The sequence below is a fragment of the Streptomyces sp. NPDC008125 genome (genome assembly GCF_042957125.1).
Taxonomy (GTDB): domain Bacteria; phylum Actinomycetota; class Actinomycetes; order Streptomycetales; family Streptomycetaceae; genus Streptomyces.
Genome location: NZ_JBIBHR010000009.1, coordinates 230,686 through 287,864, shown reverse-complemented (window position 1 = coordinate 287,864; position 57,179 = coordinate 230,686). Strand labels below are relative to the sequence as shown.

The 57,179-nt window shown below is 71.7% G+C and carries 47 protein-coding genes, 2 pseudogenes and 1 riboswitch (2 of these 50 only partly in view); of the genes and pseudogenes, 35 read left to right on the top strand and 14 right to left on the bottom strand.

Going from position 1 to position 57,179, the window contains the following annotated elements; translation table 11 throughout:
- Window positions 1-538, bottom strand: the 5' portion of a protein-coding gene (locus ACFZAX_RS18020) for an alpha/beta fold hydrolase (RefSeq protein WP_390962554.1). Its footprint begins 344 nt before the window's first position; the window shows 538 of its 882 coding nt (coding positions 1-538); its start codon is at window positions 536-538; the stop codon falls past the left edge of the window.
- Window positions 539-697: 159 nt separating this feature from the next.
- Between ACFZAX_RS18020 and ACFZAX_RS18015 the strand changes: the two genes are divergently transcribed.
- The 3 genes from ACFZAX_RS18015 to ACFZAX_RS18005 all read left to right on the top strand — a co-directional run bounded on the left by ACFZAX_RS18015 (window position 698) and on the right by ACFZAX_RS18005 (window position 3,210).
- Window positions 698-1,465: an enoyl-CoA hydratase-related protein gene (locus ACFZAX_RS18015; RefSeq protein ID WP_390962553.1), complete on the top strand. Its 768-nt coding sequence runs from the start codon at window positions 698-700 to the stop codon at window positions 1,463-1,465.
- Window positions 1,466-1,900: 435 nt separating this feature from the next.
- On the top strand, window positions 1,901-2,416 hold the full coding sequence (locus ACFZAX_RS18010; protein ID WP_390962552.1) for an ATP-binding protein: 516 nt from the start codon (window positions 1,901-1,903) through the stop codon (window positions 2,414-2,416).
- A 578-nt stretch (window positions 2,417-2,994) separates the two neighbouring features.
- Window positions 2,995-3,210 (top strand): EF-hand domain-containing protein, encoded by a 216-nt coding sequence (locus ACFZAX_RS18005; RefSeq protein ID WP_386886403.1) that lies wholly within the window; start codon window positions 2,995-2,997, stop codon window positions 3,208-3,210.
- A gap of 94 nt (window positions 3,211-3,304) precedes the next feature.
- Here ACFZAX_RS18005 and ACFZAX_RS18000 read toward each other — a convergent pair whose 3' ends face one another.
- On the bottom strand, window positions 3,305-4,789 hold the full coding sequence (locus ACFZAX_RS18000; RefSeq protein ID WP_390962551.1) for a carboxylesterase family protein: 1,485 nt from the start codon (window positions 4,787-4,789) through the stop codon (window positions 3,305-3,307).
- Window positions 4,790-5,019: 230 nt separating this feature from the next.
- Between ACFZAX_RS18000 and ACFZAX_RS17995 the strand changes: the two genes are divergently transcribed.
- Entirely contained in the window at window positions 5,020-6,045 is a 1,026-nt protein-coding gene (locus tag ACFZAX_RS17995; protein WP_390962550.1) for an SUMF1/EgtB/PvdO family nonheme iron enzyme, read from the top strand.
- Between the two features lie 106 nt (window positions 6,046-6,151).
- Here ACFZAX_RS17995 and ACFZAX_RS17990 read toward each other — a convergent pair whose 3' ends face one another.
- The gene (locus ACFZAX_RS17990; protein WP_390962548.1) at window positions 6,152-8,485 is read right to left on the bottom strand and encodes an N-acetylmuramoyl-L-alanine amidase; all 2,334 of its coding nucleotides are present in this window, start codon (window positions 8,483-8,485) and stop codon (window positions 6,152-6,154) included.
- Between the two features lie 415 nt (window positions 8,486-8,900).
- Window positions 8,901-9,878 (bottom strand): terpene synthase family protein, encoded by a 978-nt coding sequence (locus ACFZAX_RS17985; protein WP_390962546.1) that lies wholly within the window; start codon window positions 9,876-9,878, stop codon window positions 8,901-8,903.
- Between the two features lie 693 nt (window positions 9,879-10,571).
- Here ACFZAX_RS17985 and ACFZAX_RS17980 point away from each other — a divergent pair.
- Both ACFZAX_RS17980 and ACFZAX_RS17975 read left to right on the top strand, forming a co-directional pair.
- The gene (locus ACFZAX_RS17980; RefSeq protein ID WP_390962545.1) at window positions 10,572-12,752 is read left to right on the top strand and encodes a SpoIIE family protein phosphatase; all 2,181 of its coding nucleotides are present in this window, start codon (window positions 10,572-10,574) and stop codon (window positions 12,750-12,752) included.
- Between the two features lie 137 nt (window positions 12,753-12,889).
- Window positions 12,890-14,908 carry a LamG-like jellyroll fold domain-containing protein gene (locus ACFZAX_RS17975; RefSeq protein WP_390962544.1) on the top strand — a complete coding sequence of 673 codons (2,019 nt, stop codon included), beginning with the start codon at window positions 12,890-12,892 and terminating at the stop codon, window positions 14,906-14,908.
- Between the two features lie 106 nt (window positions 14,909-15,014).
- On the opposite strand, the gene ACFZAX_RS17970 is transcribed toward ACFZAX_RS17975, so the two are convergent.
- Window positions 15,015-16,004, bottom strand: a complete 990-nt coding sequence (locus tag ACFZAX_RS17970; RefSeq protein WP_390962543.1) for a helix-turn-helix domain-containing protein — start codon at window positions 16,002-16,004, stop codon at window positions 15,015-15,017.
- Between the two features lie 222 nt (window positions 16,005-16,226).
- Between ACFZAX_RS17970 and ACFZAX_RS17965 the strand changes: the two genes are divergently transcribed.
- Complete coding sequence (locus ACFZAX_RS17965; RefSeq protein ID WP_390962541.1) at window positions 16,227-18,101, top strand: pentapeptide repeat-containing protein; 1,875 nt, start codon at window positions 16,227-16,229, stop codon at window positions 18,099-18,101.
- A gap of 76 nt (window positions 18,102-18,177) precedes the next feature.
- Here the strand turns inward: ACFZAX_RS17965 and ACFZAX_RS17960 are convergent, their stop codons facing one another.
- From ACFZAX_RS17960 to gcvT, 4 genes are all read right to left on the bottom strand, one after another.
- On the bottom strand, window positions 18,178-19,560 hold the full coding sequence (locus ACFZAX_RS17960; RefSeq protein WP_390962540.1) for an L-serine ammonia-lyase: 1,383 nt from the start codon (window positions 19,558-19,560) through the stop codon (window positions 18,178-18,180).
- Window positions 19,561-19,739: 179 nt separating this feature from the next.
- On the bottom strand, window positions 19,740-21,002 hold the full coding sequence (gene glyA, locus ACFZAX_RS17955) for a serine hydroxymethyltransferase (RefSeq protein ID WP_390962539.1): 1,263 nt from the start codon (window positions 21,000-21,002) through the stop codon (window positions 19,740-19,742).
- Window positions 21,003-21,020: 18 nt separating this feature from the next.
- Window positions 21,021-21,398 carry a glycine cleavage system protein GcvH gene (gene gcvH, locus ACFZAX_RS17950; RefSeq protein ID WP_390962538.1) on the bottom strand — a complete coding sequence of 126 codons (378 nt, stop codon included), beginning with the start codon at window positions 21,396-21,398 and terminating at the stop codon, window positions 21,021-21,023.
- Window positions 21,399-21,543: 145 nt separating this feature from the next.
- Window positions 21,544-22,671, bottom strand: a complete 1,128-nt coding sequence (gcvT, locus tag ACFZAX_RS17945) for a glycine cleavage system aminomethyltransferase GcvT (protein ID WP_390962536.1) — start codon at window positions 22,669-22,671, stop codon at window positions 21,544-21,546.
- 148 nt (window positions 22,672-22,819) lie between these two features.
- Window positions 22,820-22,917: riboswitch (glycine riboswitch) on the bottom strand.
- Between the two features lie 167 nt (window positions 22,918-23,084).
- Here gcvT and ACFZAX_RS17940 point away from each other — a divergent pair.
- The 11 genes and pseudogenes from ACFZAX_RS17940 to ACFZAX_RS17890 all read left to right on the top strand — a co-directional run.
- A pseudogene (locus ACFZAX_RS17940) lies at window positions 23,085-23,579 on the top strand (AAA family ATPase); the annotation flags it as partial.
- Between the two features lie 285 nt (window positions 23,580-23,864).
- Window positions 23,865-24,632, top strand: a complete 768-nt coding sequence (locus ACFZAX_RS17935) for an enhanced serine sensitivity protein SseB C-terminal domain-containing protein (protein WP_390962613.1) — start codon at window positions 23,865-23,867, stop codon at window positions 24,630-24,632.
- Between the two features lie 354 nt (window positions 24,633-24,986).
- Entirely contained in the window at window positions 24,987-25,775 is a 789-nt protein-coding gene (locus ACFZAX_RS17930) for an enhanced serine sensitivity protein SseB C-terminal domain-containing protein (RefSeq protein WP_390962534.1), read from the top strand.
- 658 nt (window positions 25,776-26,433) lie between these two features.
- The gene (locus ACFZAX_RS17925; protein WP_390962533.1) at window positions 26,434-27,435 is read left to right on the top strand and encodes an ABC transporter permease subunit; all 1,002 of its coding nucleotides are present in this window, start codon (window positions 26,434-26,436) and stop codon (window positions 27,433-27,435) included.
- Between the two features lie 36 nt (window positions 27,436-27,471).
- Window positions 27,472-29,247 carry an ABC transporter substrate-binding protein gene (locus ACFZAX_RS17920; RefSeq protein ID WP_390962532.1) on the top strand — a complete coding sequence of 592 codons (1,776 nt, stop codon included), beginning with the start codon at window positions 27,472-27,474 and terminating at the stop codon, window positions 29,245-29,247.
- Between the two features lie 72 nt (window positions 29,248-29,319).
- A complete protein-coding gene (locus ACFZAX_RS17915) occupies window positions 29,320-30,327 on the top strand; it encodes an ABC transporter permease subunit (protein WP_390962531.1) in 1,008 nt (335 codons plus the stop codon).
- Complete coding sequence (locus ACFZAX_RS17910) at window positions 30,324-31,424, top strand: oligopeptide/dipeptide ABC transporter ATP-binding protein (RefSeq protein ID WP_390962530.1); 1,101 nt, start codon at window positions 30,324-30,326, stop codon at window positions 31,422-31,424. Before ACFZAX_RS17915 ends, ACFZAX_RS17910 begins: the two co-directional genes overlap by 4 nt.
- The gene (locus tag ACFZAX_RS17905) at window positions 31,421-32,662 is read left to right on the top strand and encodes a dipeptide ABC transporter ATP-binding protein (protein ID WP_390962529.1); all 1,242 of its coding nucleotides are present in this window, start codon (window positions 31,421-31,423) and stop codon (window positions 32,660-32,662) included. Before ACFZAX_RS17910 ends, ACFZAX_RS17905 begins: the two co-directional genes overlap by 4 nt.
- 18 nt (window positions 32,663-32,680) lie before the next feature.
- A complete protein-coding gene (locus ACFZAX_RS17900; protein ID WP_390962527.1) occupies window positions 32,681-33,352 on the top strand; it encodes a TRIC cation channel family protein in 672 nt (223 codons plus the stop codon).
- Between the two features lie 92 nt (window positions 33,353-33,444).
- Window positions 33,445-34,356, top strand: a complete 912-nt coding sequence (locus ACFZAX_RS17895; RefSeq protein ID WP_390962526.1) for an acyl-CoA thioesterase domain-containing protein — start codon at window positions 33,445-33,447, stop codon at window positions 34,354-34,356.
- A 265-nt stretch (window positions 34,357-34,621) separates the two neighbouring features.
- Entirely contained in the window at window positions 34,622-36,082 is a 1,461-nt protein-coding gene (locus ACFZAX_RS17890; protein WP_390962524.1) for an MFS transporter, read from the top strand.
- Window positions 36,083-36,108: 26 nt separating this feature from the next.
- Here ACFZAX_RS17890 and ACFZAX_RS17885 read toward each other — a convergent pair whose 3' ends face one another.
- The gene (locus ACFZAX_RS17885) at window positions 36,109-36,744 is read right to left on the bottom strand and encodes a TetR family transcriptional regulator (RefSeq protein ID WP_390962523.1); all 636 of its coding nucleotides are present in this window, start codon (window positions 36,742-36,744) and stop codon (window positions 36,109-36,111) included.
- Between the two features lie 84 nt (window positions 36,745-36,828).
- Between ACFZAX_RS17885 and ACFZAX_RS17880 the strand changes: the two genes are divergently transcribed.
- Window positions 36,829-37,791 carry a zinc-binding dehydrogenase gene (locus tag ACFZAX_RS17880; protein WP_390962522.1) on the top strand — a complete coding sequence of 321 codons (963 nt, stop codon included), beginning with the start codon at window positions 36,829-36,831 and terminating at the stop codon, window positions 37,789-37,791.
- Window positions 37,792-37,884: 93 nt separating this feature from the next.
- On the opposite strand, the gene ACFZAX_RS17875 is transcribed toward ACFZAX_RS17880, so the two are convergent.
- The gene (locus ACFZAX_RS17875) at window positions 37,885-38,535 is read right to left on the bottom strand and encodes a TetR family transcriptional regulator (RefSeq protein ID WP_390962521.1); all 651 of its coding nucleotides are present in this window, start codon (window positions 38,533-38,535) and stop codon (window positions 37,885-37,887) included.
- Between the two features lie 114 nt (window positions 38,536-38,649).
- On the opposite strand from ACFZAX_RS17875, the gene ACFZAX_RS17870 reads away from it, so the two are divergent.
- The 3 genes from ACFZAX_RS17870 (at window position 38,650) to ACFZAX_RS17860 (ending at window position 40,458) form a co-directional block, all read left to right on the top strand.
- Entirely contained in the window at window positions 38,650-38,796 is a 147-nt protein-coding gene (locus ACFZAX_RS17870; protein WP_390962520.1) for a hypothetical protein, read from the top strand.
- A gap of 116 nt (window positions 38,797-38,912) precedes the next feature.
- Window positions 38,913-39,275, top strand: coding sequence for a DUF4190 domain-containing protein (locus ACFZAX_RS17865; RefSeq protein WP_390962519.1), 363 nt, complete (start codon window positions 38,913-38,915; stop codon window positions 39,273-39,275).
- A 13-nt stretch (window positions 39,276-39,288) separates the two neighbouring features.
- A complete protein-coding gene (locus ACFZAX_RS17860; protein WP_390962518.1) occupies window positions 39,289-40,458 on the top strand; it encodes an aminotransferase class V-fold PLP-dependent enzyme in 1,170 nt (389 codons plus the stop codon).
- Window positions 40,459-40,482: 24 nt separating this feature from the next.
- On the opposite strand, the gene ACFZAX_RS17855 is transcribed toward ACFZAX_RS17860, so the two are convergent.
- A complete protein-coding gene (locus ACFZAX_RS17855) occupies window positions 40,483-41,169 on the bottom strand; it encodes an N-acetylmuramoyl-L-alanine amidase (protein ID WP_390962517.1) in 687 nt (228 codons plus the stop codon).
- Window positions 41,170-41,230: 61 nt separating this feature from the next.
- On the opposite strand from ACFZAX_RS17855, the gene mnmA reads away from it, so the two are divergent.
- Entirely contained in the window at window positions 41,231-42,364 is a 1,134-nt protein-coding gene (gene mnmA / locus ACFZAX_RS17850; protein WP_390962515.1) for a tRNA 2-thiouridine(34) synthase MnmA, read from the top strand.
- 51 nt (window positions 42,365-42,415) lie between these two features.
- Here the strand turns inward: mnmA and ACFZAX_RS17845 are convergent, their stop codons facing one another.
- Window positions 42,416-43,216 carry an alpha/beta fold hydrolase gene (locus ACFZAX_RS17845; protein WP_390962514.1) on the bottom strand — a complete coding sequence of 267 codons (801 nt, stop codon included), beginning with the start codon at window positions 43,214-43,216 and terminating at the stop codon, window positions 42,416-42,418.
- 106 nt (window positions 43,217-43,322) lie between these two features.
- Window positions 43,323-43,658: a DUF427 domain-containing protein gene (locus ACFZAX_RS17840; protein ID WP_390962512.1), complete on the bottom strand. Its 336-nt coding sequence runs from the start codon at window positions 43,656-43,658 to the stop codon at window positions 43,323-43,325.
- A gap of 199 nt (window positions 43,659-43,857) precedes the next feature.
- Here ACFZAX_RS17840 and ACFZAX_RS17835 point away from each other — a divergent pair, with 199 nt between their 5' ends.
- From ACFZAX_RS17835 to ACFZAX_RS17780, 12 genes and pseudogenes are all read left to right on the top strand, one after another.
- A complete protein-coding gene (locus tag ACFZAX_RS17835; RefSeq protein ID WP_266709401.1) occupies window positions 43,858-44,397 on the top strand; it encodes a TIGR00730 family Rossman fold protein in 540 nt (179 codons plus the stop codon).
- Between the two features lie 68 nt (window positions 44,398-44,465).
- Complete coding sequence (locus tag ACFZAX_RS17830; protein WP_390962510.1) at window positions 44,466-45,155, top strand: SDR family oxidoreductase; 690 nt, start codon at window positions 44,466-44,468, stop codon at window positions 45,153-45,155.
- An 87-nt stretch (window positions 45,156-45,242) separates the two neighbouring features.
- Window positions 45,243-46,268: a methionine synthase gene (locus ACFZAX_RS17825; RefSeq protein WP_390962508.1), complete on the top strand. Its 1,026-nt coding sequence runs from the start codon at window positions 45,243-45,245 to the stop codon at window positions 46,266-46,268.
- Between the two features lie 101 nt (window positions 46,269-46,369).
- On the top strand, window positions 46,370-48,571 hold the full coding sequence (gene ligA / locus ACFZAX_RS17820) for an NAD-dependent DNA ligase LigA (RefSeq protein WP_390962507.1): 2,202 nt from the start codon (window positions 46,370-46,372) through the stop codon (window positions 48,569-48,571).
- A 424-nt stretch (window positions 48,572-48,995) separates the two neighbouring features.
- Window positions 48,996-51,143: an EAL domain-containing protein gene (locus ACFZAX_RS17815; protein ID WP_390962505.1), complete on the top strand. Its 2,148-nt coding sequence runs from the start codon at window positions 48,996-48,998 to the stop codon at window positions 51,141-51,143.
- 198 nt (window positions 51,144-51,341) lie between these two features.
- Window positions 51,342-51,638: an Asp-tRNA(Asn)/Glu-tRNA(Gln) amidotransferase subunit GatC gene (gene gatC / locus ACFZAX_RS17810; protein ID WP_266709411.1), complete on the top strand. Its 297-nt coding sequence runs from the start codon at window positions 51,342-51,344 to the stop codon at window positions 51,636-51,638.
- Between the two features lie 5 nt (window positions 51,639-51,643).
- The gene (gene gatA / locus ACFZAX_RS17805) at window positions 51,644-53,146 is read left to right on the top strand and encodes an Asp-tRNA(Asn)/Glu-tRNA(Gln) amidotransferase subunit GatA (RefSeq protein WP_390962504.1); all 1,503 of its coding nucleotides are present in this window, start codon (window positions 51,644-51,646) and stop codon (window positions 53,144-53,146) included.
- A gap of 5 nt (window positions 53,147-53,151) precedes the next feature.
- Window positions 53,152-53,385 (top strand): hypothetical protein, encoded by a 234-nt coding sequence (locus ACFZAX_RS17800; RefSeq protein ID WP_073727053.1) that lies wholly within the window; start codon window positions 53,152-53,154, stop codon window positions 53,383-53,385.
- Between the two features lie 16 nt (window positions 53,386-53,401).
- Complete coding sequence (gene gatB, locus ACFZAX_RS17795) at window positions 53,402-54,910, top strand: Asp-tRNA(Asn)/Glu-tRNA(Gln) amidotransferase subunit GatB (RefSeq protein WP_390962503.1); 1,509 nt, start codon at window positions 53,402-53,404, stop codon at window positions 54,908-54,910.
- A gap of 136 nt (window positions 54,911-55,046) precedes the next feature.
- The gene (locus ACFZAX_RS17790; protein WP_390962611.1) at window positions 55,047-56,306 is read left to right on the top strand and encodes an SLC13 family permease; all 1,260 of its coding nucleotides are present in this window, start codon (window positions 55,047-55,049) and stop codon (window positions 56,304-56,306) included.
- A 36-nt stretch (window positions 56,307-56,342) separates the two neighbouring features.
- Window positions 56,343-56,708: pseudogene (locus ACFZAX_RS17785) on the top strand (signal peptidase I); the annotation flags it as partial.
- Window positions 56,709-56,800: 92 nt separating this feature from the next.
- Window positions 56,801-57,179: the 5' portion of a GNAT family N-acetyltransferase gene (locus ACFZAX_RS17780; RefSeq protein ID WP_390962501.1), read on the top strand. Its footprint extends 176 nt past the window's final position; only the first 379 of its 555 coding nucleotides appear in the window; its start codon is at window positions 56,801-56,803; the stop codon falls past the right edge of the window.

Genomic DNA, 57,179 nt, shown 5'->3' with positions numbered 1-57,179 from the left:
CCGCCGTGACGTATCCCTCGCGATCCGTCGGCTTCGGGGCGGACACCGCCGCCTGGGCCTCCGGGCTGGACCGGCCGTACTCGCTCTCGCCGGTCGAGGACATCATCGACGTCAGGGTCAGCACCCGCTCCGGGGAGGAGAGGGCCATCGTCTGGGCGATCATCCCGCCCATCGAGGTACCGACCACGTGGGTGCGTTCGATGCCGAGCGCGGTGAGCAGGCCGAGTCCGTCGTCGGCCATGTCGCGAAGCCGGTAGGGAACCATCGCGAGAGCGGCCGGGATGTCACCCGCGCCGACGGTGGCGAAGAACTCACCCGTGTCGACCGGGTGTTCGTCGAATGTGGTGGACAGCCCGCAGTCGCGGTTGTCGTACCTGATCACGTACCGGCCGCGGTCCGCCAGCGTCCGGCAGAAGTCCTCGTGCCAGGCGAGCATCTGCGCGCCGAGCCCCATCACGAGCAGGACGGGTGGGTGCCCGGGATCGCCGAAGCTCTCGTACGCGATGGACACCCCGGGAGACACGACAACATTCGGCATGCACGAATCCTGCCACGGCACCGACCACGCGGAGCGGCCGCACGGGCGGCAGGTGACCTGCGCCTCTCCCGCCGACCCCGGTCGTCCGCCGGGCCGGCCGTTGGCCCGCACCCCGACCGTCACCCTCGAAGTACGGGACACAGCCTCTAGCCTGCCCCCATGACCGTAACCCTCGAAGTACAGGACGGCGTCGGCACGATCCGGCTGGACCGACCGCCGATGAACGCGCTGGACGTGGCCACCCAGGACCGGCTGAAGGAGCTGGCGGAGGAGGCCGCCCGCCGCGACGACGTGCGCGCCGTGGTGGTCCACGGCGGCGAGAAGGTGTTCGCGGCCGGCGCGGACATCAAGGAGATGCGGGACATGGACCACGCGGCGATGGTCGTACGGTCCCGCGCGCTCCAGGACTCCTTCACCGCCGTCGCCCGCATCCCCAAGCCGGTGGTGGCCGCCATCACCGGCTACGCCCTGGGCGGCGGCTGCGAGTTGGCGCTCTGTGCGGACTTCCGGATCGCCGGGGAGAACGCCCGGCTCGGCCAGCCCGAGATCCTGCTCGGAGTGATCCCGGGAGCGGGCGGCACGCAGCGCCTCGCCCGTCTCGTCGGCCCCTCACGGGCCAAGGACCTGATCTTCACCGGCCGTCACGTGCGGGCGGACGAGGCCCTCGCCATCGGTCTGGTCGACCGGGTCGTTCCGGCGGACGAGGTGTACGCGCAGGCGTACGCCTGGGCCTCGGCCCTGGCGAAGGGACCGGCGCTGGCGCTGCGGGCCGCGAAGGAGGCGGTGGACGCGGGTCTGGAGACGGACCTCGACACCGGTCTCACCATCGAACGGACCCTGTTCGCGGGGCTGTTCGCCACGGAGGACCGGGAGACCGGCATGCGCAGCTTCATGGAGGACGGGCCGGGGAAGGCCGCCTTCCGCTGAGCCGCCCCGCTCGGCCCGCCCTGCTCGGCCCGCCCTGCTCGGCCCGCCCCGCTCGGCCCGCCCCGCTCGGCCTGCCCTGCCCTGCTCGGCCCGCCCTGCTCGCGCGCATCGTGCGGGCGGGGTGCCGTGGCGGGGTGCCGTGGCGGGGCACGCGTGGTCGGGGGGCACGTCGTGCGTCGTCGTGGGGGCGGTGCGGGTTCATCCGTGCGGGCGGCATCGCCGGCACCCGCACCGGCCCGCACCGCCCGCCCCGGCCGGCGTACCGGCCAGGACGGCCCTTCGTGACGCCCGTATTCCGTTGCAGGTCAGCAGGGATGTCCACATCATTTTTATGTCTTTGGCATATGCCGATCTCCCTACCGGATCCGGCCATTCCGGAGGTGGGATTCCCCAGGAACGGCTCCGGCCCGAGTCTGCTCCGGCCATGATGGGGGCATGGCGGGCCTGGAGGGTGGGGAACAGTCGCGCGCGCACGGAAGTGCGACGGCGGCGCGGCGGGTATCGGTGTCCGAGGACGAACAGCCGAACCGGGTACTGGAGTTGTACGGCAACCCGACCGACGAGGAGGGCGTGCGGCTGCCGTCCCGTCCGGAGTCGGCGGCGACGGCCCGCAGGATCGCGTCGGCCGTGGTGCTATGGCAGTGGAACCTCTCCCCGCAGCTCGCCGAGTACGCCGTCCTCCTCGTCTCGGAGCTCGTGGGCAACGCCGTACGGCACACCGGGGCGCAGTACTTCGGTCTGCGCATGGAGCGCCGCCGGGGCATGATCCGGATCGGGGTGCGCGACCCTTCGCGCGGTCTGCCGTGCCTGATGCCGGTACGGGAGATGGACGTGAGCGGGCGGGGCCTCTTCCTCGTCGACAAGCTCTCCGACCGCTGGGGGGTCGACCTGCTGCCGCGCGGCAAGATCACCTGGTTCGAGATGCGGATCTCCGACCGCACGGACCGGTAGGCCCTGGGGCGTGGCCCTCCCCGGTGGCCGGAGAAGCTCCCGCGTCCCCGGTACGCGCGAAAGCCCCCGTCCCCGGCGCACGCGACGTACGCGGAGACCCCCGTCCCCGGCGCACGCAGAAGCCCCCGTCCGCCGTGGTCCGGCGAGCTGGGGGCTTCTGTGGGGGGCCGTGAAATGGGGGGTGGTTCACGGCCGCGTGCATGACCTGTGCTCGGGTCGGAGGAGGTCGTGGGACGACTATGGCACATCAGCCCCCGGGAAACCAAAGGCGCATATCGGGCAATACGGGATCAAGGCGCTCTTTTGGTATGTGAATCGTAGGTTTCATGAAGGAAACCCCTGGCATTCAGTGAATGAATATGAGCTTCAGTGGATGATTCGTAGACGCCTCGTGAAGGGTGAAGATCGTCGCAGCCCTGTCGGTCCCGTTGTCGGTCGGGCCGTCGGTCCGGTCGCCGGTCCGGTCGGCCGGCCGCCCCTCCACCGGCCGTCCGCCTCTCCATCGGCCGCCGCACGGGTGAGCGCGGCGGCCCGTTAATCTGACCACCGTCAATCGGACAAGCGATAGGGGCGGAAAAGTGGCGGACATCGAGTCGGCACGCAAGGCGTTCGAGCATTTCGACCAGAACGGTGACGGCCTCATCACGGCCGCCGAGTACAAGAGCGCCATGGCGCAGCTGGGCGACCCGTTCGTCACCGAGACGGTCGCCCAGGCGATCATCAACTCCCACGACGCCAACGGTGACGGCCTGCTCACCTTCGACGAGTTCTGGGCCTCGCAGAACAAGGCCTGAGCCCTACGGGACACGGCCTGAGCCCTACGGGACACGACCCGAGCCGCCGACGGGCGTCCCCGGCCCATGGCGGGCCGGGGCTCACCCGTGGAACTCAGCCCGCCGCGCGGTACGGGGGCCAGCCGCGAAGCTCGTCGTCCCGGGGCGCCTCCACCACGGCGGGAGCACCCGGACCGAACGCCATCACCGGCCGCCGCGCGTCCCAGGCGTCCCATCCCGGATCGCCGGTGGCCGCGAACCGTACCCAGGCCGCGTGCATCGCGTCCGCCAGCTCCTGCGGGGCGTGCGGACCGGCCAGCGCCACGGCGTCCGGGTGGGCCAGGGTGTCGAAGACGAAGCCGATCTCCAGGGCGTGGCAGGCGCCGAGCCGCCGCACGGGCGAGGGCCAGCCGAACTCGTAGAGGTACGTACGCCCCGGGGCGCCCACCCGCGCGTCCGCCAGGACGTTGAGAGGCACCCTCAGCAGCAGGTCCGTCGCGAGCGCGCCGAGCAGCTCGCCCGGCGTGGCCCCGGGGCGGTGGGCCCGGTACACGCGCGCCGTCGCGCCCGGCACCCCGAACTTCAGCAGCGCCAGCCGCAGCCGTACGCGTCCGAGGCGTTCGGTCAGCCCACTGGGCACGAACCAGAGGCGGTACTCCTCGGTGTTCGTCCCCATCAGCAGGTCCACCCCGTCCGCCGCGCCGCCGCGCAGCGCCTCGGCCGGGTCGCGGGGGAGCAGGTCGCCGTCGACGACGATCCGGAACGCGTTGCGGCCGGTCAGCGGATTCCCGCCGCGGGTCACCTCGCTCTGCGCGGCGAGCAGCGCGGACGGTTCCACGGCCGCCAGCGCCGCCGCCGTCGCGGGAACGCCCAGGCGCCGGGCGACGAGTTCCGTCGTGCGGCGTCCCGCCTCGGGCGTCGGCGCGTCCGGCGCACCGCTCTGCAACACCGCCCGCCGGAACAGCCCCGCCGCCCTCGGCGCGGTGAGCAGCGCGGCGACGCTCACCGCCCCGGCCGACTCGCCCGCCACCGTCACCCGCCCCGGATCGCCCCCGAACGCCGCGACGTTGTCGCGTACCCACTCCAGTGCGGCCAGCTGATCGAGCAGCCCGAGATTGGCGGGGGCGTCCGGGAGCACGCCGAACCCCTCGATCCCCAGGCGGTAGTTGACCGAGACAAGCACCACCCCGTCCCGGGCGAACGCCGTCCCGTCGTAGACCGGGACGGCGGAGGACCCGTGCAGCAGCGAGCCGCCGTGTATCCAGACGAGCACCGGCAGCCCGGTCAGCTCCGGGCCGGGCGTCCAGACGTTGAGGTTGAGCCAGCCGTCCCCGGGCACCTCGGGGTCCGGCAACAGGACGTCCAGGGGCGGGTCGTACGGCCGCTTCGGCGCTGTCGGCCCGAACACGACGGCCTCCCGCACCCCCGCCCACCGCTCAAGCGGCTCCGGGGCCCGGAACCTGAGGGCACCCACGGGGGCAGCCGCGTACGGGACGCCCCGGAAGACCGTCACCCCGTTCTCCCGGACTCCGCGCACGGCTCCGTGGACGGTGGTGACGGTGGTGACGGCCGGGCGGTCGTCCGGATGTCTCTCGCGCATGTGCGTCGGCCCTTTCGCGGGTGCCCTCCAGAATGGGGTACTTCCCCGTCGGACGCAGCCCGAAGAGCCGTCCGGGCACGGGCGCCCCCAGGTGCGTTCACGCCGACGCAACTGCCCCGCCGACGCGGTGCGCGGGCGCCCCCGCGATCCTGGTACGCGGGCGCCGCCGCACCCCGGACCCGTACGGCAGCACGTCAACCACGGCAGAACGTCACCACCGGAGCATCCGCATGAGCACGTCCGACCGACCCTGTTGCGCCCCCGGCCGCACCCCGCACGGCACCGGCCATGGCACCAGTGCCGGCCATGGCACCAGCACCGGCCATGGCACCAGCACCGGCCATGGCACCAGCGCCGGCCATGGCCCCGAGCATGGCCCCGGCCCCGCGCTGCTCGGCATCCCCGCCGTCCCGCCGCCCCCGGGGGACGTACGGGCAATCGGGCACACCCTGGCCGAACTGCCCGGCGGGACCTTCTGGATGGGCGACGCCTTCGACGAGGGGTACCGGGCCGACCACGAGGGGCCCGCCCGCCGGGTCACCGTCGCCGCCTTCGCCATCGACACCACCGCCGTCAGCAACGCGCAGTTCGCCGCGTTCGTCCGGGTCACCGGACACCGTACCGACGCCGAACGCTTCGGCAGCTCCTTCGTCTTCCACCAGCTCGTCCACCCCGACGCCCGGCGCCACGTCGTCGGAACCGTCCCCGGAGCACCCTGGTGGCTCGGCGTGGAAGGCGCCTCGTGGTCAGCCCCCGAAGGCCCCGGCTCCGGCGTCGAGGACCGCGCCGACCACCCCGTCGTCCACGTCTCCCACGGCGACGCCCTCGCCTACTGCGCCTGGGCGGGACTGCGCCTGCCCACCGAGGCGGAGTGGGAGTACGCCGCCCGGGGCGGGCTGAACAGTGCCCGCTACCCGTGGGGCGACGAGTTCACCCCCGGCGGCGAGGAACGCTGCAACACCTGGCTGGGTGACTTCCCGCACCGCTCCGACCGGCCCGGCGGCGCCGGCACCGTACCCGTCACGGCCTACCCGCCCAACGGCCACGGACTCCACAACACCTCGGGCAACGTCTGGGAGTGGTGCGCCGACGCCTTCGGCCCCGGCGAACGCGTCATCCGCGGCGGCTCCTACCTCTGCCACGCCTCCTACTGCAACCGCTACCGGGTCGCCGCCCGCTCCCACAACACGCCCGACTCTTCCACCGGTCACGGCGGGTTCCGGTGCGCCCGCGACACGGGCCCGGCGACACCGTGAACACGCGGGCGCGCCCCGGCCGGAAGTCCACCGGGCCGGGGCGCGCTGTCGCGAGGGGTGCCGTACTGCGCCGTGTCCGACGCGCATCGCCGGACACGGCCCAGCCCTACTTGAGGTACACCAGCCCGTCCGTGGTGATGGCGGGCCGGCCGCTCGTGCCGACCACGACCAGCTTCACCGTGTGCTTCGCGGCGGTCGACCACGTGGTCGTCCAGATCGCGTCGCGGTACTTGGTGGTGGAGGACTTCAGGTCCACCGTGGCCGTCTTCCTGCCGTCGACGTAGACGTACACCTGCCCCGAGGTCGAGGCGCGCGAGACGACGAGCGCCGCCGACCGGCCGGTGAAGGTCCAGGTCATGCTCGCGTTCTTGGCGCTGCTGGAGTACGACTTCCCGCCCAGGTAGCTCGACGAGGACTTCGCGGTCCAGGTGCCCGTCCGGGTGGTGGAGGTCTCCTGGAGGATCACCGGGGTACCGGCCACGGACGCGGCGGCGGTGTTGCCCGCGCGGTCGTACGCCGTCATCTTCCAGGTCGTCGCCACGCCCGGCTTGGCGGTCTGGGCGGCGCCGGTCGTCGTCGGAGTGAAGGTCTTCGCCACCGGGGCGGTGAGCCGGACCTCCTTGAGCGCGATCCCGTCCGCGGCCTTCCACTTCAGCGTGAGGGGAACCGCCGTGGTGCTCACCGTGCCGGCGCTCAGTGCCAGCGAGGGCTTCGTGGTGAAGGAGGGCGCCGTCTTCTCGGCGACCACGGTCGCGGCGGCCGAGAGCGGAGAGACCTTGCCCGACTGGTGCGTCGCGCGGACCTGCACCTTGTGGGTGCCTACGGCGAGCGTCGCCGAAGCGGAGGTGGTGGCACCGTTCGTGGTCGCGACCACCCTGCCGTCCACCAGCAGCTCGTACTTGGCGACGAGGGCGGCCGGAGTGGCCGACTTCCAGGCGACCTTGACGCTCGACTGCGTGTACGTCGTCCCGCCCGAGGTGCTGCTCCCAGTGACCGAGGAGACGGCCAGACCGGTGACCGGACCCGCCGCGGCGGAGCGGATCGCGCCCAGCTGCCCGTAGAGCGCGGTGCCGGGGCACTCGGTGTTGTAACCGTCGCGGTGACCGGAGATCTGCTTGAAGGCGTAGGTCTTCCCGGCGGTGTACGAGATGCCGGTGCCGCTCTTCTGGGTCGCCCCGGCCACCAGCGTCGTCGTGCCCGCCGGATCGCCCCGGTACTGACCGAGCTTCCACGCCGCGAGCCGGGCCACCGCCGTGGTCGCCGCAGTGGCGGCCTTCGTGTCGCTGTACATGCCGATGACGGCGATACCGGCCGTCTCACGGTTGAAGCCGTAGGTGTGGGCGCCGAAGACGGGCTTGTCCACACCGCCCTTGCGGCCCTCGAAGATCGTGCCGCACTTGTCGACGATGAAGTTGTAGCCCAGATCCTTCCAGCCGTTCGACTGGACGTGGAAGGCGTGCAGACTCCGCATGATGGCGGGGGAGTCCGCGCAGTTGTAGTCGTTCGTCTGCGCGGTGTGGTGCACGAACACGGCCTTGACCGACGTCGTGTACTCCGGCGCCTCGTCATTGAGCGCCTCGTTCGCGCCCCAGGCGGCCCTGCTGACGATCGGCGGCCTCGGCATCGTCGACACCGGACCGGTCGACGCGGACGGCGTGGGACTGGCGACTGTCGGTGTCGGGCCCGGGGCGGTCGGGGTCGGCGTCACGCTCGGCGCCCCGGTGGTCGGCGCGGCCGTCGTCGGCTCCGACGTCGGCTCGTCGGTGGCCGTGCCGGGCAGGCCGCCGGTCTCCGGGGTGGCCCCGGTGTCCGCGGGGGCGGGAGTCTCCGGCGCCGACGCGGTGTCGGTCGGGGTGGGCTCGGCGGTCTCGCCGTCCTCGCCGGAACCCTCCGTACCCTCCGTCATGTCCTGCGTGTACGCGGCGGTTTCCGCGTCGAGCCCGGAGGCGCCGGGGTCGACCGTGTCCAGGCGGAGACCGGCGGGCAGACCTGCGGAGGAGCTGCCCCCGGAGGTCACCCGGACCTCCACGCCGTTCGACGCCCCGACCCAGCGGGGCTCGGTGGTGCCCCGTACACCGGCCTGGCCGGTCTCGGTGCGCCCGTCGATGTCGGTCGCCAGCGGCAGCCAGCCGGTCCATTCGCCGGTCGCCACCGAGCGGGTCCGCGCCTCGACGGTGCCGGATATCCTCGCCGCCGGGTCGGTCCAGGTGACGCCCAGCAGGCTGAAGGGCTTGGTGTCCTTCTGCTCGAAGTCGGCGGTGGTCCCGTCCGCCGACACCTTGAGCTCGTTCTTGTGCACGTCGACCTGCGCCGGGGCGGATTTGGCGTCCACGCCCCCGTGGGCGCCGTCGGTGCCGGTGACCCCCTGGAACACGAGGACACCCGCCACGGCCGCCGTCGCGACGGCAGCCGTGGCCCATACTCTTCGCTTCGATCTCACGTTTGATTCCCCGAGGACGATGATGAGAGAGCGGCGATCCGCAGGCCGGGGTCTTCCCGGGGCATGGTCGGTGTGACGTCCGCGCGGGACGTGGCGACCCTCAGGAACCGGCCGACCTGTGGTGCCGGAGGGGACAGTCTTGCATGAGAAAACACCCGATCGAGTGAACTCTTGACCAGGTGTAGGTCAAGGCGTTGACAGGACAATCTTGAGGTGCGGGATGCGGCTCCCGGGGTTCCGCCGCCGAAATTCCGGAAGCCGCATGTCTTCGGCGCCTCGCACGCCGCTCGGATCCCCCGGAGTTCTCTCCTCAGGACCCACTCAGGACCCACCGGACGCTTGCGGCGCCCGGTGAGGGGATCGTGCGGGACCGTTCACGCGGGCCGTTCACGCGGGGCCGTTCACGTGGGACCGTTCACGCGGCGAAGAACCGGGAGAGCTCGCTCCGCTCCTCCGGCTCCACCAGGTCCGGGCGGGTGTAGCGCTCGGCCCGTGCGTGGTAGTCGAAGTCGCCCCGCACGAGGCCGCGGTAGTCCCGCACGCACCGTTCGAGAGCGGTCCGCTCCGCACCCTCGATGCCGGCCGCGTCCATCTCCGCGGCCAGGTCCTTCTCCGCGCGCCGGACACGTTCCGCTATCCGGGCCAGTTGGATGCCGGCCTCGTCGATGGCTTCCTGGAGCGTGCAGCCGCGGTCGCGCTGGATGAGGCGGACGGCATTGTGCTCGTAGCCCATCGCCGCCTCCTTCTCGAAGGAGCAGATGTCGTTGCAGAGACCTGAATGATCGGTCACCGCGTCCCGGAGTGCGACGTATGCGGGAAGGCTTCTGGCGGCGTCCGTGAGATCGATGCCCGCCGTGATCTCGTGGAGATCGAGGAAGGGCTGCATCGCCACGGAATCCCGGCGGTGCTTCACGAATTCGGCCCGGGTCGGCACCTGTCCGGCGGCCCGTCCGACCGCTTCGGCGTAGTACGTCCAGAGCCAGGCCACGGTGTCCCTGCGGAACTGGCGTACCCAGGCCGTCGACCGGTCACGGTACGTGCGGTTCCGCAGCTCCTCCAGGGTCAGTTCCATGGCGGAGTGCGCCACGGCCCCGTCGAGTACCTCGACGAGCCTCGTGATGGCGGAGCCGCACATCCGGGGATCCCGTCCGGCGGGTCCGTCGTCGAATTCGTCGTCGACCAGAAAGGCCCAGAAGAGCCACTGGCAGAACAGGTCGAGATGCTGCTGGGACGCGGTCGGGAAGATGAGGGAGATCCACAGCTCCGGCCGGGTTCTGATCATCTTCTTCCGGGCCACCGGAGAAAGTTCCACGCCATGGAAGTCCGCCCATCTCCAGGCGGCCACCTTGGTCTTCTCCAGACCCGGATTGCATCCGGCGCTGGCGAACGGCATGTGAAACGCCGGTAAGGCGATCTGGCTCATTGATACCCCTCGTCAAGACGGTGTGGATGGAGGGTGGGTTCGGCGGGCGGTCGTGGGGCACACGGAGCGCGAAGCCCTCGGGAGCCGACGGAACAGGGCGTTCCGGAATCCGTTCCTTTGGCCAAGGCGTCACCCTGCGAGGTGGGACGGTTGTGGTGGTTCCTCCCTCTTCCTTCTCCCTGTCGTACCGGGACCGCCGAACGGGTGTATTCGGCGGTCGGGTGGAACCGGGCCCCGGACCAGCGCGTCACCATGCGTGACGCCCAGTCAACCCTGGGCGAGCGGCTGGGGGAAGTTGCCCGTGACCGAAATTGTATGGTGCCGCCGAATGGTGGTGACTTTATGAGCGGTTGATGACCGTCGTAGTCCACTCCGTGGCGTACCCGCGTCAATCTCACGCGTACTCATCCGTCTCACGGCGCGATCCCGGCGAGCCCGCCCACCGATGTCCCGAAACCGTCGGCGCGCTCCCCGCGATCCCCCGGCCCACCGCCGGAATCCTTGGCACCACTGCCCTCCGGCACCCTCCCGCGGTCCGGCTGCCGACCGCCGGACGCCGGCCCCGGCCCGTCCTCCGTCCGTACGCCCCCCGATGGCGCGAGCGCGTCGAGGGTCCCAAGGTGGGGTGAGGCGAAGTCGTGTTCGAAGGGCGGTGGTGGAGCAGTGCCGGACGACGACCTCCCGTCGGCGGTCCCCCCGGGCGACCCGGCACCCCCCGCTCTGCTGCACGCCCTCGTGACCGCCCCCGTCATCCGTACGTACGTGGTCGACGGTGACCTGCGCATCGTCCGGGCCGGCGCGCTGACCTTCGGCGAGGCCCCGGACCACGTGGTCGGCCGGCTGCTCACCGACGTCTTCCGGCTGGAGGACCCGGACGCGGCGGCACGCGCCCTCGGACCGGCCGCCCCGGCGCCCCCCGCCGCCGCGTCGCCCCCCGCGCCCCGGCCGGACGCATCCGCGCGGGGCGCCCGGGCCGCGCACCCGGGCGAGGGCGGCACCGGCCCCGTCGGCGTGGCCAGGGCGCACCGCACCGACCCGGCCGGCACCGACCGCACCTTCGCCGTCGCCTTCCACCCGCTGGCGGCCGGCTCCGGCGCGGACGCCGCCGCACTGCCGGACGCCTCCGCCCCGGGACCGGCGGCGCTGCTCGTGCTCGCCGCGGACATCACCGCCCAGGAGCGCAGCTCCGCCCGCGCCGCGGCCCTCGACGCCGTACGCGAACGCGTCGGCCAGTCCCTCGACCTCGCCGTCACCTGCGAGGAACTGGTCAGGGCGCTCGTCCCCGGGTTCGCCGACATCGCGGTCGTCGAGATCGTGGACGACGTGCTGCGCGGCGCCGACGCCCCCGCCGGCCCGCCACCCCGGGGCACCCCGCTGCGCCGCATCGCGTTCCGGGGCCCCCTCGGAGCCGGCGGAGCCGCCCACCCGGTGGGCGACGTACGGGAGATGCCGCACCCGACCCCGTACTCCCTCTCCCTCCAAGACCTCAGCCCCCGCCTGGTGCAGCTCGCCCCCGGACTGCCCTGGTACGACACCGATCCCGACCGGGCCAGGTCCATCGAGGAGTTCGGGTCGCACTCGATGATCGTCGCGCCCCTGGCGCTGCGCGGCACCGCGTTCGGCGTCGTCAGCCTCTACCGGTGCGGCGGGAGCGAGCCGTACGACGAGAGCGACCTCTCCTTCGGGGTGACGCTCGCCGCGCACACCGCGTTGAGCGTCGACAACGCGCGGCGCTACGAACGCGACCACACCGTCGCCTCCACCGTCCAGCGCCGACTCCTGCCGTCCGGTCCCGCGTCCCCGATCGCCGTCGACACCGCCCACGTGTACCTGCCCGGGCGCAACAGCGGCAGCTGGTTCGACACCATCTCCCTCTCCGGCGCGCGGACCGCCCTCGTCGTCGGCCGGGTCGACGGTCAGGGAGTGCAGACCGCGACGACCATGGGCCAACTGCGCACCGCGGTCCGCACGCTCGCCGCCCTCGACCTCTCGCCCGAGGAGCTGTTCTCCCGGGTCAACGACATCGCCGTCCAGCTCGCCGAGGAGCGGGCGGCGCTCCCCGTCGGCGACGCCCTGCGCCTGCGGCCCCTCAGGGCGACCTGCCTCTACGGGGAGTACGACCCGTTCACCCGGCTCTGGACGGTGGCCCGGGCCGGGGCGCCGATCCCCCACGTCGTCCGCCCGGACGGCACCCCGCAACCCTTCGACCTGCCCGACGGGCCACCGCTCTCCACGCCCGAGAACGCCCCCTTCTCGACCGCCGAGATCACCCTCGAACCGGGCAGCCTCATCGTCATGCACAGCGGCGGCAGCAACCTGCACGAACGCCCGGGCCTGCGCCCCGTCGACGAGGTGCTCGCGCCGACCGACCGGGACCTGCAGGAGATCGCCGACGCCATCATGTACAACTACCGGCCCGTCGCCCACCCGGAAGGCGCGGTGCTGCTCCTCGCCCGTCCCACCGAGGTCGGCCCCGCCCAGGTGGTCACCATCGAGCTCGCCCCCGACGCGGGCGCCCCGGCGAAGGCCCGTAACCTGACCCGCTCGCACCTGATCGAGTGGAAGGTCCCCAAGGACGCGCTGTACGCGGTCGAGCTGATCGTCAGCGAGCTCGTCACCAACGCCGTGCGCTACGGCACCCCGCCGCTCTCCCTGCGCCTGGTCCGTACCCAGACCCTCACGTGCGAGGTCCGCGACGCCAGCCTCGTCGCCCCCCACCTGCGCCACGCCCGAGCCGGCGACGAGGGCGGCCGGGGCCTCTTCATCATGTCCCAGCTCGCCTCCCGCTGGGGCACCCGCTACACCCACGACGCGAAGATCATCTGGGCCGAGGTGGAGCTGTAGAGAGGCTCCCTCACAGGTCACGGGGGTTGTCGAAGTTGGCGGAGTGTTGGGCAGCCGGTCGCCGGTGCGACATGCCCCCGCACCGGTGGGCTTCCTAGCGTGCGTGCATCCACCTCGATTCGTTGCTGGGAGCACGTATGCACACCACCCCTGACGGCAGCCCCGACGCCCCGGAGCGGAGCCTGTCGACGGAAGCGGACGCACACTCGGCCGACTGCGGCTGTCCGCGTACCGCCGATCTCGACGGGGAAGGGCTCGCGGCCAGGAGCCGGCGCACCTTCCTGCGCGGCGCCGGTGTGCTCGGCGCGGGGGCCGCCGCCACGGCGACCGGACTGCTGGGTGCGACACCGGCCTTCGCGTCGGGGGCGTCCGAAGCGCGTCACGAGAAGAAGACCGGCGCCGGCAAGCGCGGCACGTGGAGCCCGGACCCGGAGAACCCACGGTTCACCTTTGTGGTCATGCCCGACACGCAGTACATGTTCGACATCGACCGGATCCACCCGGCCCCGATGGAGGCATCCTTCCGGTACGTGCTCGACCCGGCCGGCCGGGCCGGCGGCAACGACGAGAACATCGTCTTCCTCGCCCACCTCGGCGACGTGACCAACAACGGCCACGCCGAGGAGTACGCCGCCGTCACCAAGGTGTTCGACATGCTCGACGACGCGGGCGCCGCGTACGGCGTGCTGGCGGGCAACCACGACGTGGGCGGGGACGACCAGCGCGGCCGCACGCCGTACCTGGACACCTTCGGCCCGGCGCGCGCCAGGAAGTCGCCCGCCCACCACTCCTCCAGCCCCGACGGCTACAACACCAGCCACATCTTCCGTGCGGGCGGGCGCAGTTGGATGGTCCTCTCCCTCGACTGGCGCATGTCGGCGGCGGGGTTCGCCTGGGCCAACGCCGTCATCAAGGCGAACCCGACCCTGCCGGTGATCGTGACGACCCACGAGATCGTCGGCTCGTACGACGACGGCTCCGCCGAACTCTCGGCGTACGGGCAGCAGATGTGGGACGGGCTGATCAAGGACAACGACCAGATCTTCCTCACCCTGAACGGCCACTACTGGCCGCCCGGCTCCACCGTGATGAAGAACAGCGCCGGCAACGACGTGCACCTGCACATCACCAACTACCAGGACCGCTACTACGGCGGCTCCGGCATGCTGCGCTCGTACCGCTTCGACCTCAACCGGGGCCGGATCGACATCGCCACGTTCTCGCCGTGGATGCGGGAACGCGCGGCCGAGGACGAACTGAACGCCGCCGCCGCCCAGGAGATCGAACTGACCTCCCCGGTCGACTACTTCTCCATGGACATCGACTTCGAGAAGCGCTTCGCCGGCTTCGCCCCCGTCCCGGCGCGGGCGCCCCGCGCCGCCCGGCGGATGCTGATCCCCGGCACCCTCGCGTACTGGCGGTTCGACGGCTCCGGCGCCGAGGGCGGCAGCCTCCCCGCCGGTACGGTCGTCCAGGACCAGGCGGGCCACGGCAACGACCTCGTCCTCCAGCAGGTCCCGGGCGCCGCCGCCAACGCCCTGACCTGGACCGGCGACCACCACCCCGACCAGCCCGGACACGGCGGCCTCGTCTTCGCCGGCCAGGGCAACCCGGTGGCCGGCGCCTACCTCCGTACCGTCGACAAGGCCCCCGTCAACGCGGAGACCTTCCCGCACGGCTACACCATCGAGCTGTTCTTCAAGGTGCCCGCCGACTGGAACGGCGGACGCAACGGCTGGTCCTCGATGCTCAGCCGCGCCGGCACCGCCGCCGAGGCCGGGAAGAACGGCCCGACGTCGACCGCCGACGAACCGGTCATGACACTGGGGCTCAGCGGCTCCCTGGAGATCCAGTGGAACGCCTACCCGCTCAACATGGACGGAGCGACCACCGCGTGGAGCCACCTGCTCCAGCAGCAGGAGTGGTGGCACGTCGCCGTGGTCAACGACGGCAAGGTCAGCAAGCTCTACGTGAACGGCTGCGAGGAGGGCCGCAACCCCACCTCGAAGGCGGTCGGCCTGGCCTCGCTCCACAAGCCGTTCCTGGTCGGCGGCTACCAGTGGGCGGGTGCGGTCAGCCAGGTCTTCCACGGCACCCTCGGCGACGTACGCATCGTCGACCGGGCGCTGCGGGTGGACCAGTTCATGAACGCCTGAGCGGGGCGGGGGCCGGGAGGGGCCGGGTGGGGCACGTTTTCGCGTGTTCCACCGTGCCCCGGGACGCTGCCGGATCCAGAGAGCGTGCGACTCCGAGGCTCCAGCCTCACGCGGGTCCGATGAAGTACTCCTGCCACGCTTCCCCGTCGCACGGCTTCTGCACGGCCTCCCGCGTCTGGCTGACGATGGACACGCACAGGCCCGAATGGGCCGGGCGGATGCGGTAGCCGCCCGGCACGGGCTGGTCGACCGCTTCCATCCGGAAGTGCTGGGAGAGCCGCGTTGCTCCGCAGTCGTCCCACGGCGCCAGGAAGTCCTTGACGACCCCGCTGTCCACCACGGTGAGACAGCCGATGGCGGCGTCGTCCGGGTTTTCCCACTGGATGTAGAAGAGTCCGTCGCCGACCGCTTCGAGACGCGTCCTCGGCTGGGTGCTCCCGGTGCACGGGCCCTGGACGGCGACGGCGCTCGGGTAGAGACCCTTGGCGTCGTGTCCCTCGGTGAGGCACGAGGCGGGCGAGCCGACCGGCTGAATACGGGACCAGCCCGGGGCGGGACTCCGGGCCGGTTCGGCCGGGGAGACCGCAGAGGGAGTCTGGGCCGCCGTGCCGGTGGACGGCGACGAGGAGCCGTGGGACACGAGTATCCAGACACCGACGGCGACCAGCAGAGCGGTTGCCGTGCCCCACAGGAGTGGTAGGCGGGGGAAGGACGGCCGTCCGCCCTCCGGGCGAGGAGCGGGCGGGGCCCCGGGGCGCGGACCGGCCCCGGGAGCGTGGGTGTCACGCGCCGAGATCCTTCGCCGAGCCTCCAGCCAGAGGTTCACCTGCTCGCCCGCTCCGCACGCGCGGACGAAAGCGGTCAGGGTCTCCGGACGCGGAAGTGACTGACGGCGCAGGACTTCCGTGAGGGTGCTGTGCGTCAGTACGTCGCCGTGCACCTCCGCCATCTGTTCCAGCTGTCGGAGGGTGAGCCCCGACCACTCCATGAGCTGCTGCATGGCCACGGCGAGTTCGGCCGGGCTCCGCGCGTTCCGCGGGTCCGGTCTCTCCTCAGCGTTCCGAGATTCCCGCGCCGGCGGATCCTGACTTCCCATGCCTGGAATCCTTGTGAGGAAATGCCTCCAGGACAAGGTCGGCTTCCGGACGATCGGACCGGCATCCCGCAGTCGCGGGCCATGTCCCGGCAGGCTCTTCCCGTATGCCCGACCGGCGCAGTTCTGGCGGCCTCGTCCCCCGCCGTGTCTCACCACACGGAACCGACCCTGCCGGAGAGCCAGCGGAGGCAACTGTCCGGGCTGTTCGACCGTCTTCCGGGCATGAGTGTTCCTCCCGCCGACTCGCTGCCGATTCCGCCGCCCTGGCCGTGCTGTGGTCACGGCGCACTTCCCGGGAACCCCGTCGGCTGCCGGGGGGTCCAGGTCACCGGCCACACCGCGTGCCTCGCTCACCTCGCCCCCGCCGAGCGTTCCGCCCATCTGGCCGGCCTTGCCCCCGGCGCCGCCGTCGATCACCGTGGCACCCGGTTCGCCGACTGGCTCCTGAGGGAACTCCTCGACGTCCTCACCGAACCCGGTACCGAGGCTCCCCGCATCGGCACAGCCCTGTTCGACGGCGCGACGTTCCTGGGTGACGCCAGGTTCCTGGACACGACGTTCGAGGGAACCACCAGTTTCGAGAGAGCGACCTTCGAGGGAGTGGCGAGATTCGACAGGGCGACATTCAAGGGGCGGGGCGGGTTCGAGGAGGCGAGGTTCCGGGACCACGCCACCTTCATGGGAGCGAGGTTCGAGGAGGAAGCCGAGTTCCGTCGTGCGACGTTCTCCGACGATGCCGAGTTCGGGCGGGTGGCGTTCGGGCGCAACGCCTGGTTCCACACGACGACCTTCTCGGGTTATGCCGGATTCACGGACGCGGCTTTCGCGGGTCTCGCGGCGTTCCTGGGCGCGACCTTCGCGGGCGACGTGTTGTTCCACGGGGCGACCTGCTGGGAACTCGCCTCGTTCAGGCGGACCACCTTTCGGCACCGGGCGGGGTTCGAGGCGGCGTCCTTCGGGACGGTCGACTTCGCCGAGGCCGTCTTCACCACCGCCGCGGTGGTCGGACCACTGGTGTGTACCGGCGGGGTGGTGCTGTCCGGAGCGGTCTTCGCCGCCCCGGTGACCCTCTCCATGGCCGCGAGGAACCTGGAGTGCCGGCGTACGCGCTGGGCGTCCACGGCCGAGCTACGTCTGCGCTACGCCTCCGTCGACTTCGCCGACGCGGTCTTCGAATACCCCCTGACGATCGCGGCGGAAGCCGAGCCCTTCGTCTTCACGGACGGTCAGGTGGTGGAGGAACACACCCTCACCGGCGCACCCGACGCCGCGGTGCGGCTGACGTCGTTGCGGGGTGTGGACGCGGCGCACCTGGTTCTCGCGGGCGTCAACCTGGCGGACTGCGTGCTCACCGGGGCCGTGCATCTGGATCAGGTCCGGCTGGAGGGCGCCTGTAGCTTCGGCGACGTGCCGTCCGGCACGAACTGGCGGCACGGGCTACCTGTGCGCTTCACCCGCCGCCGCACTCTTGCCGAGGAGCGCTCGTGGCGTGCCCGTCAGCCTCGTGCGGCCCCTGGGTGGGGAACGGAGATGCCGGGCGCGCGGAAGGTGGGGCCGGAGCAGCTGGCACCGGTGTACCGGGCGCTGCGAAAGGCCTTCGAGGACGGCAAGAACGAGCCGGGAGCGGCGGACTTCTACTACGGCGAGATGGAGATGCGCCGCCACGACCGCACCGTTTCGACGCGCCCCGAGCGTGGGCTGCTGTACCTCTACTGGCTGCTCTCCGGGTACGGGCTGCGCGCGTCACGCGCACTGGGGTGGCTCGCCGTCGCCGTGTTTCTCACGATCTTCTTCCTGATGGGATTCGGTATCCCGGAAAACTCGGCGAAGCAGGAAGCGACGGGTACGGTCCCACCGGGCGGAGGCCGCGTCGTCTTCGAGATCGACAGGGAGGCCCCGCTGAATCCGACCGGTTCCAGGTACACCACCGAGCGGTTCGAGAAGGCGTTCAACGTGACCGCGAACTCGGTCGTCTTCCGCTCGTCCGGTCAGGACCTGACCACCGCCGGCATCTACATCGAGATGGGCTCCCGGCTGGCCGAGCCGGTCCTGCTCGGCCTTGCCGTCCTCGCCGTACGCAACCGCGTCAAGCGCTGACCGAGGCGCCGACGTCCCGCCGCTCCCGTCGTGACAGCACCGGCAGCCGTGCAGGCGCCTGCCGGTGACCGCCCGCTCAGCACTCGATGATGTTCACCGCGAGCCCGCCCCGGGCGGTCTCCTTGTACTTCACGGACATGTCCGCGCCGGTCTCCTTCATGGTCTTGATGACCTTGTCCAGGGAGACCTTGTGGGTGCCGTCGCCGCGCAGGGCCATCTTCGCGGCGGTGACGGCCTTGACGGCCGCCATGCCGTTCCGCTCGATGCAGGGGATCTGGACGAGGCCGCCGACCGGGTCGCAGGTGAGGCCGAGGTTGTGTTCCATGCCGATCTCGGCGGCGTTCTCGACCTGCTCGGGGGAGCCGCCGAGGACCTCGGCAAGCGCGCCGGCGGCCATGGAGCAGGCGGAGCCGACCTCACCCTGGCAGCCGACCTCGGCACCGGAGATCGAGGCGTTCTCCTTGAAGAGCATGCCGATCGCGCCCGCCGCGAGGAGGAAGCGGACGACGCTGTCGTCCTTCTCCTCGGGGGTGGCGCCGCCGGCCGCGAAGTTCATGTAGTAGTGCAGGACCGCGGGGATGATGCCGGCCGCACCGTTGGTGGGAGCGGTGACGACCCGGCCGCCGGCGGCGTTCTCCTCGTTGACCGCCATGGCGTAGAGGGTGATCCACTCCATCGCATGGGTCTGCGGGTCGCCCTCGGCGCGCAGCTGGCGGGCGGAGTTCGCGGCGCGGCGGCGGACCTTGAGGCCACCGGGGAGGATGCCCTCGCGGGACATGCCCCGGCCGACGCACGCCTGCATGACCCGCCAGATCTCCAGCAGGCCGGTACGGATCTCCTCCTCGGTGCGCCATTCCTTCTCGTTCTCCAGCATCAGCGAGGAGATCGAGAGTCCGGTCTCCCGGGCCAGGCGGAGCAGCTCGTCGCCGGTGCGGAAGGGGTGGGCGAGGACGGTGTCGTCGGGGATGATCCGGTCGGCGCCGACCGCGTCCTCGTCGACGACGAACCCGCCGCCCACCGAGTAGTACGTCTTCTCCAGCAGCAGCGCGCCGGTCTCGTCGTACGCGTGGATGGACATGCCGTTGGCGTGGTACGGGAGCGCCTTGCGGCGGTGCAGGACCAGGTGCTCGTCCGCGTCGAACGGGATCTCGTGGGCGCCCAGCAGGCTGATGCGGCCGGTGGTGCGGATCTGCTCGACCCGGGCGTCGGCGGACTCGACGTCCACGGTCCGGGGGGACTCGCCCTCCAGGCCGAGGAGGACCGCCTTCGGCGTGCCGTGGCCGTGGCCGGTCGCGCCCAGGGAGCCGTACAGCTCGGCGCGTATCGAGGCGGTCGGCGCGAGCAGGCCCTCGTTCTTCAGCCGGCGCGCGAACATCCGCGCCGCCCGCATCGGGCCCACCGTGTGGGAGCTGGACGGTCCGATGCCGATCGAGAACAGGTCGAAGACCGAAATGGCCACGGGGAGACTCCTAGCTGGGCGGACGCCGTTGTCCACCGGCGAAACGAAAAGTGGGGTGGGGGGAGCAGAGGGGAGCGGGGGAGGTGCCCCGTACGGAACGCGGCGGGGCACCGCGCTCACCTTCCAGTGTGCGCGATGCCCCGCCCGACCTGCGAAGAATGCCCGTGAACGGGCGGTCGCTACTTGCCCAGGCCGGAGTACAGCGGGAACTTCTCGGCCAGCGCGGCGACGCGGGCCTTCAGGTCCTCGGCGTCGAACGCGGGCTTCAGGGCCGAGGCGATGATCTCCGCCACCTCGGTGAAGTCCTCGGCCTGGAAGCCGCGGGTCGCCAGGGCCGGCGTACCGATGCGCAGGCCGGAGGTGACCATCGGCGGGCGCGGGTCGTTCGGGATGGCGTTCCGGTTGACCGTGATGCCGATCCCGTGGAGCCGGTCCTCGGCCTGCTGACCGTCCAGCTCGGAATTGCGCAGGTCCACCAGGACCAGGTGCACGTCGGTGCCGCCGGAGAGGACGGAGACGCCCACCTCGGTGACGTCCGGCTGGACCAGGCGCTCGGCGAGGATGCGGGCACCGTCCAGCGTGCGCTGCTGGCGCTCCTTGAACTCCTCGGAGGCCGCGACCTTGAACGACACGGCCTTGGCCGCGATCACGTGCTCCAGCGGACCGCCCTGCTGGCCCGGGAAGACCGCCGAGTTGATCTTCTTGGCGAGCTCCTGGGTGGAGAGGATCACGCCACCGCGCGGACCGCCGAGCGTCTTGTGCGTGGTGGTCGTGACGACGTGGGCGTGCGGCACCGGGTTGGGGTGCAGGCCCGCGGCGACCAGGCCCGCGAAGTGCGCCATGTCGACCATCAGGTACGCGCCGACCTCGTCCGCGATGCGGCGGAAGGCGGCGAAGTCGAGCTGGCGGGGGTAGGCGGACCAGCCGGCCACGATCAGCTTCGGCTGGGACTCCTTGGCGAGGCGCTCCACCTCGTCCATGTCCACGGTGCCGTTCTCACCGACGTGGTACGGGACCACGTTGTAGAGCTTGCCGGAGAAGTTGATCTTCATGCCGTGGGTCAGGTGACCGCCGTGGGCCAGGTTCAGACCCATGATCGTGTCGCCCGGCTTGAGCAGCGCGAACATCGCAGCGGCGTTCGCCTGCGCACCGGAGTGCGGCTGGACGTTCGCGGCCTCGGCGCCGAAGAGCGCCTTGATGCGGTCGATCGCGATCTGCTCGACCACGTCGACGTGCTCGCAGCCACCGTAGTAGCGGCGGCCCGGGTAGCCCTCGGCGTACTTGTTGGTGAGGACGGAGCCCTGCGCCTCCATGACGGCGACCGGAGCGAAGTTCTCCGAGGCGATCATTTCGAGGGTGGACTGCTGGCGGTGGAGCTCGGCGTCGACAGCGGCGGCGACGTCCGGGTCCAGCTCGTGGAGGGAGGAGTTGAGAAGCGACATCAGGCGGTCCCTTGGGTCTCAGTTGCCGGAGAACTCGGTGTATTCGTCGGCGGTGAGCAGATCCCCCGGCTCCTCCGCGACGCGAACCCTGAACAGCCAGCCACCCTCGAAGGGGGCGGAGTTCACCAGGGACGGGTCGTCCACCACGTCCTGGTTCGCCGCGGTGACCTCGCCGGTGACCGGCGAGTACAGGTCGCTGACGGACTTGGTCGACTCCAGTTCGCCGCAGGTCTCGCCCGCGGTCACCGTGGAGCCGACCTCCGGAAGCTGGGCGTACACGACGTCACCGAGCGCGTTGGCCGCGTACTCGGTGATGCCGACGGTCGCCACGCCGTCCTCGACGGCCGACAGCCACTCGTGCTCCTTGCTGTACCGCAGCTGCTGGGGGTTGCTCATGACCTGAATTCTCCTGTACGCGGGTGGGTGCTGATGAACGATGGTCTTACGGGATGAGACGCGACTGCGTCACGTTCGGCCCGACGGGCGGGGCGTGGGCGGGGCGTGGGGGCGGGGCGTGGGCGGGCGCGACGGGCCCCGACGCCTACTTCCGACGCTTGTAGAAGGGCAGGGCCACGACCTCGTACGGCTCGTGGGTGCCCCGGATGTCGACGCCGACACCCTCGGTGCCGGGCGCGGCGAACGCCGCGTCCACGTACGCCATGGCGATCGGCTTGCCCAGCGTCGGGGAGGGGGCGCCGGAGGTGACCTCGCCGATCACCTTGGCGCCGGTCCCGCCCACGGCGACGACGGGGTAACCGGCACGCGGCACCCGGCGGCCCTCGGCGACCAGGCCGACGAGCTTGCGGGGCGGGGCGGTCCCGGCGCGCTCGGCGGCTGCGGTGAGCGCCTCGCGGCCCACGAAGTCGCCCTCCTTCTCGAACTTCACGACCCGGCCGAGGCCCGCGTCGAACGGGGTCAGCGCGGTGGTCAGCTCGTGCCCGTACAACGGCATGCCCGCCTCCAGGCGCAGCGTGTCGCGGCAGGAGAGCCCGCACGGGATCAGGCCGTGCGGGGCACCGGCCTCGGTGAGCGCCTGCCAGAGGGCCTCGGCGTGCTCGGGGGCGACGAAGAGCTCGAAGCCGTCCTCCCCGGTGTAGCCGGTACGGGCGATGAGCGCGGGCACCCCGGCGACCGTGCCGGGCAGGCCCGCGTAGTACTTCAGCCCGTCCAGGTCGGCGTCGGTGACGGCCTTCAGGACGGCGGGGGACGCGGGGCCCTGGACGGCGATCAGCGCGTAGGCGTCGCGGTCGTCGCGGACCTCGGCGTCGAAGCCCGCGACCCGCTCGGTCAGGGTGTCCAGGACGAGCTGGGCGTTGCCCGCGTTGGCGACCACGAGGTACTCGTCCTCGGCCAGGCGGTAGACGATGAGGTCGTCCAGAATGCCGCCGTCCTCGCGGACGATCATCGTGTAGCGGGCCCGGCCGACGCCGACCGTGCCGATGTCGCCGACGAGCGCGTGGTTCAGGAAGCGGACGGCCTCGGGGCCGGTGACGGCGATCTCGCCCATGTGGGAGAGGTCGAAGAGCCCGGCGCGGGTGCGCACCGCGTTGTGCTCGTCACGCTCGCTGGCGTACCGCAGCGGCATGTCCCAGCCGGCGAAGTCGGTCATGGTCGCGCCCAGCGAGCGATGCAGCGCATCGAGGGCGGTCGTACGGGGGGCGGTGCTCATGAGGTGGCTCCCAGGGCGCGCAGGGCATGACGACGAGGACGGTCCCTCCCCATCTGTCATCGGAACCTGAGAGGTTCGCCGAGAGGCCCCTGACGGGTCGGCTTGCACCTTGGGTGGAGCCGGTGACCGGCTCGCTTTTCAGATCTGCCTCATCCACGCGGTACGGGGCCTGAGAGATTCAAGGGAGGAACTTGCTCCTTCGGCGCCCGGCACACACGGTGGCCGGGACTCTCCCGCGTGGATTCAAACGGCCGGTATGCAGTTGCGCGCACATCATCGCACGCACGGCGGGCAGCCCCGGCGCCCGGTACCCCCGCCCCTGCCGCCGCCCGGCCTCCCGTCCGGGAGACTTGCCGCGCATTACCTTTTCTTTACACTTTGTGGGCAGGTGCTGGGGTGACTCGACAGGGGGAATGCCGATGTCGTTGCGACCGTACGCGGGGGTGGTGCGGTGGGGGGTCGCGGTGCGGCAGGCACCGCCCGCCGCCGAGAAGGAGCCGCCGGCCGTGCGCGACCTGCGCGGTGGGGCCGGGGACGGACCGCGGCGGCTGGAATTCGCCCCCGGGGACCTCGTCGTCGTCTCCGGCCTGCCCGGCAGCGGCAAGTCCACCCTGATCCGGCGTGCGGTCACCACCCGCGCCATCGACTCCCAGGACACCCGGGACCGCTTCACGGCGGCCCTGCCCCGCTTACTCCCGTACGCCCTCTACCGCCCGCTGGTCCGCGCAGCCCATTACTACGGGCTGCTCCGGGCGCTCCGCTCCGGCGAGGCGGTCGTCGTCCACGACTGCGGGACCCAGACCTGGGTCCGCCGCTGGCTGGCCCGCCACGCGGTGCGCCGGGGCCGCACCCTCCACCTGGTGCTGCTCGACGTGACCCCCGAGACGGCCCGGGCGGGCCAGCGCGAACGCGGACGCGGCGTCTCCGGCTACGCCTTCGCCCGGCACCGGCGCGCGGTCGGCCGGCTGCTGCGCGACACGGAGCGCGGTCTGCTGCCCCCGGGCTGCGCCTCCGCCGTGCTGCTGGACCGCCCGGCGGCGGGGGCGCTGCGGGCCATCGCCTTCCCGCGCCCGCCCGTCGGCGGCGCCCCGTCGCCGCCGGTTCCGGCGTCGGTGCCGGTGCCGGGACGCCGACGCCCGTCGGCGGTTACTGTTTCTGCCGCAGGACACGGTCGAGTAGAGGACACAGAGGCAGTGGACATCCCGGCACAGATGCCGCCCCAGCAGCTCCAGGGGTGGCCGGCGAACGAGCTCGAAGAAGTACTCAGCGCCTCACTGGGCGTCCCCGAGGCGACCGGCCGGCTCGTCGAGGTGCTCGGCCGCAGCCAGGTCTGGATTCCGCTGCCCAACGGCGGCAGTCCCGCCAGTGCCGACCTCGACCTGCCGACGATCGAACTCGACGGCGCCGCCTTCGTCCCCGTCTTCAGCTCCGAGGCGCAGTTCCTCGGCTGTGCCGGCACCCACCTCTCCTTCGCCGTCGCGCCGGCCCGCGAATTCGCGCGCGGACTGCCCCCGCAGCTCGGCATCGCCGTGAACCCGGGCGGGGCGGTCGGGCTCCCGCTGCCCCCCGCCGCCGTCGCCGAGCTCTGCCGCACCGGGAACACCCCGCTGGACGGACCGGCCGGCGGCGGCCGGGTGCGGCTGTGGGAGCCGGACTGGAAGGAGGAGCCGGTCGACTTCCTCGCCGCCGTCTCCGCGGAGTTCCGGCAGACCGGCCTGGTCGCCACCGCCCGGCGGGCCCTGGCCAGCATCGAGGGCGGCGACCCCGTCCTCTTCATCGGTGTCACCGGATTCCAGGCGTCGATGTGGGACGAGACGACGCGGAGCGTTCCCCTGGAGGCGCTGGGCCGCGCGCTCGGCCGCGTACAGGTGCCGTGGCCCGTCAACCTCGTCCTGCTCGACGTGGCCCAGGACCCGGTCGGCGACTGGATGGTGGAGAAGGTGCGGCCGTTCTTCCAGTGAGTCGTCCTTGAGTGAGTCGTCCTTCCGGCTGAGCCGCTCCGCCGGTGAACCGCTCCGCCGGTGAACCGCTCCGCCGGTGAACCGATTTCCCCGTGAGTCTCCCCGTGCGCCGTTCACCGGCGGGCCGTTCTCCCCGTGAGCCGTTCATCCTGGAGGGCGGAGAGCGGCCGTGCCGTACGGGCCGGCCGCCCTTCTCCGGAGGCGGGCCGCGGGCCCGCCGTTGTCCGTCATGTCAGGTGGTGGCGTCAAGTCGGTGTCAGTAAGGGCGCATAAGCTGGTTTGATGGCGAGGTCGCTCCCGCACGCCCGGGGGCGTCCGCGCGACACGGTGAATCGACGAGGGGCGGGACCCAGGGTGAGTGCGTCAGGCACGGCGGCGGCCGGGCAGGTCGAACACATGCTGCGCCAGGTGACCCCGGGGCGCTTCGACACGTACGAGGAGCTGTTGAAGGCTCTTTCGGACGGCCAGGTCTGGATGCTGCTCTGGCACGGCACGGCCGGCTCCCCGGACGCCCAGTACGGCAACATCGGGGTGGACGGCCTCGGTTACGCCCCTTGCGTCACCTCTCCCCAGGAGCTCGCCGCCAGCGGCTGGAACCGCGCCCACGAGGTGATCACCGGCCGGGAGATCGCCCGCTCGCTCTTCCCCGACCACTGGGGAATCTGGCTCAATCCGCACACCCCCGGTGGCGGCGTCGGCATCCCCTGGCTGGACCTGCGCCGGATCGCCACCGGGCTCGACCGGCTTCCCGCAGGCCCGCTCACCCTCTCCGAACCCGCCGTCGAGATCCCGCAGTTCTACGCGCTGCTGTCCCAGAACGCGCACCGCACCCCGGCGATCCGCTCGCTGCGCCGCGCCTGGGTGCAGCCCGCGCTCGGCGCCCCCTACCTCGCCATCGGACTCGACCTCTACGACACCGGACGGGCCGCCGTGGAGTCGGCCCGCGCCATGATGGGGCAGACGATCGGCGCCGTCCCGGACGGGCTCCCCGTCTCCACGGTCGCGATGTCCGACGACTACGACCCGGTCGCGATGTGGCTGCGGGCCAACGCCCGTCCGTTCTACGACCGGGAGGCGCACGCGGCTCCCGCGCAGGCGCCGGTCACCGGCGGCTACGGATACCCGCAGCGCGGGGCCTACTGAGCGGGACGTCCCGCGTGGGGCAGACCTGAGCCGGGCGTCCTGAGCGGGGCTTCCTGAGCGGCACTTCCTGAATAGGGCTTCGTGAGCGGGACGTACGGGGCCGGACGGGCCGAGCCGCACGTACCGGGCCCCGGTTCCTGGGCGATGTGACGCCCCGACGGCTCCCGGGCCGGGAAGAAACCCTCCTGTGTGCGTCCGCCCTTCGCTGTCCTTCCGCCGCCCTTGCGCTGTCTCTCCGTCACCCTTCCGGCGAGGCGGAGGAATGACCCCTTTTTCTTCCGGTCACGCCGACCGACCGTCATGTCCGCTTGGCGGTTTCCGGGTGGTGAACACCGAACTCGTCTCCCTGTGCACCCATTTGTGCGTCGAGCGCCTACCGTTCGCGGGGTGTAACCCGGTGTTCGGATAACGGTAGACCCAGGACCGCATCACGGTTGCGCATACTTTCCCCGTCAGCTCTGGCGACTGATCGCGTACACGCTGAAGACTCCCGTGTCAGGCATGGGGTCGCCGATTCCGTGAGCGAGTACGCATCGAAGTTCAGCTGCTCAGCGGGGTCGCGTCATCTGCGGTCACTGGGCAATCTCATAGGCAAGGCGAGCCGTCGACAGCGGCATCGCAAAGGCCGGTGACCACCGGCTGGAAGGGTCAGGGCGCTGTGACCGCACCGATCGAGACCACCGGGGCGGCTGCCGGGGCGCAGCCGGAGGCTGTGCTCGACGAGGGCATCAAGTCCAAGGAGATCGAAGGGCGTTCGCTCGGACGGATCGCCTGGATCCGCTTCAAACGGGACAAGATCGCCGTTGTCGGTGGTGTCGTCGTCGTGCTGCTGATCGCGATCGCCGCCCTGTCCCGGCCGCTCCAGTCCCTGCTGGGACTCGATCCGAACGCCTTCCACCAGGACCTGATCGACAGCAGCACCTCGCTGCCGACGGGCGGCTTCGGCGGCATGAGCCTCGATCATCCGCTGGGCGTGGAGCCGAAGTTCGGACGCGACATCCTCGCCCGCATCCTGGAAGGGTCCTGGGTGTCCCTGGTGGTCGCGTTCGGCGCCACCGTGCTCTCGAACGTCATCGGCACCATCCTCGGTGTGGTGGCCGGGTACTACGGCGGGCGGGTCGACTCCGTCATCAGCCGCCTGATGGACACCTTCCTCGCCTTCCCCCTCCTGCTGTTCGCCATCGCCATCTCCGCGACGCTGCAGGGCGGTGCCTTCGGGCTCGACGGGCTGCCGCTCCACATCAGCGTGCTGATCTTCGTCATCGGCTTCTTCAACTGGCCCTACCTGGGGCGGATCGTCCGGGGGCAGACGCTGGCCCTGCGCGAACGCGAGTTCGTGGACGCGTCCCGCGGCATGGGGGCCGGCGGCCCCTACATCCTCTTCCGGGAGCTGCTGCCCAACCTGGTCGGCCCGATCATCGTCTACTCGACGCTGCTCATCCCGACCAACATCATTTTCGAGGCTTCGCTCAGCTTCCTGGGCGTCGGCATCCAGCCGCCCCAGGCGTCGTGGGGCGGCATGCTCAACCAGGCGGTCGACTACTTCCAGATCGATCCCCAGTACATGGTCGTGCCGGGCCTTGCCATCTTCGTCACCGTGCTCGCGTTCAACCTGCTCGGTGACGGTCTCCGCGACGCTCTCGACCCGCGCAGCCGCTGACTCCGTCCGCGGAGAGAGCTCCACAAGTTTCCGACAATGGAGGGGATTCCGACCATCATGCGAAGGTCATCACTTGCCGCTGTTGCGGCCCTGGGCAGCGTGACCCTGCTGCTCGCCGGCTGCAGCAAGGCAGACGACGGAAAGAGCGACGGCGGGATCAAGTCCGCCGGCGCGGACGCCGCGACGAAGGATGTCGTCAACGCCTCCACCGCGAAGGGTGGCACGGTCACCTACGCGATGTCGGACGTCCCGGACTCGTTCGACCCGGGCAACACCTACTACGCGTACATGTACAACTTCAGCCGGCTGTACGCCCGCCCGCTGATGACCTTCAAGCCGGACGCCGGCGAGAAGGGCAACACGCTCGTCCCCGACCTCGCTTCCGAGCCGGGCACCCAGAGCGACGGCGGCAAGACCTGGACGTACAAGCTGCGTGCCGGCGTCACGTACGAGGACGGGTCGCCGATCACGTCCAAGGACGTCAAGTACGCCGTCGAGCGCTCGAACTTCGCGCGTGACGTCCTCTCGCTGGGCCCCAACTACTTCCAGCAGTTCCTCGAGGGCGGCGACAAGTACACGGGTCCGTACAAGGACAAGAGCGCCGAGGGCCTCAAGTCCATCGAGACGCCGGACGACACCACGATCGTCTTCCACCTGAACCAGGCCTTCCAGGAGTTCGACTACCTGGTCGCCACCCCGCAGACGGCCCCGGTCCCGCAGGCCAAGGACACCGGCGTCGACTACGTCAAGAAGATCGTGTCCTCGGGCTCGTACAAGTTCCAGAGCTACACCGAGGGCAAGCAGGCCGTCCTGGTGCGCAACGAGAACTGGGACCCCAAGACCGACCCGCTGCGCAAGCAGTACCCGGACAAGATCGTCGTCAACCTGAAGGTCAACCAGTCGACGATCGACCAGGACCTCCAGTCCGGCGACACGCTGATCGACCTCCAGGGCAAGGGCGTCGAGACCCAGACGCAGGCGCAGCTGGTCAGCGACCCGAAGAAGAAGGCGAACACCGACAACACCTACGGTGGCCGCCTGGTCTACGCGGCGATCAACACCAAGGTGAAGCCGTTCGACAACGTCGAGTGCCGCAAGGCCGTGCAGTACGCCATCGACAAGGTCTCCGTGCAGACCGCCGAGGGCGGCAGCATCCGCGGTGACGTCGCCAGCACCGTCCTCCCGCCGGACATCACCGGTTACGAGAAGGCGGACGCGTACGCGACCGACGGCAACAAGGGCGACGAGGCCAAGGCCAAGGAGCACCTGAAGGCCTGCGGCCAGGACAAGATCACGACCAGCATCACCGCGCGCAGCGACCGTCAGGAAGAGGTCGACGCGGCCACGGCGATCATCGCGTCGCTGAAGAAGGTCGGCATCGACGCCTCCCTGAAGCAGTACCCGTCGGGCAAGTACTTCACCGACTACGCGGGCGTCCCCGCGTTCAACCTGAAGAACAACGTCGGCATCATCATGATGCAGTGGGGCGCCGACTGGCCGTCCGGCTACGGCTTCCTGCAGCAGATCCTGAACAGCAAGGCGATCGGCGAGTCCGGCAACACCAACCTCTCGCAGTTCGAGAACAAGACGGTCGACGCGAAGCTGGCCCAGGCCATCGCCACGCCCGACGTCGCCGAGCGCAACAAGCTGTACGCGGAGGTCGACCAGACCACCATGGACGAGGCGGTCCTCGTTCCGCTGACCTACTTCAAGGTCCTGCTGTACCGCTCGCCGTACGCCACCAACCTGGTGTCCACCTCGGCCTTCAGCGGTGAGTACGACTACCTCAACATCGGCACGACCAAGAAGTAGCAGCCCCGGAAGGCAGGTGAAGGCATTGGTTGCCGCAGGCCGAAAGGCCTGCGGCAACCGGCGCCGATCCCCGTGATCTCGTACATCCTCCGCCGGACGGTCGCGGCAGTGATCCTGCTGCTGGTCGTCACGGCGGTCACCTTTGGCATCTTCTTCCTGCTGCCCCGGCTCGCCGGCCAGACCCCCGACCAGCTGGCGCAGCAGTACATCGGCAAGAGTCCCACGGCCGCGGACATCGCGGCGGTCAAGCACAACCTCGGTCTGGACCAGCCCGTCTACCTCCAGTACTGGCACTTCATCAAGGGGATCGTCAGCGGCGCCACCTACGACCTCGGCCCCACCACGGCGCACTGTGACGCGCCGTGCTTCGGCTACTCCTTCAAGAACCACATCGAGGTCTGGCCGGAGCTCACCTCGCGCCTTCCGGTGACGCTCTCGCTCGCCGCGGGCGCCGCGGTGATCTGGCTGGCCTCCGGCGTCACGGTCGGAGTGATCTCCGCGCTCAAGCCGGGCTCGTTCTTCGACCGCACCTTCATGGGTGTCGCCCTCGCGGGTGTCTCGCTGCCCATGTTCTTCACCGGCCAGCTGGCGCTGCTGCTCTTCACCTACCAGTGGCCGATCTTCGGCCGGACGTACGTCCCGATCACCGAGAACCCGGCGCAGTGGGCCAACACACTGATTCCCGCCTGGTGTTCACTGGCGCTCCTGTACTCCGCCGTCTACGCGCGGCTCACCCGCTCGGGGATGCTGGAGACGATGAACGAGGACTTCATCCGCACGGCCCGCTCCAAGGGCCTGCCCGAGCGCACGGTGGTCGCCCGGCACGGCCTGCGCGCCGCGCTCACGCCGATCATCACCGTCTTCGGCATGGACCTCGGCCTGCTCCTCGGCGGCGCGCTGATCACCGAGCGGGTGTTCTCCCTGCACGGCATCGGCGAGTACGCGGTGCAGGCGATCACCGACAACGACCTGCCGCCGGTCCTCGGCGTCACCCTGATCGCCGCGTTCTTCGTCGTGCTCTGCAATCTCCTGGTGGACCTTCTCTACGCCGCCGCCGACCCGCGGGTGAGGCTCTCGTGACCGAACTGTCCAAGACCGGCGCAGCAGTGGGCGACCCGGTTCCCGCGGCCGGATCGGCGGCACCGACCGCCTTCCTCGAAGTGCGCGACCTCAAGGTGCACTTCCCGACCGACGACGGCCTCGTCAAGTCCGTCGACGGGCTCAGCTTCCGCCTGGAGAAGGGCCAGACCCTCTCCATCGTGGGCGAGTCCGGCTCCGGCAAGTCCGTGACCTCCCTGGCGATCATGGGCCTGCACCGGCTCGGCGCCCGGGGCAAGAACGTACGGATGAGCGGCGAGATCTGGCTGGACGGCAAGGAGCTGATCGGCGCCGCGCCCGACGAGGTCCGGCGGCTGCGCGGTCGCGACATGGCGATGATCTTCCAGGACCCGCTGTCCGCGATGCACCCGTACTACACGGTCGGCAACCAGATCGTGGAGGCGTACCGCGTCCACAACGACGTGACCAGGAAGGCCGCGCGCAAGCGGGCCGTCGAGCTGCTGGACCGGGTGGGCATCCCCGAGCCGGCCCAGCGCGTCGACAGCTACCCGCACGAGTTCTCCGGCGGCATGCGCCAGCGCGCGATGATCGCGATGGCGCTCGCCAACAACCCGCAACTGCTCATCGCCGACGAGCCCACCACCGCGCTCGACGTCACCGTGCAGGCGCAGATCCTCGACCTCATCCGGGATCTGCAGAAGGAGTTCGACTCCGCGGTCGTCCTCATCACGCACGACCTCGGCGTGGTCGCCGAGATCGCCGACCAGGTCCTCGTGATGTACGGCGGCCGGTGCGTGGAGCGCGGACCCGTGGACGCGATCTTCTCCCAGCCCCAGCACCCGTACACCTGGGGTCTGCTCGGTTCGATGCCCCGCATCGACCGGGAGCAGACCGAGCGTCTCGTCCCCGTCAAGGGCCAGCCGCCGAGCCTCATCAACGTCCCGTCGGGCTGCGCCTTCCACCCGCGCTGCCCGTACGCGGACATCCCCAAGGGCGGCATCACCCGTACCGAGCGCCCCGACCTGCAGGTGGTCGGCAGCGGGCACTTCTCCGCCTGCCACCTCCCGACGGAGGACCGCACGCGGATCTGGACCGAAGAGATTGCGCCGAAGCTGTGAGTGAGACGACGAACACGGACACGGCCGGGGCCGGGCTGCCGCGGCAGGCGAAGGCGGCCGAGGACCGGGAGGTGCTGCTGAAGGTCGAAGGGCTGGTCAAGCACTTCCCGATCAAGAAGGGCATCCTGCAGCGGCAGGTGGCCGCGGTGAAGGCCGTCGACGGTCTCGACTTCGAGGTCCGCAAGGGGGAGACCCTGGGCGTCGTCGGCGAGTCCGGCTGCGGCAAGTCGACCATGGGCCGGGTGATCACCAAGCTGATCGAGCCGACCGGCGGGAGAATCGAGTTCGAGGGCCGTGACATCACGGATCTGAAGACCGGCGCGATGCGGCCGCTGCGCCGCGACATCCAGATGATCTTCCAGGACCCGTACGGCTCCCTCAACCCCCGCCACACCATCGGCTCCATCGTCTCGGCACCGTTCAGGCTCCAGGGCGTGACGCCCGAGGGCGGGGTGAAGAAGAAGGTCCAGGACCTCCTGCAACTGGTGGGCCTGAGCCCCGAGCACTTCAACCGCTACCCGCACGAGTTCTCCGGAGGCCAGCGCCAGCGCATCGGGATCGCCCGCGCGCTCGCGCTCAACCCGAAGCTCGTGGTGGCGGACGAGCCGGTCTCGGCGCTCGACGTGTCGATCCAGGCGCAGGTCGTCAACCTCCTCGACGATCTGCAGAACGAGCTGGGTCTCACCTACGTGATCATCGCCCACGACCTCTCGGTGGTCCGGCACGTCTCGGACCGGATCGCGGTCATGTACCTCGGCAAGATCGTGGAGCTGGCCGACCGCGACTCGCTCTACAAGACGCCGATGCACCCCTACACCAAGGCGCTGCTCTCCGCGGTGCCGGTACCGGATCCGAAGCGCCGGGCGGCCAGGAGCGAGCGCATCCTGCTCAAGGGCGACGTGCCCTCGCCGATCTCGCCGCCGAGCGGCTGCCGTTTCCACACCCGCTGCTGGAAGGCGACGGAGGCGTGCACCACGCTGGAACCGCCGCTGGTCACGCTGAAGACCGGGCACCAGGTCGCCTGCCACCACCCGGAGAACGCGCCCGACCGGATTCCGGGCGAGACCGTGCTGGCGACGGCGCGGGACGCGGTGGAGATCGTGGCCCCGAAGCGGGCACAGGACCCGGACCCGGAACCGGCCGGGACCGCGGCCGAGGTGCCCGGGGACTCCGGGAACGCGGCCGGGCCGCAGGTCCCGGGCGCCACCGAGGACACGGGGGACGGCCCGAAGGAGTAGCACCGGCACAATTGGCCGGTGCTCACCGAACTGTTCACGCCCTCCGTCCAGCACGCGCTCGATGTCGTCGGGATCTTCTTCTTCGCGATCTCCGGCGCTCTGCTCGCCGTACGCAAGAACTTCGATGTCTTCGGCATCGCCGTTCTCGCCGAGGTGACCGCGCTGGGCGGAGGGCTCTTCCGTGACGTGATCATCGGAGCGGTGCCGCCGGCCGCCTTCACCGACCTCGGCTACTTCCTCACCCCGCTGATCGCGGCCGTCCTGGTCTTCTTCCTCCACCCGCACGTCGAACGCATCCAGGTCGGCGTCAACGTCTTCGACGCCGCGGGGCTCGGCCTCTTCGCCGTGAGCGGCACGATCAAGGCGTACGACTACGGGCTAGGCCTGACCGCCGCCGTCGCACTCGGCCTCGCCACCGCGGTCGGCGGGGGTGTCCTGCGGGACGTGCTGGCCAACGAGGTGCCCTCGCTGCTGCGCTGGGACCGGGACCTGTACGCGGTACCCGCCCTCGTGGGAGCCTCCATGGTCGCGCTCTGCATCCAGTTCCACGCCCTGAACGGCTGGTCCACCGGCTGCGCCGTCGTCACGGGGTTCGCCCTGCGGCTGCTGGCGATGCGGTTCCACTGGCGGGCGCCGCGCGCGTACAACCGCCGTTCGGCGAGCGGCGAGGAGGGGGCGGCGGCCACCTGAGGCCACCCGGGAAGGGCCGGCCGCCCGCGTGGGGGAGCGCTCGCGGGACGCAAAAGCTACCGCTCAGTAATCTGCCGGTGTAGCGTGCTGGCATGGCACAGGCAGCAGCGCACCCGGCGCCGACCGGGCAGACGACCTCGCGACCGGCGACCTCTGGACCGGCCACCCTCGCACGGGCGGCCGTCGGGGAGAGCGAGTTCGACCGGGACACCGCGGTCGTCCGGCGCGAGGAAGGCGTCTACGACGCGGAGCTCTCCGCGGGCTGGACCATCATCCACGCGGTCAACGGCGGCTATCTGCTGGCCCTCCTCGGCCGCGTCCTCGGCGACGCGCTGCCGCACCCCGATCCGTTCTCGGTCACCGCGCACTACCTCACCGCCTCCGTGCCCGGTCCCGCCGTCATCCGTACCGAGGTCGTCCGTGCCGGACGCACCCTCTCCACCGGCCAGGCGACCCTCTACCAGTACGCCGAGGACGGCAGCGAGGTCGCCCGCATCCGTGTGCTCGCCACCTACGGCGACCTCGACGCCGTCACCGACGAGGTCCGCACCACCGCCCTGCCGCCGGCGATCCCGCCGCTCGACCAGTGCCTCGGCACCGAGGCGGGCGGCGACGTGATCCCCGGCAGCTCCGCCATCACCGAGCGGCTGGACATCCGGCTCGACCCCGCGACGGTCGGCTGGGCCCTCGGCAAGCCGTCCGGCAAGGGCGAGATGCGCGGCTGGTTCGGCCTGGCCGACGGCCGCGACCCGGACCCGCTCTCGGTGCTGCTCGCCGTCGACGCGCTGCCGCCGACCTCGTTCGAGCTGGGCCTCAAGGGGTGGACCCCCACCGTCGAACTCACCGTCCACGTCCGGTGCCGCCCGGCCCCCGGCCCGCTGCGCGTCGCCATCACCACCCGCAACCTCGCGGGCGGCTTCCTGGAGGAGGACGCCGAGGTCTGGGACAGCGCGGACCGGCTCGTCGCCCAGTCCCGCCAGCTCGCCCGGGCGCCGCGGGGCTGAGCGCGGCCCCCGCCCGTAGCGCCGCCCCGACCCGCTCCCCGATCCCGCTTCCCGACCCGTCCGGTGGACCGCCGGACGGGTCCTGTGCTGTCCGGGCCCCGGCCCCGGCTCCCCGGACGCGGCCTTCCGCCGGACCGGCGCCCGGGGGAGCGGCGTTCGCCGGCACGGGCCCTGACGTGCCGTTTGCTCCCGACGGCTCCCGGGTACCCGGACTCAGCGCCGAGCGGCGGTGCAGTGACGCCGGACCCCAGGAAGGCAACGCCCCATGAGTCACACCGACGGAACGGGTCTCGGGACCATCACCACCAAGGTCCCGGCCCGCCTGGACCGACTGCCCTGGTCACGATGGCACTGGATGATCGTGATCGGCCTCGGGACGGTCTGGATCCTGGACGGTCTGGAAGTGACCGTCGTCGGGAACATCGCCAGCCGCCTCTCCGAGGACGGCAGCGGACTGCCGATCACCGACGCCCAGGTCACCGGGCTCGCGGCAGCCCTCTACGTCGCCGGGGCGTGCTCGGGCGCCCTCTTCTTCGGCTGGCTCACCGACCGCTTCGGCCGCAAGAAGCTGTTCCTGGTCACCCTCGCGGTCTACCTCGCCGCCACCGCGCTGACCGCCGTCTCCTTCTCCGTCTGGTGGTTCTTCCTCTTCCGCTTCCTCACCGGCTTCGGCATCGGCGGCGAGTACGCGGCCATCAACTCCGCCATCGACGAGCTGATCCCGAGCAAGTACCGGGGTCGCGTCGACCTGATCATCAACGGCAGCTACTGGCTGGGCGCGATGGGCGGCGCGCTGCTCTCCGTGCTCGCGCTGAACACCGACATCTTCCCGAAGAACATCGGCTGGCGGCTCACCTTCGCCCTCGGCGTGGTCCTCGGCCTGGTCATCCTGCTGGTCCGCCGGCACGTGCCCGAGAGCCCCCGGTGGATGTTCATCCACGGGCACTCCGAAGGCGCCGAACGCATCGTCGACGAGGCGGAGAAGGCGATCGAGGAGGAGAAGGGCCGTCCGCTCCCCGAGGCGGAGACCGCGATCACCATCGAACAGCGGCGCAGCATCGGCTTCGTGGAGATCGCCCGCACCCTCTTCCGCGACTACCCGAAGCGGGCGACGCTCGGCTTCTCGCTCTTCATCGGCCAGGCGTTCCTGTACAACGCCATCACCTTCGGGTTCGGCTCGATCCTGGTGAAGTTCTTCGACGTCTCCAGCGGGACGACCGGGTACTTCTTCGCCGTCATCGCCTTCGGCAACTTCCTCGGCCCGCTGCTGCTCGGCCGGCTCTTCGACACCTGGGGCCGGCGGCCGATGATCGCGGGAACCTACATCCTCTCCGGCGCGCTGCTCTTCGGCACCGCCGGGCTGTTCGGCGCCGGGGTGCTCACCGCCACCACCATGACCATCTGCTGGTGCGTGGTGCTGTTCTTCGCCTCGGCCGGGGCGAGTTCGGCCTACCTGACGGTCAGCGAGATCTTCCCGATGGAGACCCGGGCGATGGCGATCGCCTTCTTCTACGCCATCGGTACGGCCGCGGGCGGCATCTCCGGGCCCCTGATCTTCTCCGGGCTCACCGCGAGCGGGGTCGTGGGGGACGCGGTCATCGCGTTCTGCATCGGGGCGGGGCTCATGGTGGCCGCCGGGCTGGTCGCGGTGTTCTTCGCGGTGCCCGCCGAGCGCAAGTCGCTGGAGGACATCGCCACTCCGCTCTCGGCGAGTGAAGCACCCTGACACCTGCGGACACGGCTCGCCCGGGATCAGGCGCTGTCCGGTGCGTCGGCCTCGGACACCAGCTCGGCCGCCGGCGGCAGTGGTGCGTGCCGGGGGCCGGCCGCGAGCGCCTGGATCGCCAAGGCCGCGAAGCGCCGGGAGGCCGCGACCCGGGTGCCGGCCGATCTCGTGTGGATCCCCTTGTTGGCCATGAGGAAGAGGACGAGGTCGTCCAGGACGAAGTCGGACCGCAGGCGCCCCGCCTCCTTGGCCCGCCGGGCCAGTCCGGCGACCGCCTTCACCGTGTACGCGCGGCCCGCGACGTCCGGCGCCCCTGGGAAGGCCGACAGGAAGGCATCGCCGAAACCCCGGTCCCGCGCGTGCAGCTCACAGATCCTCTCAATCACCAGGCAGAGTCCACGCCACGGATCGGGGTCGGCGCACCCCTCGTCGACGATGGCACGGCACGCGTGCAACTGGTCCGCGAAGGCCTCGGTGGCCAGCGCCTGCTTGGTCGGGAAATGGCGGTACAGGGTGGCGGGTCCGACCCCCGCGCGCCGCGCGATCTCCCGCAACGGCACGTCCAGGCCGTCGGCCGAGAACAGCGCCCGGGCGGCGTCGAGGACGCGCTCGCGGTTGTCCCGCGCGTCGGAACGCCGGGTGTGAGGCAAACGGTCGGCCATGCTCTCACTTTAGCCAAACGGACGGGGGCGTCCGTTAGCGTCGGCCCGAGAACAGGGGTCGGTACAGGAGCAGGGGAGACGGCGTTGAAGGCCATTGTGATCCAGAGGTTCGGAGCCCCGGAGGGACTGGCCTTGGTCGACCTGCCGGCTCCCGTGCCCGGTGCCGGACAGGTGGTGATCGCCACCGAGGCCGTGGGCGTGGGCGGAGTCGACACGGTGATCCGGAGCGGAGCTCTGGCCGCCTACGGCTTCACGGAGGGCCACGTCCCGGGCGGCGAGGTGGCGGGCACCGTGACCGCGGTCGGCGACGGCGTCGACGCCTCGTGGACCGGCGAGCGGGTGTGGGCCTCCACCGGCACCGGCGGCGGCTACGCCGAGCAGGCGCTCGCGCCGGTCGGGGAGATCGTCCCCCTGCCCGCGGACCTGTCCCCGGTCGACGCGGTGACACTCGGCAGCGCCGGTGTGGTGGCCCGCTTCGGGCTCCGCCACGCCCGCTTCGCTCCCGGGGAGACCGTCCTGGTGCGGGGTGCGGCCGGCAGCATCGGGATCATGACGGTGCAACTCGCCGCGCGCGGCGGCGCCGCCGCGGTGGCGGTCACCACCTCCTCGTACGAACGGGGCGAGCGGTTGCGCCGTCTCGGCGCGACCCATGTGCTGGACCGCTCCGGCGAAGGAGGGGAAGAGGCTCCCGGAGGGTACGACGTCATCATCGACGTGGTGGCCGGCCAGGACATGCCGTCGTTCTTCGACCGGCTGAACCCGAACGGCCGCATGGTGGCCGTGGGCGCTGTCGCCGGCCGGCCACCGGCGGACTTCGGCACCAGGATCATGGCGGCGTTCCAGAAGTCGATGTCCTTCGGCGCCTTCAGCGCGGCCACGGTCACCGAAGCCGACCGGCGTGCCGCGCGGAGCGAGCAGTTCGCCGCGGCGGCCCGGGGCGAGATCGCGACGGTGGTGCACGAGGTGCTGCCGCTGGACGCCGCCGTGCAGGCGCACCGGAAGATGGACGCGGGCGAGGTCTTCGGCCGGATCGTGCTGACCCCGTAGCCGAAGGCATCCGGCATCAGGCGGGCGGATCGCCCCGTACCACGAGGCCGGTCGGGGCAGGCAGGAGCCCCGTCCGGAGCCCGCGGTCCCGGTTCACGCCTCTGGCCCGTGGCGGCCGGGAGCCGAATCGTCCAGCCAGTGGCGGCGCCCCAGGGTGATCAGCCGCAGGCGCCGCCCGGCCACCCGGACGACCTCCTCCTCGGTGCCGGGCGCCGCGTCCAGTAGAGCGGAGGCGGTGATCACCATGTGGTCGACATGGAGGCCGCCCAGCATCAGCAGATCCTCCCTGCTCCACCCTGCCGACTCCTCCCGTCCGGCCAGCGCGTCGGCCACCTCCCGCGCGAACAGGGCGAGCTGCTCCGCGATGGCCGCACGGACCCGGGTCACCCCGCCGTGCTGCTCACGGGCGATGAAGCGGAAGTGCGCGGGCCGTGCCGCCACATGGCCCGCGATCACCGCGACGCTCCGCTCCAGCCGTTCCTCGCTGTCCCCGGTGCCGGCCAGGACCGCGCCGATCATGCCGTGCAGGCTGCCGAGCGTCTGGTCGACCAGTGCCACTCCGAGCGCGGCCGTGTCCTCGAAGTGGCGGTAGAAGGCGGTGGGGGCGACTCCGGCCGCCCGGGTCACCTCGCGCAGCCCCAGGCTGCTCAGACTCTGGTGTTCCAGGAGCTGGAGGGCCGCGTCCAGCAGGGCCTGACGCGTCCTCAGCTTCTGGGCCTGGCGGGCTCCGGCGATGTGACTCATGCCATTCAGTAAACAACTGTTCTCCGAGTCGGGGAAGCGCGGGCGGGTTTAGACTGGGCGGTCAGTGAACAGTCGTACTCTCACTGTTCCGGCCGTCGTCCAGAAAGGCCGCCCATGTTCGTCCTCGTCGCCGCTCTGCTTCTCTTCGGGCTCGTGCTCGGGACGGTCGCGCACCTCCCGCTCGCGCTGACCCTGGCGTCCGCCGCGGTGATCGGCTGCTGGCTGATCGGCTTCGCGGTCCGCGAGCGCCGCTCGCACTGACGCGCCCGCCGCACCTCCCGTCGACCCGGCGCCATCCGGCTCACCGGCGTCCGGCCCACTCACACCCGACTTGCCCGCATCCGACTTGCCCGCATCCGACCGAAGGAGCACGCACCATGGCCCTCTCCTCGCTCGTCGCCCCGGTTCTGCGCCCGGGCCACCGGATCGACCCCGACGCCCGGCCCTCGGAGGCCGCCACCGCCGACGCCCGGCCCGCAACCGACGGGAAGGCGGCCGCCGGGGAACGCGTCCGGGACGCCGACAGTCTCGCCGTCGCCTCGTTCGTCCTCGGACTGCTGGGCCTGCTGGCGTTCAACCTGCTGCTCGGCCCGGCTGCCGTCGTCATGGCGCTGATCGCCCTCGCCCGGTCCACCGAACGCCGCGGGAGGGCCTTCCTGGGGCTCGCCCTGGGCGTCGCCGACCTCGCCGTTCTCGCGGTGTTGGTCACCGCTCACGGGACGGTCGCCTGGGGCTCGTAGAATCGGACGCACCATGGCTTACCTCGACCACGCCGCGACCACGCCGATGCTTCCGGAGGCGATCGCGGCGATGACCGCGCAGCTCGCCGCGACCGGCAACGCGTCCTCCCTGCACGCAGCCGGGCGCCGGGCCCGCCGAACCGTCGAGGAGTCCAGAGAGACCCTCGCCGACGCCCTCGGCGCCCGCCCCAGCGAGGTGGTCTTCACCTCGGGCGGCACCGAGGCCGACAACCTCGCCGTCAAGGGCCTGTACTGGGCCCGCCGCGACGCCGACCCCCGGCGCACCCGGGTCCTGGCCGGGCCGGTCGAGCATCACGCGGTGCTGGACGCGGTCGACTGGCTCGCCGAGCACGAGGGTGCGACCGTCGAGTACCTCCCCGTCGACCGGTACGGCCGGGTGCACCCCGAGGCACTCCGCGAGGCGGTCCTCCGCGACCCCGACGACGTCGCGATGATCACCGTGATGTGGGCCAACAACGAGATCGGCACCATCATGCCGGTCCGCGAACTCGCCTCCGTGGCCGCAGAGTTCGGGATTCCGATGCATGCCGACGCGGTGCAGGCCTTCGGGCAGCTGGAGGTCGGCTTCGCCGACTCCGGGCTCGCCGCCATGACGGTCAGCGCGCACAAGATCGGCGGCCCGTTCGGCATCGGCGCCCTGCTGCTGGGTCGCACCCACACCCCCGTACCCGTCCTGCACGGCGGGGGACAGGAGCGGCACGTGCGGTCCGGCACCCTCGACGTGCCCGCCGTCGCCGCCTTCGCCGTCGCCGGGGAGCACGCCGCCCGCCACCGCGAGGAGTTCGCCCGCCGGGTCGGTGGGCTCCGCGACGACCTGGTCGCGGCCGTGCTGAAGGCCGTACCGGACGCCGTGCTCGGCGGCGACCCCGCCCCGGGCGGCCGGCTCCCGGCCAACGCCCACTTCAGCTTCCCCGGCTGCGAGGGCGACTCCCTCCTGCTGCTGCTGGACGCCCAGGGCATCGAGTGCTCCACCGGCTCCGCCTGCACCGCCGGGATCGCCCAGCCCAGTCACGTCCTGCTGGCCACCGGTACCGACCCGGACCTGGCGCGCGGCACCCTGCGCTTCTCGCTCGGCCACACCTCGACCGCCGAGGACGTCGCCGCCGTGGCCCGCGCGATCGGCCCCGCCGTCGAACGCGCCCGCACCGCCGGACTCAGCTGAACGACCGGGGGACGCGTCCTCGGCTCAGGCGGCGCGTGCCGAGGAGGCTCGCCGGACCAGCTCCAGGTACCGGTCCCAGTCCCAGTACGGGCCCGGGTCGGTGTGGTCCGTCCCCGGCACCTCCACGTGCCCGATGACGTGCTCCCGGTCGACGGGGATGCCGTACCGCCCGCAGACCGACGCCGTCAGCCGCGCGGAGGAGGCGTACATCGCGGCGGTGAAGTCCTTCGGGCGGTCCACGAACCCCTCGTGCTCGATGCCCACGCTCCGCTCGTTGTACGCGCGGTTGCCGGCGTGGAACGCCACGTCCAGCTCCCGGATCATCTGCGTCACCGACCCGTCCTGGCCCACCACATAGTGCGCGGCGGCCCGGTGCGCCGGGTCCTGGAAGACCCGCACCGCACTCGCCAGACTGCCCTGCGTGACATGGACGACCACCCGGTCTATCGCGAAGTCGTCGGGGCGGTCCGCGCGACGCCAGTTCGCCTCGGAGGCGGCCGTCCAGCGGGCCCCCGCGTAGTCCAGCTCACCAGGGGTGCGCGGCTTCTCCACGCCCGGCAGCCGCCACCACGCGTGCTTCAGCTCGTCCCGCGCCACGGCCGCGGCCGTGACCGCCGCCGCCATGGCCGAACCGCCGATCAGCAGGGTGCGACGGCTCACCCCGTCCCCCGCCCCGTCCCGGCCCGAGCCGCCGCCTCCCGTGGTTCCCATGACAGCTGCAACGCATATCCGCGGGCGATCGGTTCCAGGAGACCCGTACTCTGGACGGGCTATGACTCAGACTTCCCAGCGCCCCCTCCGCGTGCTCGCCGCCATGTCCGGCGGAGTCGACTCCGCCGTCGCCGCCGCGCGCGCCGCCGAGGCGGGGCACGACGTGACCGGTGTGCACCTCGCCCTCTCCGCGAACCCGCAGTCGTTCCGTACCGGAGCGCGCGGCTGTTGCACCATCGAGGACTCCCGGGACGCCCGCCGCGCCGCGGACGTCATCGGCATCCCGTTCTACGTCTGGGACCTCGCGGAACGCTTCCGCGAGGACGTCGTGGAGGACTTCGTCGCGGAGTACGAGGCCGGGCGCACGCCCAATCCCTGCCTCCGCTGCAACGAGAAGATCAAGTTCGCGGCGCTGCTCGACAAGGCGCTCGCCCTCGGCTTCGACGCGGTGTGCACCGGCCACTACGCCACCGTCGTACTGAACGAGGACGGCAGCCGCGAGCTGCACCGCGCCTCCGACATGGCCAAGGACCAGAGCTACGTCCTCGGGGTGCTGGACGAGAAGCAGCTCGCGCACGCGATGTTCCCGCTCGGTGACACCCTCACCACCAAGGAAGAAATCCGCGCCGAGGCCGAGGCGCGCGGACTGGCCGTCGCCAAGAAGCCCGACAGCCACGACATCTGCTTCATCGCGGACGGCGACACCCAGGGCTTCCTGGCGAGCCGGCTCGGCGGCAAGGCCGAGGGCGACATCGTGGACGAGTCGGGCGCCAGGCTCGGCACCCACGACGGGGCGTTCGGCTTCACCATCGGCCAGCGCAAGGGCCTGCGCATCGGCCACCCGGCCCCCGACGGGAAGCCGCGCTACGTCCTGGACATCTCCCCGGTGAACAACACCGTCACGGTCGGCCCGGTGGAGGCCCTCGACGTCACGGCCCTCACCGCCATCAAGCCGCGCTGGTGCGGCACCGCCCCGGCGGGACCCGGCACCTACACCGCGCAGCTGCGCGCCCACGGCGGCGAGACCGAGGTCACCGCCGAGCTGGTCGACGGCACCCTGCACGTCTCCTTCGCCGAGCCGGTGCGCGGGATCGCCCCCGGCCAGGCGGTCGTGCTCTACGACGGCACCCGGGTCGTCGGCTCGGCCACCATCGCGACCACCGTCCGGCGCCGGACGGCCCCCACCGCCTCCTGAACGCGAGGTCCCGTGGCCGGCGTGACCCGCCCGGCCACGGGACCTCGCCTCTCACACCTGGGGAACCAGCCCCCGGCGGGCGAAGAAGGCCGCCAGGACCGGGGCGATCACCTGCGGGGCGAGCTCCCTGGTCTGGCCGCTCAGCGTCCGGTGCCGGGCCCCCGGGATCGCCCCGGCCAGCGCCAGCGCCGTCGCCCGCACCGGGCCCGCGCTGAACCCTCCGCTGACGACCAGAGTGCGGGCGGTCACCGCCCCGAGCCGCTCCAGCGGGGGAGCCCCGTCACCGAGCAGGGCGTCGTCGTACTCCAGCGTGTGCGCCAGCTCCTCCAGCCCCGCCCACAGCGGTGCCCGCCGCATTCGCGCCACCGTCTCCGGCCCGACGCCCGTCCGCGCCAGGAACAGCTCCACCGCCCCACCCCGGTCGCCGGACGCCAGCCGCTCCCGCAGCTCCGCCGTGCACCGCGCCTTGTAGCGCAGGCCCTCCTCGCCCGGGGTGTAGGGCGGCTCGAAGACCGCCAGCACCTCCATGGGCACGCCCGCCGCCTGCGCCTCCAGCGCCAGCGCTCCGCCCGACGACATGCCGAACACCGCGACCGGCCCGTCCGCGACCCCGACGACCGCGGCGAGGTCCTCGATCTCCCGGGCCACCGCGTACGGACCGGGGCCGGCCCCGCTGCCTGCGCGGCCCCGGCGGTCGTACGTCACGACGGTGAAGCGGCGCGCGAGCAGCGCGGCCAGCGGGCCCTCGGTCGCGGCGGTGCTCAGCGCGCCCCCGACGAGCACCACCGGTGCGCCTTCGCCCTGTCTGCGGTAGGCGATCGGTGTGCCGTCCAGCGAGAGAATCCTGTCCATGGGAAGGCAGACCCCGGGTACCCGGGGAACTCATCGCTGCCGCGCCTCTTTTTTCTCCACCGGTCGAAGGAGGCTCAAAAGGCCTTCCCGCACGTGGCGTTGGCGGTCAGTCGGCGACGATTTCGGTCTCGTAGAAGCAGAAGTGATCCTTGATCGCCGCCACTTCGGGCTTCGGATCGAGGTAGCCCCAGACGAGGTCGTCCGCCCCGGGCGCCGACCAGTAGGAGGCATCTCCCTTGAACGGACAGTGAGTCCGGGTGTCGGAGGCCGTCAGCAGCTCGGTACGGACGTCCTCGGGCGGCAGGTAGTAGCGGACCGGGCAGCCGGTCTCGCGCAGCACGAGCGGGCGTCGGCTTTCGGCCAGCACCTGGCCGTCGCGGACGACGCGTACGTGGTCGGTGCCGGGCTCGACGGTGATGCGGTGTCCCTTGGCGGAAGTCATGTCAGATGCAGCGGACGGCGCCCCCGATTTCTTCCCGCACCGCGGCGCATGCCACCGGGCGGGACGCCACCGGGCCGCGCCGCGCCCCCACCGCGCCGCACCTCACCGCGCCCCACCGCACCCCGCCCGCGCCGCCCCGTTTCCGTTCGGCCTCCGGGGCGAGGACGGCGTGACCGGCGCCCGGTCGTACGGTGGCCGTATGAACATCTGTGTCTTTCTCTCCGCCGCCGACCTCGACGACCGCTACACCCGCCCCGCCCGGGAATTCGCCGAGCTGCTCGGACGCGGCGGACACACCCTCGTCTGGGGCGGCTCGGAGAGCGGGCTGATGAAGGTGGTCGCCGACGGCGTGCAGGAGACCGGCGGCCGGCTGGTCGGCGTCTCCGTGGACTTCCTCGCGGACAAGGCCCGGACGAACGCGGACGAGATGGTCATCGCCCGCGACCTCGCCGAGCGCAAGGCGCTGCTGCTGGAGAAGGCCGACGCAGTCGTGATCATGGTCGGTGGCACGGGGACGCTCGACGAGGCCACCGAGATCCTGGAGCTCAAGAAGCACGGCAAGCACACCAAGCCGGTGGTCCTGCTCAACGCGGACGGCTTCTACGACGGCTTGCGGCAGCAGTTCCTGCGGATGGAGGAGGAGGGCTTCCTGCCCGTCCCCCTCACCGATCTCGTCTTCTTCGCCGAGGACGGCGTCGGCGCGCTGGCCTACCTGGAGGAGTCCGCAGGTCAGCTCTGATCCGTGACCCACCCCCTCCCGTGCGCCCGCCGAGCGGTCGTGCGGGACCGGGTGGGACCATGGAGCCCATGCCTACCCACCTCATCACCGGCGCCGGTTCCGGCATCGGAGCAGCCGTCGCCCGCCGCCTGCGCGACCGCGGCGACGACCTCGTCCTGCTGGCCCGCGACGCAGGCCGCGCCAAGGAGCTGGCCGCCCTCCACCCCGGGGCCCGTACGCTCGTCGGCGACCTCGGCAACCCCGACCGGCTCTCCTGGGCGTTCGGCCAGCAGCCGATGCCGGAGAGCCTCGACTCGCTGCTGCACATCGCCGGCGTGGTCGAGCTGGGGAACATCGGCGACCTCACCCCGAAGGCCTGGCACTTCCAGCTCAACGCCAATCTCGTCGCCCCCGCCGAGCTGACCCGGCTGATGCTGCCGCAACTGCGCGTCGCCCGCGGCCACGTCGTCTTCGTCAACTCCGGCGCCGGACTCTCCGCGTCCGCCCAGTGGGGCGCCTACGCCGCCAGCAAGCACGGCCTCAAGGCGCTCGCCGACTCGCTCCGCCACGAGGAGCACGGCAACGGCGTCCGCGTCACCTCCGTGTACCCCGGCCGCACCGCCAGCCCGATGCAGGCCAAGGTCCACCAGCAGGAGGGCAAGGCGTACGACGCCGGGCAGTGGATCGACCCCGAGTCGGTGGCCACCACGATCCTCATGGCGCTCGACCTCCCGCGCGACGCCGAGGTCAACGACCTGACGGTCCGCCCCGGGCGCTGACCGGGCCCCCGTGCCCCGGGCCCCGTGCCCCGGGGGCACCGTGCCCTGGGGGACGGCCCCGCCGCCCGGGGACCGTACGCTTCCCGGGTGAGCGAGAAGAGCAGGTTCAGCGAGTGCGCGGCGACCGGGGTCGGGTCCATGCCCGGAGGCGACGCGCAGGAGACGGCGAAGACCGTCACCGGGTCCTTCGCGGACGGCCAGGGCATCCCCCACCTGGCGGAACTCCCCGGCCGGGGGCCCGGCGCGGACATGATCGGGCGGACCGTCGGACTCCTCGTGGAGATGTACGGGCACGTCGAGCCCAGCGGCTGGCGGCTCAGCGACCGCCCCGGCCGCGACACCCGCCGCGCCCGCTCCTGGCTCGGCGAGGACCTCGACGCCCTGGAGGAGTTCACCCAGGGGTACGAAGGGGTGCTCAAGGTCCAGGCGGTGGGGCCGTGGACCCTCGCCGCGGCCCTGGAGCGGCGCAACGGCGAGGCCGTCCTCGGCGACCCCGGCGCCTGCCGCGACCTCGCCGGATCGCTCGCCGAGGGACTGAGGGCCCACCTCGCCGAGGTGCGCCGCCGTATCCCCGGCGCCGACGTCGTGCTCCAGCTCGACGAACCGTCCCTGACCGCCGTGCTCGGCGGCCGGGTCAGGACCGCGAGCGGCTACCGCACCTACCGCTCCGTGGACCGCCAGATCGTCGAGAGCGCCCTGCGCGACCTGCTCGCCGTCCCCGGGGACGGCGCGGGCCTCGTGCACTCCTGCGCCCCCGAGGTCCCCTTCGCCCTGCTGCGACGGGCCGGGGCCGCCGCGGTCTCCTTCGACTTCTCGCTGCTCACCGAGCGTGAGGAAGAGGCGATCGGCGAAGCGGTCGAGGGCGGCACCCAGCTCCTCCTCGGCATCGTGCCGGGCACCGACGCCGCCTCGGCCGGATTGTCCGACCCTGGCGGTAGCGTCATGGGGGTCAGGAAGCTGTGGAGCAGGCTGGGGCTGAATCCGGGGACTCTCGCCGAGTCCGTCGTGCTCACCCCGGCGTGCGGCCTCGCGGGCGCCTCGCCCGCGTACGCCCGCGCCGCGCTCGCCCACTGCGCCCGGGCGGCGCGCTCCCTCGCGGACAACCCCGAGTGACGGGACGCGCGGCGCGGACCCCTGACCCGGGGCACCGCGCCGCGCACCCCGCACCATGCGAGAGACCACGCGAGAGACAACCCCAACGGGAGGACGGGACGATGGCCGGCACCGGCGACGAGCGGATCCAGCAGGACACCGAGGTGCCCACCGAGGCACGGGAGCGGCACGCCCTGGTCGCCGAGCAGATCGAGGACCACCGCTTCCGGTACTACGTACGGGACCAGCCGGTCGTCAGCGACGCCGAGTTCGACCGGCTGATGCGCGAACTGGAGTCGCTGGAGGAGGCCCACCCCTCGCTGCGCACCCCGGACTCGCCGACGCAGAAGGTCGCGGGCCCGTACATCACCGAGTTCACCTCGGTCGAGCACCGCGAGCGGATGCTCTCCCTGGACAACGCCTTCGACGACCTGGAGCTGGCCGCCTGGTTCGAGCGGGTCGCCAAGGACGTCGGCTCCACCGGCCACTCCTTCCTCTGCGAACTGAAGGTGGACGGCCTCGCCGTCAACCTCACGTACGAGCACGGCCGGCTGACCCGCGCCGCCACCCGGGGCGACGGCGTCACCGGCGAGGACGTCACCCCCAACGTCCGCACCATCGCGGAGATCCCGCACCGGCTGAAGGGCGACCGCGTCCCCGCGCTGGTCGAGATCCGCGGCGAGGTCTTCTTCCCCATGGAGGACTTCGAGGAGCTCAACGCCCGCCTGGTGGCGGCCGAGGACAAGCCCTTCGCCAACCCGCGCAACGCGGCGGCGGGTTCGCTCCGCCAGAAGGACCCCAAGGTCACCGCCACCCGCCCGCTGCACATGGTCGTCCACGGCATCGGCGCCCGCGAGGGCTTCGACATCGACCGCCTCTCCCACGCCTACGAGCTGCTGCGCGAGTGGGGCCTGCCCACCGCCAAGCACAACAAGGTCGTGGACACCCTCGACGGCGTACGCGAGTTCATCCGGTACTTCGGCGAGAACCGGCACTCCGTCGAGCACGAGATCGACGGCGTCGTCGTCAAGCTCGACGAGATCCCGCTCCAGGGCCGGCTCGGCTCCACCGCCCGCGCCCCCCGCTGGGCCATCGCCTGGAAGTACGCCCCGGAGGAGGTCAACACCAAGCTGGTCAACATCCGCGTCGGCGTCGGCCGCACCGGCCGCGTCACCCCGTACGCCCAGGTCGAGCCCGTGAAGGTGGCCGGCTCCGAGGTCGAGTTCGCCACCCTGCACAACCAGGAGGTCGTCAAGGCCAAGGGCGTCCTCATCGGCGACACCGTCGTCCTGCGCAAGGCCGGGGACGTCATCCCGGAGATCCTCGGCCCGGTCGTGGACCTGCGCGACGGCACCGAGCGGGAGTTCGTCATGCCCGCCGAGTGCCCCGAGTGCGGCAGCCCGCTGAAGCCGGCCAAGGAGGGCGACATCGACCTCCGCTGTCCCAACGCCCGCTCCTGCCCCGCCCAGTTGCGCGAGCGCGTCTCCTACCTCGCCGGCCGCAAATGCCTCGACATCGACCACTTCGGGTACGTCGCCGCAGCCGCCCTGACCCAGCCGCTGGAACCCGCCGAGCCGCCGCTGCTCGACGAGGGCGACCTCTTCGGGCTGACCATCGAGCGGCTGCTGCCGATCCGCGCCTACGTCCTCGACCAGGACAGCGGCCTGCCCAAGCGCGACCCGAAGACCGGCGAGGAGAAGATCGCCACCGTCTTCGCCAACCAGAAGGGCGAGCCGAAGAAGAACGCGCTCGCCATGCTGGAGGGCATCGAAGCCGCCAAGCAGGCCCCGCTGGCCCGGGTGCTCACCGGACTCTCCATCCGGCACGTCGGCCCGGTCGCCGCACAGGAACTGGCCCGCCAGTTCCGCTCCATCGACGCCATCGACGCCGCGACCGAGAAGGAACTGGCGGACGCCGACGGCGTCGGCGACATCATCGCCGCCTCCGTCAAGCAGTGGTTCGCCGTCGACTGGCACCGCGAGATCCTCCGCAAGTGGCGGGAGGCCGGGGTCCGCATGGAGGACGAGAGCGCCGGCGAGGACGAGGGCCCCCGCCCGCTGGAAGGGCTCACCGTCGTCGTCACCGGCACCCTCGCCGGCCACACCCGGGACGGCGCCAAGGACGCACTCCAGAGCAGAGGCGCCAAGGTCACCGGCTCGGTGTCGAAGAAGACCTCCTTCGTGGTCGTCGGCGACAACCCCGGCTCCAAGTACGACAAGGCGATGCAGCTCAAGGTGGCCGTGCTCGACGAGGCCGGATTCGCGGTCCTGCTCGACGAGGGCCCCGAGGCGGCACGCGCGGCGGCGCTGCCCACCGAGGAGTAGCCGGCAGCGGTAGGCACGAGGAGCGACCGGCGACCCTGCGCACGAGGGGACCGGCCATCGAGACGCATTCGAGACGCCCCCGGGGAATGGCCCGGTCCCCGAACGGGGATGAAACCTGCCTGGCGGATCGGCGTACGGCGTCGGACGTGGGCCTCGCACGGCGGAGGACGTACCCATACGGGGGCGTACGGAACGTATCGGTACGTCCCCGCCGCACGGCGAGGCGCCGCGACCGTCGTCGCCCATCCGCCGGGAAGCACGGGACCACCCCAAGAGGTGCGGAGCGCTGACCCGGAAGCTCTCGGCGTCCTACTGTTGGCTCCTGCGCCCTCCGTGCTCGGCTGCGTGGTGGGGGCGGGCCGTGGTGGCATGGGAGTGGGAGCCACCGCGTGACATCGCCACCGCAGGCTGTGAGAGGGACGGAATGAAGCCGACCGAGAGCGCCGCACCGGTGTCACGGACGCAGGGTTTCACGGGTCTCACGCCGAAAGCGGGCGTCCTGCTCGTGGCGCTCGCAGGCCTTCAGCTCGTCACCGGCCTCGGCCGCGGCCTCCACCACGGCCACGCACTCTTCCCGGACGGCACCGTCGGCTGGTCCCTCGCCGTCCTGACCGGCGTCATCGTCGGCCACTTGGTCGCCCTCGGCCGGGACCGGTGGTGGGGCGGCACCGGTTCCGGCGCCGCACTGACCCTCTCCGTCCTGCTGCTCTACGGCTGGGTGCCCGCCGGACTCGTCAGCGTCGTCGTCGTCGTCCTCGTCGGTGTCGCCCGCAGACACCGCTGGTCGCAAGGGCTCCTCCACGGCGCCGTGGACATACTCGGCATCGGCGCCGCCGCCCTCGTACTCGCCGCCTTCGGCGTCGAACCCAGCGTCGAGACCCCCTGGCGGCCACTCGACTGGGGCATCGACACCCTGCCGGCCGTGGTGCTCGCCGCCGCCACCCACCTCCTCGTCACCCGGGCCCTCCTCTGGTACGCCCGCGCCCCCCAGGGCGGCGGACTGCCGACCATCGCCCGCACCACGCTGCTGCGCCAGGGACTCGTCGCCGTCGCCCTGCTCGGCATCGCCCCGCTGATCTGCGTCGTCGCGACGACCATGCCCGTCCTGCTGCCGCTCTTCGCGGTGCCGCTCGTCGCGCTGGACTCCACGCTCTGGATCGCCCGCGCCCGCGCCGAGGAGCAGCTGCGCGACCCGCTGACCGGACTGCCCAACCGGCAGTGGCTCCTCCAGCGGACCTGGTCCGCACTGGAAGAGGCAGAACCCCTCGGCAACCGCTGCGCCCTGGTCCTCATCGACCTGGATCGCTTCCGCGCCGTCAACGACACCCTCGGCCACCTGGCCGGCGACCGGCTGCTGCTCCAGATCGCGGACCGGCTGCGGCTCGCCCTGCCGCGCGGCGCCGAGGCGGCCCGGCTCGGCGGGGACGAGTTCGCGGTGCTGCTTCCGTACACCGAGTCCACCACCAGCGCCCAGCGCGTCGCCCGGCACCTGGTCGCCGAACTCTCCTCACCGCTCGACCTCGACGGTCTCACCCTGGTGCTGGAGGCCAGCGCCGGAGTCGCCGTCCACCCCGAACACGCGCAGGACGCCGAGGGGCTGTTGCGCCGCGCCGACGTCGCCATGTACCAGGCGAAGCGCGACCGTACGGGCGTGGAGGTGTACGAGTCGAAGCGGGACAGCAACACCCCGGACCGGCTCGGCCTCCTCGGCGACCTCCGCCGCGCCCTGGACGCGGGGGACGTGGAACTGCACTACCAGCCCAAGGTCCGCTTCGACGGTCAGGTGGCCGGGCTGGAGGCCCTGGTGCGGTGGGTGCACCCCGAGCGCGGCCGGGTCCCCCCGGACGAGTTCATCGCCATCGCCGAATCGTCCGGGCTGATGCCCCATCTCACCGACTACGTCCTGGAGACGGCCCTGGCCCAGGTCGCCCGCTGGCGGGCCGAGGGCCTCTTCGTACCCGTCGCGGTCAACGTCTCGCCCCGGGACGTGCACACCCCCGGTTTCGCCGGCGGCGTGGCCGCCCGGCTGGCCCGCCACGGGGTCCCCGCCGGCTCCCTCCAGCTGGAGATCACGGAACACGTGCTGCTGGAGGACCCGCAGCGCGCCGCGGACACCCTCGCCGGACTCACCGGGCACGGCGTGAAGATGTCGCTCGACGACTTCGGCACCGGCTACTCCTCCCTCGTCCACCTGCGCCGGCTGCCGGTGAGCGAACTCAAGATCGACCGGTCGTTCGTGGCCCGGCTCGCCGTCGACCACGAGGACGCGGAGATCGTCCGCTGCACCATCGACCTCGCCCACTCGCTCGGGCTGCTGGTCGTCGCGGAGGGTGTGGAGGACGACGAGACCTGGGAGCGGCTGCGGGACCTGCGCTGCGACGCCGTACAGGGCTGGCTGGTGGCGGCGGCGATGCCGCCGGCCGAGGCGACGGCCTGGCTGCGGGCGCGCGGCGAACACGGCTGGCGGCGCCCGGCCGAACTGAAGGCCGCGGCGGCGGCAGCGGCGGCGGCACCCGAACCCGGGCAGCTCCCCTCCGGCCGCACCGTGAACTCCGGACCGGCCCCCGCCTGACGACGGCGCCGGGCGGGGCCCGCGGGCGAAGGGGACGGGCACGCACCGGTACCCGGCCGCTCCCGGGAGGCCGCGATCCACCCGGTGGCGGGGGCGCCCACGGGCGACCCCATAAGATTGGGCCAAACCGACTTGGCCAATCCTGTTGGCCGAAGCGACACACCGTAGCCACACACCCCAACCCCTGAGGATCGCTGCATGCCTGGCATCACGCGCGAGGAGGTCGCCCACCTCGCCCGGCTGGCGCGTCTGGAGCTGAAGGGCGAAGAGCTCGATCACTTCGCCGGTCAGCTCGACGACATCATCGGCGCGGTCGCCCGCGTCTCCGAGGTCGCCGACCAAGACGTACCGCCGACCTCCCACCCGCTGCCGCTGACCAACGTCATGCGGGCCGACGTGGTCCGCCCGTCGCTCACCGCCGAGCAGGCGCTCTCCGGCGCACCCGCCCAGGAGCAGCAGCGTTTCAAGGTGCCGCAGATCCTGGGGGAGGACTAACAGCCATGACGGACCACAGCACCATCATCAAGCTCACCGCGGCCGAGATCGCGGCGGCCGTCGCCTCCGGCGAACTCACCGCCGTCGAGGTCACCGAGGCCCACCTGGCCCGGATCGAGGCCGTCGACGAGAAGGTCCACGCCTACCTGCACGTCGACCGCGAGGGCGCGCTCGCGCAGGCCCGCGCCGTCGACGCGAAGAGGGCCGCCGGCGAGAAGCTCGGCCCGCTGGCAGGCGTCCCGCTCGCGCTGAAGGACATCTTCACCACGAAGGACATGCCGACCACCGTCGGTTCCAAGATCCTCGAAGGCTGGGTCCCGCCGTACGACGCGACCCTCACGCGCAAGCTGCGCGAGGCCGACGTCGTCATCCTCGGCAAGACCAACATGGACGAGTTCGCCATGGGGTCCTCCACCGAGAACAGCGCCTACGGCCCGACCGGCAACCCGTGGGACCTCACCCGCATCCCCGGTGGCTCCGGCGGCGGTTCCTCCGCCGCGCTCGCCTCGTACCAGGCACCGCTGGCCATCGGCACGGACACCGGCGGCTCGATCCGCCAGCCCGCCGCCGTCACCGGCACCGTCGGCGTCAAGCCCACCTACGGCTCGGTCTCCCGCTACGGCATGGTCGCCTTCTCGTCCTCCCTCGACCAGGGCGGCCCCTGCGCCCGTACGGTCCTGGACGCGGCCCTGCTCCACGAGGCCATCGCCGGGCACGACCCGATGGACTCCACCTCCATCGACGCCCCGGTCCCGCCGGTCGTCGAGGCCGCCCGCAACGGCTCCGTCGCGGGCCTGCGCGTCGGCGTCGTCAAGCAGTTCTCGGGCGAGGGCTACCAGGCCGGTGTCGTCCAGCGCTTCAACGAGTCGGTCGAGCTGCTCCGTTCGCTCGGCGCCACCGTCGTCGAGCTGGACTGCCCCTCCTTCGACCTGGCGCTCTCCGCGTACTACCTGATCGCGCCGTCCGAGTGCTCCTCGAACCTAGCCCGCTTCGACGCCATGCGCTACGGCCTGCGGGTCGGCGACGACGGCACGAAGTCCGCCGAGGAGGTCACCGCCCTCACCCGTGAGGCCGGCTTCGGCGACGAGGTCAAGCGCCGCATCATCCTCGGTACGTACGCCCTCAGCTCCGGCTACTACGACGCGTACTACGGCTCGGCGCAGAAGGTCCGCACCCTCATCACCCGCGAGTTCGAGAAGGCGTTCGAGGAGGTCGACGTCATCGTGTCGCCGACCACCCCGACCACCGCCTTCCCGATCGGCGAGCGCGCCGACGACCCGATGGCGATGTACCTCGCGGACCTCTGCACCATCCCGACGAACCTCGCCGGCAACTCCGCCATGTCGCTCCCCTGCGGCCTGGCCCCCGAGGACGGCCTGCCGGTCGGTCTCCAGATCATCGCCCCCGCGATGAAGGACGACCGGCTCTACAAGGTCGGAGCCGCCGTCGAGGCCGCCTTCGTGGAACAGTGGGGTCACCCACTGCTCGAGGAGGCTCCGTCGCTGTGAGTGCCATGGCAAAGAAGGCCAAGAACTTCAAGAAGTCCAAGACCGGTCTGTACGTCTCGCTGGGCTCCACCGCCTTCGGCGCGATCAGCGTCGCCAAGCAGGCGAAGCTGGCGCGCAACGACAACGACGTGCTCCGGCTCATCGACGCGGCCGTCTCCGCCGCGGCGATCGTCACCGGTCTCGCGATCCTGTACCGCGAACTGAAGCGTCTCGGCGACGACGACGTCCTGCTGGGCTGAGAGGGAAAGTTTCACCGTGACTGTCATTGACCTGGTGTCGTACGAGGACGCTCTCGCGACGTACGACCCCGTCATGGGCCTCGAAGTCCATGTCGAGCTGGGCACCAAGACCAAGATGTTCTGCGGCTGCTCCACCGAGCTCAAGCAGGACGCCAACACGCAGACCTGCCCGGTCTGCCTCGGTCTGCCCGGCGCACTCCCCGTCGTCAACGAGATCGGCGTCGAGTCCGCCATCAAGATCGGCCTCGCGCTGAACTGCGAGATCGCCGAATGGTGCCGCTTCGCCCGGAAGAACTACTTCTATCCGGACATGCCGAAGAACTTCCAGACCTCCCAGTACGACGAGCCGATCGCCTTCAACGGCTACCTGGACGTCCAGCTGGAGGACGGCGAGATCTTCCGCGTGCAGATCGAGCGCGCCCACATGGAGGAGGACACCGGCAAGTCGACGCACGTCGGCGGTGCCACCGGCCGCATCCACGGCGCCTCGCACTCGCTGCTCGACTACAACCGCGCGGGCATCCCCCTCATCGAGATCGTCACCAAGCCGATCGAGGGAGCGGGCGAGCGCGCCCCCGAGGTCGCCAAGGCGTACGTCGCCGAACTCCGTGAGCTCATCAAGGCGCTCGGTGTCTCGGAAGCCCGCATGGAGATGGGCCAGATGCGCTGCGACGTGAACCTGTCGCTGCGGCCCAACGGCACCGAGACCTTCGGTACCCGCTCCGAGACGAAGAACGTGAACTCCCTGCGTTCCGTCGAGCGGGCCGCCCGGTTCGAGATCCAGCGGCACGCCGCGGTGCTCTCCTCCGGCGGCACGATCGTCCAGGAGACCCGGCACTTCCACGAGGAGGACGGCTCCACCACGGCCGGCCGCATCAAGGACAACGCCGAGGACTACCGTTACTTCCCCGAGCCGGACCTGGTGCCGGTCGCCCCGGCTCGCGCGTGGGTCGAGGAGCTCCGCAAGGGACTCCCCGAGCTGCCGCGCCTGCGCCGCAACCGGCTCCGCGAGGAGTGGGGCGTCTCCGAGTTCGACATGCAGTCGATCCTCAACGCCGGTGCCGTCGACCTGATCGTCGCCACCACCGAGGCGGGCGCCCCGTCCGACCAGGCCCGCAAGTGGTGGATGGGCGAGCTGGCCCGCAACGCCAACGAGACCGGCCGCGGCCTCGACGAGCTGCCCATCACTCCGGCGCAGGTCGCCCGGGTGACCGAGCTCGTCGCCTCGGGCGACCTCAACGACAAGCTGGCCCGCCAGGTCATCGAGGGCGTCCTCGCGGGCGAGGGCGACCCGGACGCCGTCGTCGAGAAGCGCGGCCTGAAGGTCGTCTCGGACGAGGGCGCGCTGTCCACGGCCGTGGACGAGGCGATCGCCGCCAACGCGGGCATCGCGGACAAGATCCGGGCCGGCAAGGTCGCGGCGGCGGGCGCGCTCGTCGGCGCGGTCATGAAGGCCACCCGCGGTCAGGCCGACGCCGCCCGGGTCCGCGAGCTGATCCTGGAGAAGCTCGGCGTCGAGGGCTGACCCCTCCCGCCAGCGGCTCTGTTCGTACGAAGGGGCGACGCATCCCGGTATCGGGTGCGCCGCCCCTTCGCGCGTGCACTGCCACCCCCGTTCACGCCCGCCCCCGGTGGCGGGCCCGTCGGCCCCGGAGGGTCCGCTGAACACCGTGCTCGCCGCGACCGTCTCCGTCGCCGTCCTCCTCGCGGTCCTGGCCTTCGCCGTCGTACGTCCCCGGGGGCTGCCCGAGGCCGTCCTCGCCGTGCCGGCCGCCCTGCTGGTGGTGGCGATCGGGGCCGTGCCGCTCTCCGAGGCGCGCGAACAGACCGAGGATCTGCTGCCGGTCGTCGGCTTCCTCGCCGCGATCCTCGTCCTCGCCCAGCTCTGCGCCGACGAGGGGCTGTTCCAGGCCGCCGGCGACCTGGTGGCCCGGCTCTGCGGGGGCCGCACCGGGCCGCTGCTCGGCGGGGTGTTCGTGGTGGCCTCCGTCATCACCGCCGTGCTCTCGCTGGACGCCACGGTCGTGCTGCTGACCCCCGTGGTCTTCGCCACCGCCGCCCGGGTGGGCGCGCGCCCCCGCCCGTACGTCTACGCCTGCGCGCACCTGGCGAACTCGGCGTCCCTGCTGCTGCCCGTCTCCAACCTCACCAACCTCCTCGCCTTCACCGCCAGCGGACTCTCCTTCACCCGGTTCGCCGCGCTGATGACGTTGCCCTGGCTGGCCGCCATCGCCGTCGAGTACCTGGTCTTCCGCCGGGTCTTCGCCGAGGACCTCGCGGCCGGCGCCCACGCGCCGGACCCGGAGGCCGAACGCACCGCGGTGCCCGTCTTCACGCTGGTGGTGCTGGTGCTGACCCTGCTGGGGTTCGTCGTGACCTCCTTCGCGGGCGCCGAACCTCTCTGGGCGGCCCTGGCCGGTGCGCTGGTGCTCGGGGTACGGGCCCTGGGGCAGCGCCGGACCACACCGCTGCGGCTGCTGCACTCGGCGAACCTGCCGTTCTGCCTCTTCGTGCTCGCTCTGGGGGTCGTGGTCAAGGCGGTCGTGGACCACGGGCTCGGCACCGGCATCGGCAAGGTGCTCCCCGACGGCTCGTCGCTGACCGCGCTCCTCGCCGTCGCGGCCGTCGCCGCCGTGCTGGCCAACCTGATCAACAACCTCCCCGCGATCCTCGCCCTGCTGCCGGTCGTCGCGGCGGCCGGGCCCGGCCCGCTTCTCGCCGCGCTGATCGGGGTCAACCTCGGCCCGAACCTGACGTACGTCGGCTCGCTGGCCACCCTGCTGTGGCGCCGCATCCTGCACGCCCACGACTCCCCGCCCGACCTCGGCCACTTCACCCGGCTCGGCCTGCTGACCGTCCCCGCCACGCTCGCCGCCTCGACGGTCGCGCTCTGGGGAGCGCTGGAGCTGATCGGGGTGTGACAGAGGGGCCGCGTGCGCCGATTAGCCTTCGTGCACATGAACGAGAACGTGTACGTGGGCAACGCCGGCGCGGACGCGGCGCTGGACCGGGGATGGATCCTCGGGCACTTCAAGGACGCCGCGGACCCCCGCCACAGCGAGGACGTCGAGATCAAGTGGGGGGTCCACCCGCCCGGTGACGAACGGGCCCAGTGGGTGCGGGGCGAGGAGCGCACCGCGCTGCTGGTGCTCGTCAGCGGCCGGTTCCGGGTGGAGCTGCCCGGCAGGGACGTGGTGCTCTCGCGCCAGGGCGACTACGTCGTCTGGGGTCACGGCGTCGACCACTCCTGGTTCGCGGAGGAGGAGTCGGTCGTGCTGACGGTCCGGTGGCCCTCGGTGCCCGGGTACGCGGTGGCCGAGGCTCCCGCGGGCGAAAGCCGATCGGACGTTTGTGCGAGTATGTCCGGCGGGCGTGCCGATGTGCCCGGCGTGCGTACCGATGACGAGGGAGCCGCATGTTCACGTTGAGTCTGGGTGAGGACGGGGCCGAGCTCTTCCCGCTCGAAGTCTGGCAGGCCGAGGAGTTCCTCGCCCACATGGACCGGGCCCGCCCGGCCCTCGACCCCTGGATCCCCTTCGCGACCTTCGCCACCGACCTGCCCTCCGCCCGCGCCCTGCTCCAGCGGTACGCGGACAAGCAGGCAGCCGACACCGGACGGCTCTACGGCATCCGGCTGCACGGCACCCTCGTCGGCGGGGTGCTCTTCCGCGTCTTCGACGCGGAATCCGGCACCTGCGAGGTGGGCTGCTGGCTGGAACCGGACGCCACCGGACGCGGCCTGGTCACCCGGGCCGTGCGCGTGCTCATCGACTGGGCCGTCGACGTCCGGTCGA

Excerpts from the sequence above, each read along its gene's own strand:
- ACFZAX_RS18015 (WP_390962553.1), top strand. The coding sequence starts at position 698 with ATGACCGTAACCCTCGAAGTACAGGACGGCGTCGGCACGATCCGGCTG.
- ACFZAX_RS18010 (WP_390962552.1), top strand. The coding sequence starts at position 1,901 with ATGGCGGGCCTGGAGGGTGGGGAACAGTCGCGCGCGCACGGAAGTGCG.
- ACFZAX_RS18000 (WP_390962551.1), bottom strand. The coding sequence starts at position 4,789 with ATGCGCGAGAGACATCCGGACGACCGCCCGGCCGTCACCACCGTCACC.
- ACFZAX_RS17995 (WP_390962550.1), top strand. The coding sequence starts at position 5,020 with ATGAGCACGTCCGACCGACCCTGTTGCGCCCCCGGCCGCACCCCGCAC.
- ACFZAX_RS17985 (WP_390962546.1), bottom strand. The coding sequence starts at position 9,878 with ATGCCGTTCGCCAGCGCCGGATGCAATCCGGGTCTGGAGAAGACCAAG.
- ACFZAX_RS17975 (WP_390962544.1), top strand. The coding sequence starts at position 12,890 with ATGCACACCACCCCTGACGGCAGCCCCGACGCCCCGGAGCGGAGCCTG.
- ACFZAX_RS17970 (WP_390962543.1), bottom strand. The coding sequence starts at position 16,004 with ATGGGAAGTCAGGATCCGCCGGCGCGGGAATCTCGGAACGCTGAGGAG.
- ACFZAX_RS17965 (WP_390962541.1), top strand. The coding sequence starts at position 16,227 with ATGAGTGTTCCTCCCGCCGACTCGCTGCCGATTCCGCCGCCCTGGCCG.
- glyA (WP_390962539.1), bottom strand. The coding sequence starts at position 21,002 with ATGTCGCTTCTCAACTCCTCCCTCCACGAGCTGGACCCGGACGTCGCC.
- gcvH (WP_390962538.1), bottom strand. The coding sequence starts at position 21,398 with ATGAGCAACCCCCAGCAGCTGCGGTACAGCAAGGAGCACGAGTGGCTG.
- gcvT (WP_390962536.1), bottom strand. The coding sequence starts at position 22,671 with ATGAGCACCGCCCCCCGTACGACCGCCCTCGATGCGCTGCATCGCTCG.
- ACFZAX_RS17920 (WP_390962532.1), top strand. The coding sequence starts at position 27,472 with ATGGAGGGGATTCCGACCATCATGCGAAGGTCATCACTTGCCGCTGTT.
- ACFZAX_RS17895 (WP_390962526.1), top strand. The coding sequence starts at position 33,445 with ATGGCACAGGCAGCAGCGCACCCGGCGCCGACCGGGCAGACGACCTCG.
- ACFZAX_RS17890 (WP_390962524.1), top strand. The coding sequence starts at position 34,622 with ATGAGTCACACCGACGGAACGGGTCTCGGGACCATCACCACCAAGGTC.
- ACFZAX_RS17885 (WP_390962523.1), bottom strand. The coding sequence starts at position 36,744 with ATGGCCGACCGTTTGCCTCACACCCGGCGTTCCGACGCGCGGGACAAC.
- ACFZAX_RS17875 (WP_390962521.1), bottom strand. The coding sequence starts at position 38,535 with ATGAGTCACATCGCCGGAGCCCGCCAGGCCCAGAAGCTGAGGACGCGT.
- ACFZAX_RS17870 (WP_390962520.1), top strand. The coding sequence starts at position 38,650 with ATGTTCGTCCTCGTCGCCGCTCTGCTTCTCTTCGGGCTCGTGCTCGGG.
- ACFZAX_RS17865 (WP_390962519.1), top strand. The coding sequence starts at position 38,913 with ATGGCCCTCTCCTCGCTCGTCGCCCCGGTTCTGCGCCCGGGCCACCGG.
- ACFZAX_RS17860 (WP_390962518.1), top strand. The coding sequence starts at position 39,289 with ATGGCTTACCTCGACCACGCCGCGACCACGCCGATGCTTCCGGAGGCG.
- ACFZAX_RS17855 (WP_390962517.1), bottom strand. The coding sequence starts at position 41,169 with ATGGGAACCACGGGAGGCGGCGGCTCGGGCCGGGACGGGGCGGGGGAC.
- mnmA (WP_390962515.1), top strand. The coding sequence starts at position 41,231 with ATGACTCAGACTTCCCAGCGCCCCCTCCGCGTGCTCGCCGCCATGTCC.
- ACFZAX_RS17845 (WP_390962514.1), bottom strand. The coding sequence starts at position 43,216 with ATGGACAGGATTCTCTCGCTGGACGGCACACCGATCGCCTACCGCAGA.
- ACFZAX_RS17840 (WP_390962512.1), bottom strand. The coding sequence starts at position 43,658 with ATGACTTCCGCCAAGGGACACCGCATCACCGTCGAGCCCGGCACCGAC.
- ACFZAX_RS17835 (WP_266709401.1), top strand. The coding sequence starts at position 43,858 with ATGAACATCTGTGTCTTTCTCTCCGCCGCCGACCTCGACGACCGCTAC.
- ACFZAX_RS17830 (WP_390962510.1), top strand. The coding sequence starts at position 44,466 with ATGCCTACCCACCTCATCACCGGCGCCGGTTCCGGCATCGGAGCAGCC.
- ligA (WP_390962507.1), top strand. The coding sequence starts at position 46,370 with ATGGCCGGCACCGGCGACGAGCGGATCCAGCAGGACACCGAGGTGCCC.
- ACFZAX_RS17815 (WP_390962505.1), top strand. The coding sequence starts at position 48,996 with ATGAAGCCGACCGAGAGCGCCGCACCGGTGTCACGGACGCAGGGTTTC.
- gatC (WP_266709411.1), top strand. The coding sequence starts at position 51,342 with ATGCCTGGCATCACGCGCGAGGAGGTCGCCCACCTCGCCCGGCTGGCG.
- gatA (WP_390962504.1), top strand. The coding sequence starts at position 51,644 with ATGACGGACCACAGCACCATCATCAAGCTCACCGCGGCCGAGATCGCG.
- ACFZAX_RS17800 (WP_073727053.1), top strand. The coding sequence starts at position 53,152 with ATGGCAAAGAAGGCCAAGAACTTCAAGAAGTCCAAGACCGGTCTGTAC.